Below are 57206 nucleotides of genomic sequence, written 5' to 3'. Positions count from 1 at the left end.
ATCAAGACCCTTGAGCAGCTCACCGGCGTTGAGGTGATTATTGATGAGACCCCGCTGACGCTCATGATTTCCGGCTTCTCGCCGATCCGCAGGCACTTGGCCAAGAAAGCGCTGGAGCGCTTGATGGTTGACGGCCGCATCCACCCGGGCCGCATTGAGGAGACCGTGGAGCAGGCCAAAAAGGAAATTGCGGTTGACATGAAAAAGGCGGGCGAGGCGGCGGCCTACGACGCCGGGGTTGCGGGTTTGCACCCCAAGCTCGTGCAGATCATCGGCCGCTTGAAGTACCGCACATCCTACGGCCAGAACGTGCTGTCCCATTCTGTTGAAATCGCGCACCTGTCCGTATTGCTGGCCGAAGAGCTGGGCGCCAACGTTGAGCTCGCGCGCAAGGGCGGACTCTTGCACGACATCGGTAAAGCCGTTGACCACGAGATTGAGGGCGGGCATCCCAAGATCGGGTATGACATCTGCAAGAAGTTCGGCCTGCCCGAAGAGGTTGCGCAGATTTGCCTCACGCACCACGACGACCACCCGGCCCAGCTTGAGACCGTGATCGTGAAAGTCGCGGACGCGGTTTCGGGCGCGCGCCCGGGCGCGCGCAAGGACACGTACGAGCAGTACCTCCAGCGCCTCGGCGAGCTGGAAGACATTGCAACCGGATTTGAGGGCGTGGAAAAGGCGTACGCCATCCAGGCGGGCCGCGAAATCCGCGTGTTCGTGACTCCGGGCAAGGTGGATGATTTCCGTGCGCACGAGCTGGCCCGCGAGATTGCGGATCGGATTGAGGCGGAGCTTAAGTACCCGGGCGAGATCAAAGTGAACGTGATCCGCGAAACCCGTGTCATAGAGTACGCGCGCTAAATCGTCATCATGGTAAAAAAAGGAAGCCCCGTCCGGTGTTCCGGGCGGGGCTTTTCGGATGGGGTCTCCCATCCTAGTTTTCTCTTGCGTTTCCTCCTTGTGTCGGCGGTTCAGGAACGAGTGTTGCGGGATTGAAGTCGGGTTTGAGCTGGCAGTACGGGCCGCTTGCCTCCATGAAGCGCCGCCGGTTGGCAGCGGTCGGTTGGCCGCGCCAGCGGGTGTACGCGTCCAGCATGCGGTCAAGGGCATGCTCCGCAATCGCAGGCAGTGCCGCCTGGTGGGCATCGTGCTCCAGATGCGCCATCTGGCCCGCAGACAGCCGTGCGAGCAGACCGATGTAGTTTGCGCCCATGTGGCTAAGCACCTGGCGGTAGGTGTCAAACCCGGCAGAGAGCTTGTTCAAGGTCAGGGCCAGGCCGCGATACCGGGCTGGCATGCGGGCATAGAACAAGACTGCCCATTCGTAGAACTCGCGAGCGTGCTCAAGACTCGCTTCGGTTTGCTGGAGAACCATGGCCCTGTGGTACCGCGAGATACGGTTCCCGTCTCCGCCAAACAAGCCAAACGCCGCAAGGAGGTGGTCGGCATTGGTGCGGTAGACGTTGGCTTTGCCGCGGGTTGTTCCGGCCTGATCAGCTATATGTGCCACATCAAGCGGTGACGCGGCCAGGTGGTCGGCATTGTCCACATAGAACCTGCCGTCCACCAGTGAGTGCAAGAGTCCGGCCATGTAGACATTAACCTCTTCGTCGCCGTCTGACTCGTGGCCCGTCTCTATCCGCGACTGCAGGAGCGCGTTGAGCAGGAAAAAGAGCATAGTCTCCCGCTCGCCGCACTTCAGATCAACATAGCAATCTGTGTTTTGCACGAGGAGCCTCCTCTTCTGCTCGGTGGATTGTAAAAGGGCACCGCGCGTGCCCTCCGAGTGATGCTTTCAACCTACCACAAAGCCGCCGGTATTGACCAGCGTCTTTATCAACACGCGCCTTGACAGGGGCGCGCTTGGTTTGGTACCTTTAACACCACGTTTGAACAGTAACCACATACACACATGGCACTCTCAACCAAACAGAGCTTCCTGGCGGGCATTGGCGCGGCTTTGGCCGTATTTTTCGTGGTCGGCTTTTTTGTGCTCCTCATCATGGTTTTACGCACAGAAGAAGCTCCTGCTCCGCAGGCGGCAAACCCGTCCGCGGTTGCCGGGAATGCGGCACCCGAGGCTCCGGCCATCAATTTCGCCCCGGTCACGGATTCGGATTGGATGCGCGGAAACCCCGAAGCCGGAGTTACCATTGTTGAGTACTCGGACCTTGAGTGCCCGTACTGCAAGAGCTTCCATCCCGAAATTTCCCAGGCCGTTGACGAATACAAAGACCGCGTGCGTTGGGTGTACCGCCATTTTCCTTTGACCTCAATCCACCCCAAGGCTCCAAAAGAAGCTGAAGCAGCAGAGTGCGCGGGCGAGCTCGGAGGCAATGACGGGTTCTGGGCGTTTATTGACCGCGTGTTTGAGGTGACCCCTTCCAATAACGGGCTTGATGTGGACGAGCTCCCGGATATTGCCGAGTACGCAGGCATTGACCGCGCGGATTTTACCGCGTGCCTTGAGTCCGGCCGCTGGGCCGAGAAAGTGCAGCAGCAGGCCAATGACGCGGTTGTTGCGGGCGGGCAGGGCACGCCCTACTCCGTGATCGTGACCCCGGACGGGGAAAAGATTCCCGTGAACGGATCAGTTTCCTACGCCCAGCTCAAGTCGTTTTTTGATTCGGTACTGAACTAATGCGTTTTCCGTCCAACCCCTCTGCCCGCAGGCGGAGGGGTTGACTTTTTGGCCCAAAAGGAGTACCATATACTCTTGTTTTTAACAAGGAGTATACATATGAAAACAGGCATATATAGGGCACTTTTCTGCTTGGTACTGGCTGCTTCCCTGTTTCTGGCCCCATCGGCAAACGCCATGGTCATGGTCAAGAATTACACCCGCTACACCGGCGCATACGTTGCGCCCCTTGAGTATGTTAAGGGGAATACTACAGCTCTTGATTCTGATGATTCCGAAAAGGGGGATGAGCGGCCCCGGTACACGGGCTGGAAATCAATACTCAACATTTTCAGGTAAAACGTTTGATGCAAAAAACCCGCCGGTTCGGCGGGTTTTTTTGTGGGGCGGCTAGAGGGAATCGAACCCTCGCATTCGGGACCACAACCCGATGTTCTGCCATTAAACTATAGCCGCCATGGTACCCTCGGCAGGAATCGAACCTGCATAACCAACTTAGAAGGCTGGTGTTCTATCCATTGAACTACGAGGGCTCGTCGTAGGCTCGGTCCTTTTGAGGATACTAGCCATTTAACAGAAAAAAATCAGTTTTGTCAATGCGCGGCCGCTGTTCCGTGGTACGCGCGGTAGACGTCTTTGAGCCGTTTATTGGTGACGTGCGTGTAAATCTGGGTGGTGGTGATTGATTCGTGCCCGAGCATGGTTTGCACCGCGCGCAGGTCCGCGCCGTTTGAGAGCAGGTCAGTGGCAAACGAGTGCCGCAGGGTGTGGGGAGTGATTTCTTTTGTGATGCCCGCGGCAACGGCATGCTTTTCCACGATGCGCTGCACGGACCGCGGGGTCAGCGCGCGCGATGCGCTGTTTTTTCTTGACTCGGCTTTTTGCGCGCGGTCGTGCGAGATAAAGAGCGCTCCCTCAACGCCGGTCCGCTTGTCCAAGTAGCGCCTGATGGCGTCTTTGGCCGCATCAGATAGAAACACGAGGCGCAGCTTTCCGCCTTTGCCGCGCACCGTGAATTCATCCTTGGCGAGGCTAACCATTTCGCGCGTCAATGCAGTCAGTTCCGAAACGCGCAAGCCGGTTGAGAACAGCGTTTCAAGAATCGCCTTGTCGCGCAGCTTGATGATGTCCGCTGCATCGGATTTCATAGGAGCGCCGAGCAGGCGCTCCACGTCATCAGCGTCCAAAAAATCAACCTCCCTGGTCACCTGGCGGCCGAGCTCAATTTTTTCGGGAGCCAAGGACTGGATGTCCTGGCGCGCGAGGTACTTCAAAAAACTCCGCAGGGCAATCAGGTGGTAGTTCTGGGTTTTAGCGGAAAGCTGCTGGCGGGTTTTCGGGTCCTGGTAGCGGTTGAGCCAGAGCCGGTACCTGCGCACCGCGTCCATGGTGATGTGCCCCGGGCCGGGGTCGCGCGCCCACTGCGCAAAGCGCCGCAAGTAGAAATCGTAATTCCCGAGCGTTGCCGGGGCGCGCCCTTTTTCTATCTCAAGGTACTCAAGGAAATCAGTGATGAGGGAAGAAAGTTTTTTCATGCTATTATTGTAAGACACTTGCGCGTTCTTGACAACAAGCCTCAAATCAGGTAGATTGCAATCATCATGCTACGGTACCTTGGTGCGCGCTTGATCGCCGCCCACTCGGATGCCGCCTATCACTAACTATCAACGATATGCTTGATAAGAAGAAGAAAGATCGCATCATTGCAAAGTACAAGACCCACGAGAATGACACCGGGTCTCCGGAGGTGCAGATTGCCATTCTCTCGGCCGAGATCAAGGATCTCACCGAACACCTGAAGGGGCACAAGAAAGACTTTTCTTCGCGCCGGGGCCTCATTAAAAAGGTTTCGCAGCGCCGCAAGCTCCTGCACTACCTGCAGCGCGAAAACGGGGAATCCTACGAGAGCATCATCAAGGCGCTGCACATCAAGAGGCGCGCCGAGCACACGCTGGCTCCGGAGGACGAAACCGCGATAACCGAGGAGGGTTCATCAGAAGAGGAAGCGCCGGCGGACGCTTCCGGCGGCCACAGTTAATCTTCATCTAAACCCTACCTATCTGTGTAGGGTTTAGTGTAATATGAAACCGTTTTTTACCACCATTGCGACGCTCGGGCTGATCGCGCTCTCTGCCGGGAGCGCCGGGGTTGCGACCGGCCAAGATGTGATTGAGCCGCCGCCAGATGTGTCCGCAGCCCAGCACGGCTTTAGCCAGGCCGTGCGCGTTGCGTGGGCGGCATCTCCTACCGCGAGCGCAAGCCTGTACCGCGTGCACCGCTCTGCCACGGGCGGGGGCTTGGGCACCTCGCTCGGCCTGGTTTCGGGCCTTGAGTTTATTGACTCCGGCGTTTCGTTCAACGTCACCTACTATTACCGCGTGGTCGCGACCAGTGCGGGCATTGATTCCGCGCCTTCCCAGCAGGCATCCGCAAAGCCCGTGGTCCCGGCTCCGGTTGCGGTCGCGGCGCAGGATACGGGCGAGGGCAGGAGCATCAAGGTTACCTGGGAGCGGCCTGACCCCGGGCTCGTGCTTACGTTTGATGTGTACCGCTCAACCGCGCTCGCATCCGCAGGTTCGCGCGTTGGAAGCCGGGTGTCCGGGACCGAGTACATTGACCGGTCCGTAAACAACGGGATTGCGTACTACTACCGCGTGCGTTCCGTAAACACCGGCAACGTGCAGTCCGGGGACTCGGGCGTTGCGAGCGCTTCCGCGAGTGCCTTGGAAGCGGAAAAGCCCGTGCTGTCCGGAGGAGCGGATCGTGCCGGAGGAGTGTCCATTTCCTGGACTAAGCCCTCGGACGCGGACGTTTCCGCATACCGCGTGTACCGCTCGCAGAACGAAAACGAGCGGGGTGATTTTCGCATTGAAACCACGTCCCGGAGCTTTACGGAACGCGATCTGCCCCGCGGCACCGCGTACTACTACCGCGTGCAGGCATTGGGCGCAAACCGCGCGGTGAAAAGCGAGAGCGAGCCCAGGCGCGCGGTTGTTGCCGATGCAGCGGGCCAGGACGTTTTGCTGCCGGTTACGGGCCTTGTGGCCCAGGGGACTGGGTCTTCCGGAGCCGTCAAGCTTTCGTGGCAGAACCCGCCATCAAACAATTTTTCGTACCTGCGCATCTACCGGAATACGGTTCCTGCCCTGGGCAGCCTGGTTGCGGACCGCGTGGGCGGATCCTGGTACGAGGACCGTTCACTGGAAAACGGCATTACGTACTATTACGCGGTTAAGACCGTGGACAGCGCAGGCCGCGAGGGTGCGGATGCAACATTGGCGAGCGCATTCCCGTTTGCGCGCACCCGCGGTTCCACGCCCCCGCCTCCGGTTGCCAAACTCTCGGTGCGCGACCTCGGGGACGGGACTTCCCTTAAGCTTGCGTGGCAGAACCCCGAACCGCACTTGTACGCGTCTGTTTCCATTTACCGCAGCACTGACCCCGCAACGCAGGGGGATCTCGTTGCTTCCGGATACCGCGGCAGCGGGTTTTTGAACACACGCTCCGTGCAGGCAAACCAGCAGTACTACTACACCGTGGTTGCGGTTGACCAAAACGGCCTGCAGTCCGAGCGCAATCCGCAGGTACCTGGCATTGCAACGCTCTCAAGCCTTGACACAGGTTTTGACACGGACGCGGACGGCTTGCCGGATGCGTGGGAGCGCGTCCACGGCTTCCACCCGCACCTTAAGGATGATGTTTTAGCTGACCATGACGCAGACGGGCTCCCCCTCTTTTTTGAGTACCAGTATGGCACTGACCCCTGGGATGCCGATTCAGACCAGGACGGGCACAGCGACGGCACCGAGGCGCTCAACGGCTACGACCCTTTGGGCCCGGGCAGAAAAGCATTGGTTTCCGATGCCGCATCCGTTGCGGGATCGTTTGCGTACGGCAGAGCGCGCCTTTCCTCGCTTGCCGAGGAGCGGTACCAAGCCGCAGAACTCCGGTCGGCCCTGGAGCTTGAGTTCGGCTCCGGAAGAATTCCGAATCCGCGCTCGCACTGGCCCAAGCTCGTGAACGCGTATCTGTACGGAGGGTACACCTCGTCCGAGATCGCGCACACCCTGCGTTTTGGGCCGGGCCTGGTGCACCCCGCAATTCCGGCATCAGTGTGGCGGACGGCCGATGAGTATGCGCGCCGCAGCAGTTCATAAAGCGCCGACAAAGAACCGTCAATACTTGACTTTTTATATATTTTTTTGTAGTGTAGGCATATGGCACAGTACAAAGCACAGAGGGTAGGCGTGTTCGTGGATATCCAGAACATGTACTATTCAGCCAAAAATTTGTTTGATGCAAAAGTGAATTTCGGGAAGGTCCTGGAGGAGGCCGTGGGTGAGCGCGAGCTCATCCGCGCCATTGCGTATACCGTGAAAGGCCCGCAGTCAGATGAAGATAATTTTTTTGCGGCGCTCGCAAAAATCGGGTTTGAGGTCAAGTCGCGCGAGCTGCAGGTGTTCCTCGGGGGCGCCAAAAAGGGGGACTGGGACGTGGGCATCTGCATGGACGCGATCCGCATGGCCGCAAAGCTGGATGCCGTGGTGCTCGTTTCCGGGGACGGCGACTTTGAGCCGCTGGTTTCGTACCTCAAGTACAGCGAAGGATGCGTGGTGGAGGTCATGGCGTTCACCAAGACCGCGTCCAGCAAGCTCAAGGAATCAGCTGACCTGTTCACTGACCTGGGAGAAAGCAAAAAGTTCTTAATCAAGCGATAAGCAATTATTAGTAGGGCAGCCAGGGCCTACGCGAGCGGGTTTATTTAACCTCTTCTCATTCTGCGATGAGGCGAGATTAAATAGACTCCGGTGCGGCCTCCACTGCCGAGGAGTTTTTATGGAAGAGAAACAGTATACCGTATCAGTGAACGGAGGTGAATTCGTGTTTAAGACGGGCAAGCTCGCCTTGCAGGCCAATGCGAGCGTTTTGGCGCGCTTCGGCGGCACCGAGGTGCTCGCCACAGTGGTGATGCCCGGGGAGCCGCGGGAAGACATTGGCTACTTTCCTTTAATGGTTGACTACGAAGAAAAGCTGTATGCAGCCGGAAAGATCAAGGGCTCGCGGTTCGTTAAGCACGAGGGACGGCCCACTGACGAGGCCATCCTCTCTGCCCGGCTCGTGGACCGCGCCGTGCGGCCCCTGTTCCCGAAGTGGCTCAAGAACGACGTGCAGGTTATTCTGACCGTGCTCTCGTTTGACAAGGAGAATGATCCGGACATCGTGGGCTTGAATGCGGCCTCGGCCGCGCTCTCCATTTCCGACGTGCCGTGGAAGGGGCCCATTGCCGCGGTGCGCGTATCAAGCGCGGCCGGCGAGTGGGCGGTCAACCCGTCCTATGCGGCGCGCCGCGAATCAGAGCTGAACCTGGTGGTTGCCGGGACTGCGGAAAAGACGCTCATGATTGAGGCTGACGCCAAAGAGGCGGGCGAAGATCTTGTGTATGAAGGCGTTGGGTATGCGCAAAAGCAGTTGGGTGTACTCACTGATTTGTTTTCCAAGATGCAGGGCGAAATCGGGCTTGAGAAGTTCAAGGAGCCCGAGGCGCTTGCCACGGAAGACGACGGATCCGGCATTGACCCGGCCAAGGAAGCGGAGCAGTTCGTTGCCGAGCGCATCAATGGCGTGCTGTTTACTGGCCCCAAGGAGACCAAGAGTTCGCGCAAGCAGGCCGTGGCAGGGCTCTTGGAACAACTGGAAGAGCGCTTGCGTACGCTTCAGGTGGGCAAGGAAAAGCGCAAGATCGGGGCGGCTGCCGCGTCCAAGTTCATTGAGCGCAGCGTGAGCGTTGCCATTCTTAAAGAAGGAAAACGCGTTGACGGACGGGCGTTGGATGAAATCCGGCCCATTACTCTGGAAGCGGGCCTGCTGGCGCGCACGCACGGTTCCGGATTGTTCTCCCGCGGAGAGACCCAGATTCTTTCGGTTGCAACCCTGGATTCGCCGGGTTCGGAACAGATCCTTGACACCCTTGAGGAGAATGACACCAAGAAGCGCTACTTCCACCACTACAATTTCCCGCCGTTTTCAGTCGGGGAAGCAGGACCCTTGCGCGGCCCTGGGCGCAGGGAAATCGGGCACGGCGCCCTGGCCGAGAAAGCCATTGTCCCCATGCTGCCGCCCAAAGAAGAGTTTCCGTACACCATCCGCGTGGTATCGGAAGTCCTGGGTTCAAACGGATCCAGTTCCATGGGTTCGGTGTGCGGCTCAACGCTCGCGCTTTTGGATGCCGGAGTTCCCATCAAAAAGCCGGTTTCGGGCATTGCCATGGGCTTGGCTTCGGATGATGAGGGCAACTACAAGATCCTCACGGACTTGCAGGATTTGGAAGACGGGCTCGGCGGCATGGACTTCAAGGTCGCGGGAACGCGGGACGGCATTACAGCCATCCAGCTTGATACGAAGACACAGGGGCTCACCAACCAGATCATACAAGAAACGCTCGCGCAGGCAAAAACAGCCCGCCTGGAAATTCTTGATAAGATTGAAGCGGTCATCGCACAGCCGAACGAGCTCTCGCAGTACGCGCCGCGCATCACCAGTTTGTCCATCAATCCGGACAAGATCCGCCTTGTCATCGGCTCGGGCGGCAAGACCATCAACGAAATCATTGACGCGTGCGGAGTTGAGATTGACATTGATGATGACGGCCTAGTGATGATTACGTCCGAAACCCCGGAGGGAGCAGCCAAAGCCGAAGAATGGATCAAGAACTTGACGCACGATGTGGAAGCTGGAGAGAAGTACGAGGGCACAGTTACGCGCATCATGGACTTCGGCGCGTTCGTGGAAGTGCTTCCGGGCAAGGAAGGCTTGGTGCACATTTCAAACCTTGCGCAAGGGCGCGTTGACCGCGTGGAAGATGTTGTTAAAGTCGGCGATGCGCTTGCTGTTGAAGTTATGGAGATTGATGAGCAGGGGAGAATCAACCTCAAAGTGCAGGGCGTGACCAAAGAGCCCCGGCCCCGAGGCGCGGGTTTTGGCGGCGGCCACGAAGGCCGCAGAGGCGGGCCGCCTGGCCGCGGCCGGCCATTCCGCCCGAGGTAGCTAGCAGTGGCAGTCCAAACACCGTACACAAATTGTGTTCAGTGATAAGAAAGCGCCCGCAGGTCCTGCGGGCGCTTTTGGGATAGCGGCATGCGTGCTAGAATAGGGGCATGTACCAGAGGTATGACAACGAACTGAAACAGCGCATCGGAGGTTTGGGCATCGGCCAGAGCGTGCTGGCCACCAAATCGCCGCGTACGAGCCGGCTGCGGCTTGCCGGGTACGCGGCAGTTGCCGCGGCGCTTGTTGCAGGGGCGCTGTTTTGGTCTGCGCACGGGCGCGCCCGCCCGTTGGCGCGCGCGCTTCCGGCCGCAACTCCGTTCTACGCGAGCGCGGACCTCGGCGCGGGTTCCTACTGGTACGATCGCGCGCTCTTATGGAAGCGCACAGCGCTCCCAACAGATCCGGTGCGCGATCTCGTTTCCCGGATTGACGTGCTCTCCTGGGACAACAGGCCATTCAAGGAAGTACAAAGCTTGTTTTCCGGGACTCTTGAGTTTGCGGAACTTAAGAGCGGGGAGCTCGTGCTTGCCGGAACCCTTGCAGAGGCGGAAACGTGGGCTGCTGTTTCGGGCGTTTCCGAGCCCCAGGAGGGCGCAATCTACCCCGGTGTCGGTCCGGCAGGGGGATTGTGGGCGCGCAAAAGCCCGGAATGGGTGTGGTTTATGCGGGATGGAAGGCTGTATATTGCAACCAGCGCATCTGTGGCATCGGAACTTGGCGCAGAGCCTACAGCACCGCTCGCGCAAACACTTTCCGCGCCGCCCAAGGGGAGCATGGGAACAATCGCTGTTTCCCGCGAAAACCAGGGCGTGATTGCAAGCCACCCCGCCATCCGGCTTTTACTCCAAGGAGCAGATCTTCCCGGGGTACTTGACTTTTACTATTCCCCAGGAAAAATAACTTTTTCATCGCAACGAGCAGCTCAAAAGAGCGGCAGAACAGATTTGTCAAGCGCTTCCGCAAGCCCCTTGTATGCGCTGTACGGGCAATTCAGCGGGGACGTGGCTGTGTACGCGGCAGATGCAGGCTCATTGCAGGGTGCGTGGTTTTCCGGGCTTTCCGGAAACCTGCAGGATGGCGTACGCAGCGTAGAGGAGCTTTTAGGGGCCTTTTACCATATTGATACCCAGTCCCTGCTTTCCGCGCTGGCCGGTTCCGAGCTTGTTTTTCTCTTAAGATATCCGGAAACCGGCGCTCCAAGCAAGCCATCCTGGATTGTGCTTGTAAGTGAAAGCGTGCCCGAAGACCTGGTTGGGCCTATTGCGGAGACGCTCTTTGCGGTGGCGCACCCGCTTGCCAAAGAAATCCCGCTTGCGGACGGCACGAGCATGGTTGAATTGCGGGCTGATATTGGTGATTTTCTATGGGAGCAGGTTTCGGCGCCCTACGAAGGCCGCGAGTTTCCATTAAAAGAGCTCCGGGGAGTAGGCGAGCCGCGCGGATTGGCCACGGGCGTGATTCCTGGCTTGGGAAGGGTACTGACGAATGACATGTCCCTGCTTTCGGGCACTCGCGCATCAGCCGGTATTGGGTCCTGCTCATTGGGCGGCCCCTCAACCGGAAGCGTCCGCCTTTCCGGCGGCTTTCTATCCAATATTTTTCCCGCGCTTCAGCCTGTTACGAGCATCACCATCACTGAATCTCCTGAATTTGGAATTTTTGGCTGCGCTCAACTTGCAGGCGAATAGAGTCCCCGAACGAGGATGATTGACTTTTGCGTTTAGGTATGCTACAATGTATATGTTCTCTACTTTCTTGAACTTTAACATTGGAGACCGACCTCCAATTCAAAAACAAAAACAAAAACAAACGGTGTCTGGCCGGGAAACAAAAACAAAAAAAAGTGCGGTTCGCCCATACACAGATGGACGCAACCACATAGACGGTAGAGAACTGGCACCTTAAGTCGGATCCGTGCCCTAAACGTAGGGCTGCTTGAAAGCAAAATGTTGAAGAGCGCGCTCATAGTGCGTTCCTCAGCTGCCACAAACAGCCATCAGGGGGCGCACATGTCCTAGTTATTCATATAACAGAGGCGCACTGTGCGCCCTCCACGAAATTCTTTGGGGAGGGGCGAATGATGCAGGCGTATGGCCTGTTTTTTTGTTTCAGGAGGCGATTGTATGCTATAATTCCCATACTATGAGCGCTACACCGTTGAGCACGTCATTCATTAAAGAGCAAAAACAGGCTCTGCTTGCCAAGAAAGACCAGCTTGAAGCTGATTTGTCTTCACGCGGCGCCAGAAAGGGGCCAGACTCTTCGGATTACAAAACCGCGTACCAGGAGTACGGGGATGATGAGGAGTCCAATGCCGCCGAGTACGCGCAGACCGAAACCAACCTCGACGTAGTGGAAGAGCTTGAGCACGAGCTTGAGGCGGTCAACGCAGCCCTCCTCCGCATTGAGAAGGGCGCCTATGGCATGGACGCTCGGACGGGCAAGCCCATCCGAGAGAATCGGCTCCGCGCAAATCCTGCCGCGGAAACCGATATCACGCCATGAGGAGCCGTAGCGCCATCACCACGCTCGCGGTTTTGGGATTTGCGCTTGATCGGGCGCTGAAGCAGTATGCCCTGGGAAGCCCGGCGCTCGGGCGCGGGGTTTTTGTTTTTGATTCCGCGTTCGGCCTGCGGCTCTCCCTAAACGAATTTTTTGCGTGGAGCCTGCCGGTCCCCAATGCCGCAGTACTCTGGATCATGGTTCCCGCCATTGCGGTCCTCGGAGCCGCACTGTACACAAAACGTGCCCACCCCTCGGCGGCAGGCCCGCTCGGGCTTGTGGCTATTGGCGCGCTCTCAAACGCCATTGACCGCCTGTTCTACGGCGGCGTGGTTGATTACCTGGCCGTTCCTTTTGGCGGAGCGTTCAACATTGCGGACGCGCTCGTGGTTCTCGGGGCCGCACTGCTCGCGGTTCCCGGCAAGCGCTATGCTCACTAATGTCCTCTCGTGCGCGGTGATAGGGCTCTCCGGCGAAAAGATCACCATTGAGGTGGATGTGTCGCGCGGGTACCCCATGTTTATTGTGGTGGGATTGCCGGACACCGCAGTTTCCGAATCGCGCCAGCGCATTCCCACGGCCATCCGCAATTCCGGCTTCCTCTATCCGTACGCAAAGCGCGTGGTTGTCAACCTTGCCCCGGCTGATTTAAAAAAAGAGGGCGCGTCCTACGATCTGCCCATTGCAGTCGGCATCCTGTTTTCTACGGAACAGATCCGCGGCGACCTCTCGCGTTCCTTGTTTGTCGGCGAGCTTGCGCTGGACGGGGGCCTGCGCCCGGGCCGCGGCATGCTCCCCATTGCCATCTGGGCGCGGGATGCGGGCTACGAGCACCTCTATATTCCCTCGGCGAACGCGCGCGAGGCGAGCGTGGTTTCCGGCATACGCATCATGCCCGTTGCAACACTCTCACAGCTCGTTGTCCACCTCAACGGGCAGCAGACAATCATCCCGGTTGAGAAGCTTGAGCCTGCAGAGCGCGCAGAGCAGGCGCACTCCATTGACATGGCCGACATTGCGGGCCAGGAGCACGCAAAGCGCGCCCTGGAGATTGCCGCGGCCGGCTCGCACAACATCGCCATGTCCGGCCCGCCCGGGAGCGGCAAAACCATGCTCTCTTCCGCCATGGTCACGATTCTGCCGGATCTGACGTTTCCCGAACAGCTTGAGGTTACGAAAATTTACAGCATTGCGGGCGCGCTCCCCCCGGACACGCCGCTCGTTTCGGTCCGCCCGTTCCGCAGCCCCCACCACACCGCGTCCGGCATTGCCCTGGTCGGGGGCGGGGCGTTCCCGCGGCCTGGAGAAATAAGCCTGGCGCACCGCGGCGTCCTTTTTTTGGATGAATTCGCGGAGTTCTCGCGGAGCGTTTTGGAAAACCTGCGCCAGCCGCTTGAGGACGGGCGCATAACAGTTTCGCGCGCGCAGGGGAGCGTTACGTTTCCGGCCCGCTTCATACTGGTTGCCTCGTTCAACCCGTGCCCGTGCGGGTTTTTGGGTGATTCCGAGCGCGCGTGCGTGTGCACGCAGTCGCAAATTGTCAGATACCGCACAAAAATATCCGGCCCCATCGCGGATAGGATTGATCTGCATGTGGACGTGCCGCGCGTTTCGTTTGAAAAACTGGAAGCGCGCGGCTTGGAAACGTCCGCGCTCATCCGCGAGCGCGTGAACCGCGCCCGCGGCATACAACTTGAGCGCTTGAAGCCGTTCAACGTGATTTCAAACAGCGAGATGGAGGCACGGCTGGTGCGGCAGCTGTGCGTGCTGGACGCGCCATCCCGCAGCCTCATCCGGCAGGCGGTTGATATGCTGCACCTTTCGGCGCGCGGATTCCACCGCGTGCTCAAAGTGAGCCGCACTATTGCGGACCTTGGGGGCGAACCCGAAATCACCGCCGCGCACATTGCCGAGGCCCTGCAGTACCGGCCCAAGGACGACTAGAGGTAGTCTAGCGGATTGACGCGGGTGCCATTGACGCGCACCTCAAAGTGCACGTGCGGCCCGGTTGAGCGGCCGGTTGAGCCGATGGCTGCAATCACGCCTCCCTTGCTCACGCGGTCTCCGACCGAAACCCCATTTTTACTGTTGTGCGCGTACAGGGTTTGGATGCCGTTGCCGTGGTCAATGATGACGTAGTACCCGTACCCGCCCGAGTTCCAGCCCGAGGTGGTGACCACGCCGTCATCAGCCGCATACACGGGCTGGCCGGTCTTGTTGCCTATGTCAATTCCCGTGTGCCGCCAGCCGCGGAAGTATTGGGTAATGCGGCGGGCCGTGGTGGGCCAGTTGAAGGCTCCGGCCGCAGCCGGAGCCGGCTTAAAGATGCTCCCGAGGTCCGCGAGTCCGGACGACGGGGCCGCGGCAGGGCGCGCCGGCGCAGGAGGAATGCCGTCCGGCACCACGATCTTTGCGCCGATCACCAATTCGGAAGCGCTGCCAAGCTTGTTGATCTCCAGGATGTCTTCTGCTTTGGCGCGGTATCTGCTTGCGATGGCATTGAGCGTATCCCCGCGGCTGACCGTGTGCGTTACTCCCGAAACCGGCAGTATCACGAGCTCCTGGCCCGGGCGGATGAAGTCGCGGGGCCCTATGTTGTTCGCCCAGAGAATAGTGTTGGTGTTGAGGTTGAAGCGCTCCGCGATTTGTGAAATCGTATCCCCGTCCTGCACCGCGTACGTGATGATTGAGTCGCGCGGCTTGGGCGTTACGTCGGTTCCCGGAAGATCCGGCTTGATGAGCGCGTCCCCGGTTCCCGAAACCAGCGCGGTATCCTCGGTGTCGGCAAGCTCGCCGGTCGGGGCCACGGTGCTCTGCACTCCTATTTCCGAGAGAGCGCGTTCCGGAGCCGTTGTCCGTAGCGCGCCCGAGTCTGATTCCGAGAGGCTCTCTTCCACGTACAGCTCATAGTCGCCCTGCGCCACCAGGAGCTCGTACATGCCCGAGTTTCTTCCGACTTCCTCGGGCCGGAGTTCGCGCGCTTTGAGGTTTGAGACTGCCGCAAACAATGAGAGCACAATCAGCCCCCCGTAGAGCACCACGTTGCGGCTGAAGTTTTCGCCGAACTCGCCGCGCGCATAGCCGACGCTATGCGCGAATTTCGCTTCCGCGGACTTAAACGCCCGGTACACGGGCAGCCCAAAGAAACGCACCAGGATGCGGAACGTTTTCGTTGCCAGGAATTTTAATACCCAAACTGCGCCCCCGATGATTTTTAGGGCGAGCACCACCAGGCTGCTTGCCAGTCCAAGCAGGAGCACTGCGTTTTTTTTGGCGAGCAGCGCATTGCGTGAGGGCTGGCGCATGCGCAGGTAACTGTTTCCGTGTTTCAATGCCATATGCGCATTATACCGCATTATACGGGTAAATGTTACCCAGCGGGTGGAAATGCATTGATTTTTGGGTAAAAAACCGATATGCTACCTTCATTAGCGACGTAGAGCGAGTGAAATGAAAAGTACTCTTTTCATTTCCGAGCCGAGGAGCTAACACAGGGTTTAATACCCTTTATAACTATGGGAGCATACAACCATAACGCAATTGAGTCAAAGTGGCAGGAGCGCTGGGAACAGGACGCTGTTTTTGCGGCATCGGATAAGCCGAAAGCCGGTAAAAAGAAGTACATTCTGGACATGTTTCCGTATCCGTCAGGAGCTGGCTTGCACGTGGGCCACCCGGAGGGGTACACGGCCACGGACATCTATGCGCGGTATGTGCGCATGAACGGGCATGAGGTCTTGCACCCCATGGGCTGGGACGCGTTCGGATTGCCCGCGGAAAACTACGCCATCAAGAGCAAGGTGCACCCCCGCGAGAGCACGGAACAAAACATCAAAACTTTTACGCGCCAGATCAAGTCGCTTGGATTTTCGTATGACTGGTCGCGGGAGCTTTCCACATCATCCCCGGATTACTACCGATGGACCCAGTGGCTGTTTTTACAGCTGTACCACGCGGGGCTTGCGTACAAAAAGGAAGCGCCCGTGAACTGGTGCCCTGATTGCCAAACAGTCCTGGCCAACGAGCAGGTGATAGACGGCAACTGCGAGCGGTGCAGTTCTGAAGTCATCCAGAAAAATCTGGAGCAGTGGTTTTTTAATGTTACGGGAACAGACCCCAAAGGAAAGAACGGCTCGTATCCGGAACGCTTACTGTTAAATTTGGAAAAGTTAGATTGGCCAGAGCCTATTAGACACATGCAGCGGAACTGGATCGGCAAAAGCGAGGGTGCGGAACTGGAGTTTGAGGTCAAGGGTTCGTCATCAAAAATTAAGGTATTTACCACGCGGCCGGATACCTTGTTCGGGGCAACGTACATGGTGCTTGCGCCGGAGCACGCGCTCATCCGCGAGCTGAAGGGTCAAATTGAAAATTGGGATGAAGTGCAGCAGTACGTCAAAGCCGCCTCCGGCAAGAGCCAGTTGGAGCGCACGGATCTGGCAAAAGAGAAAACCGGCGTTGAGCTGAAAGGCGTAGCTGCCATCAATCCGGGAACCAAAGAAGAGATTCCGGTGTGGATTGCGGATTACGTTTTGGCCACATACGGCACTGGCGCTATTATGGCGGTACCAGCGCATGATGAGCGCGATTATGAGTTTGCGAAAAAATATGGTTTGCCCATCAGGCAAGTGATTACTGATGCGGACTTTACCGATGGGGACAAAAAAGAAGAGGCATACGTCGGGTCCGGAGTCTTGATCAATTCTGATACATTTTCAGGAGATTCATCCGAAGAAGCAAAATGGAAAATCACTGATGCGGTCAAAGGCAGGCTGACCATCCAGTACAAGTTGCGTGATTGGCTGATATCTCGCCAAAGATATTGGGGCGCGCCCATTCCCATCATCTACTGCGACAAGTGCGGCGAACAGCCCGTGAAAGAAGAAAATTTACCCGTCACTCTGCCGGATGATGTTGACTTCCTGCCAAAAGGGGAGTCGCCTTTGGCGCGGTCAAAGTCTTTCCATGACGTGAAATGTCCAAACTGTGAGTCACCGGCGCGAAGAGAATCAGACACCATGGACACGTTTGTGGATTCTTCGTGGTACTTTCTGCGGTACACGGACCCAAAGAATCAAAAAGAGTTTGCGGACAAGAAAAAGATCAAAGCCTGGTTGCCGGTTGATACGTATGTCGGTGGCGCAGAGCACGCGGTAATGCATCTTTTGTATAGCCGGTTTATCGCCATGGCTTTGCATGATTTGGGTTATCTTAATTTTGAAGAGCCGTTCTTAAAGCTGCGCAACCAGGGCCTTATTTTAGGGCCGGACGGGCAGAAGATGTCCAAGTCCCGCGGCAACGTGATTAACCCGGATGACGTGATAGCGCGGTTCGGCGCGGATACGATGCGCATGTACGAGATGTTCATGGGGCCATTGGAGGATGCCAAGCCCTGGGACACGAACGGCATTGTGGGGGTGCGGAGATTTTTGGAGCGCGTGTGGAACAGCCACGCGTTTGTGGATACTGTTTACCTGAACAGAGAACAAGAGCTCATTGTTGGCCGCGAGCTTGCCAGGACCGTAAAAAAAACAGAAGACGACATCCAGTCGTTCGGATTCAACACGGCTGTTGCGCAGTTCATGATTTTCATCAATCTGGTGTACAAGCACGAGCGCATCAGCGCGCATCACTGGGAAACGTTCCTCAAAGTTCTGTCGCCGTTTGCCCCGCACATCACCAATGAGCTGTGGGAGATGCTCGGGCACAAGGAGGTGATTGAAAAAGAGAAGTGGCCCGAGGTTGACGTTCTGCTTTTGGCGCAGGATGAAATCAACTATGCGGTGCAGGTGAATGGCAAGCTGCGCGGGAATGTCGTCATACGTGCGGGCGCGGATGAAGGTGAAGTCACGAAGAAAGCCTTGGCGCTCGCGAACGTCAAGAAACATTTGGAAGGGAAGGCGGTTGCCAGGGCTGTGTTTGTGAAGGGTAAGCTGGTTAATTTTGTTGCGGGATGACTTTGCGTCATTCTGGAGGCGTACTCGCCGCGTCATCCTGGAGCGTAGCGATAGGATAGAATCTTGTCTGTCAGTCGCGGAGATGCTATCGCCATGAGTACATGGCTCCAGCATGACGATTAAAATATGACAGATGCAGTTTCAGTTTTGAAAAATGGGGGAGTGATTGTGTACCCCACTGACACGGCGTATGCTTTGGGGTGCGATGCCACGAATGAGGATGCCGTGAAAAAGATTTTTCGGATAAAAGGCCGCGAAGAGTCAAAGACATTGCCCTTGATTGCGGCTGATGCTGATATGGCCAGAGCCTGGGCAGAATTTTCCGGAAAAGCGGAGGAGCTCGCGGCCGCACACTGGCCCGGACCATTGACGCTCGTGCTACCCGCGAAAAAGCAGGGGCTTGCTCCGCTGGCTGTCAAAGACGGATGCATCGCCATCCGCGTTCCGGATAACAGTACCGCGCGCGAACTTTCCAAAGCGCTCGGCGCCCCCCTGGTCTCAACATCAGCGAACAGGGCAGGCGAGCCGAGCTGCTATGCGGTGGAAGCGGTTCAACAATCGCTCGGCGATGCGTTCACACTCATTGATTGCGTGGTTGACGAAGGCCCGTTGCCCCAAAAAAGAGTTTCAACCTTCGTAAAAGTATGGGATAATAACGTAACGGTGCTCCGCGAAGGGGCGATAAAGTTGTCATTGCGAACGAAGTGAAGCAATCCTATCAACGATTTTGAGTATGTGTATTGCATGCTTTAGCGCGTTGATAAGATTGCTTCGGCCTTCGGCCTCGCAATGACATAAAACAAAATGCCAAGTTTCAAGCCGCTTGCAACCGTTAAAACCTTTTTTGCGACCCGGCTTTCGTACCAGGTGCGGGAGCTCTACCTTTCGGTTTCCATTGTGACGTTCGCCGCGGCCATGGTCGCGATTTTTGAGCCCATCTACCTGTACCAGCTCGGGTTTTCGCTCCGGCAGATACTGCTCTTCTACCTTGCGGTGTACGCGCTGTATCTGGCGTTCATCCCTCTGGGCGCGAAATTCGCGCGCAGGTTCGGGTACGAGAAGGCCATCTTGGTGGGGAGCCCGTTTTTGGCGCTCTACTACATCTTCCTCTTCCTCATCCCCCAGAACCCGGCGTTTGTCGGGCTTGCCATTGCCGCGTTCGTGGTGCAGAAAATGTTCTACTGGCCCGGGTACCTTGCGGACTTTGCGCGGTTCGGGAGGGGGAGCGAACGCGGGCGCGAGCTTTCCAACTTGCTCCTCGCAACCATGATCATGTCCATTGCCGGGCCGCTCCTCGGCGGCGCCCTGCTCGCGGCATGGGGATTCAAGGCGCTGTTCGCGGCCGCAACCATCATCATCCTTGCCTCCAATTTGCCCCTGCTCGCGACTCCGGAGCGGTTTACGCCGGTGCCGTTCTCATACTTCCATAGTTTCCGGAGGCTTTTTTACCGCGAGAACCGCAGGAATTTCATCGGGTACCTGGGGTTCGGTGAAGAGCTCATTGTGATGGTGATCTGGCCGGTGTTCATCTACACCATACTTACCAACTTTTTTGAAATCGGGTCCGTGGTTGCGCTATCCACGCTTGCCACAACCGTGGTGCTGTTGTACGTGGGGCGCATGGTGGACGGGGACCGGGGAGGCCGCAGGGCTATTCTCAAGGCGGGCGCGATGTTCAGCTCTCTGGTGTGGCTCTTGCGCCTGTGGGTGGCAGGAGTGTTCGGCGTGTTCGCAACGGACGCCCTGGGCAGGACCACCAAGAACGTGGTGGTGATTCCCATGATGGCGGAAACCTATGACCACGCAAACCAGACGAGCATCATGAAGACCGTGATCTTTTTTGAAATGTCCCTGATTGTGGGCAAGATTCTGGCAATACTCGCATCACTCGTCGTGTTTTGGCGGTTTCCGGAATCGTTCAGGGCACTCTTCATCATCGCGGCTCTTATGACGCTCTTGTATTCGCTCATCAAGTACGAACCGATCCGGCTTTTACGGCGCTAACCTATGCCGAACCCGCAGACACTGGCAGAGAAGCTGGGCGTGCGGCCTTCCCCTGATTCGGGCCAGCATTTTTTGGTTGATGAGAAAGTTCTTGAACGCATCATTATAGCCGCTGCACCCAAAAAAAATGAGAACATTCTTGAAATCGGGCCCGGATTCGGGGTGTTAACGCGCGCGCTGGCCGGTCGCGGGGCGAATGTTGTTGCGGTTGAATTTGATAGAAAGCTCGCACACTACCTCTCAAACGAGTTTGGCGCATCAAAGCCAGTGCGCGTTATCCAGGGCGACATACTCTCATTCTCAAACCAAGAAATTGCGGCGTGGTTTAACAAGGAGCCGTACCGCGTTGTTTCAAACATTCCGTACCACATTACCGGCCGCATCATCAAGAAGTTCGTGTCATCTGAATTGCCGAAGCCCGCGGGCTTGGTGCTTTTGGTGCAGAAAGAAGTTGCGGAACGCGTATGCGCCGCGCCCGGGGATTTAAGCTTGCTCGGATTATCGGTTCAGCTGTACGCCAAGCCCTCTATCGCGTTTAATGTCCCGCGGGAAGCGTTTTGGCCCGAGCCCCGGGTTGATTCCGCGCTTTTGGTGATAGACGATGTCAGCGCAATACCGAACCACCCCTTAATCCCCTCCTTAATAAAGGAGGGGAAGGTAATTGATGAGAAGCGATTCTGGCAGATTAGCCACATTGGTTTTGCAAGTCCGCGGAAACAACTGCGCAACAACCTGGCCGCAGGCTTATCACTGCCGCAAGACGCCATTAAGAAGGCGCTCAAGCAATCAAAACTGCCCGAAACCGCACGAGCCCAGGAGCTCTCAATTCCGGATTGGATTCGCCTTGTGGGGGCTCTAGGAAAAACATAGTGTTTTGTGATATAATACATCCACTCACATGCACGACAAATTGATTAAAATAGGGTTCTGGGTGTTTGCGGCAACTGCGGTGTTTTTCGGGGCGGCGAGCATCAACCAAAAGATCAAGATTGTGAACGTGGGAACCCAGGAATCCAATGCCGCAACCAGCGCCGCCGCGTTTGATGATGCGCGGCTCCGGGTGATTGATACGGACGAAGACGGGCTTGATGACTGGAGCGAGCTGAACGTGCACAAAACCTCGCCGTATCTTGCTGATTCGGATTCGGACGGGGCAACGGATTCGGAAGAAGTTGCCCTTGGCACGGATCCGGTCTGCCCCGCGGGCAGGGTATGCGGCAGCGACATCATTAATACGCTTGAGGGCATCCAGGAAGAGCTCACCGCAGCCGAGCTGGGGGCTTCGGCAGAAGCAGGGCAAGGTTCGCCGGAAGCAACGGATTTTTCTCCGGAGTCCCAGGCTGCCCTGGATGCGCTTGAGGCCGGGGGCATTCCCACTGCCGAACAGATCCGCGCGCTCTTGCGCGATTCCGGCATTCCGGAAGACCAGCTTGCCGGAACTTCGGACGAAGATTTGGTGCAACTGTTCCAGGAAGTTGCGGAGGAACAACAAACGCCATAATGTCATTGCGAGGCCTTGTATTCAAGGCCGAAGCAATCTTAATTTCGCGAGGAAGCATGTCATACACGCAAACCAAAATCGCCTTATTCAAAGGCAAGCAGATCAGGAAAACACTTTATAACAACGAGTGGTGGTTTGTGGTTAATGATGTTATTGAGTCACTGACAGATTCTAATGATCCGGCTCAATATTTTAAAAGATTAAAGCAGAGAGATGATGAGTTGGCAAAACTTACTGACCAAGGGGGGGTACAATTTGTACCACCCCTTATGCTGGAAATGGGAACTGGCGGAGGAAGGCAAAAAATGTATTGCTGGAATACGGAGGGTATATTTCGGCTCATTCAGTCTATTCCCTCTCCCAAAGCCGAACCGTTTAAGCGCTGGCTGGCCAAGGTCGGCTATGAGCGTTTGCAAGAGATAGAAAATCCGGAACTGGCCACTAAACGGACAAGGATGCTTTACAAACTCAAGGGCTACAGCGATGATTGGATTGAAAAGCGGATGCGGGGCATTGCCATCCGCGAGGAGTTGACGGATGAATGGCAGAAGCGGGGCGCGCAGGAGCAGAAGGATTACGAAATTTTAACCGCCGAGATTTCCAAAGCCGCGTTTGGCATCACGCCGAGCCAGTACAAAAAGCTCAAGGGCCTCAAACGGCAGAATCTGCGCGACCATATGGATGATTTTGAATTGATTTTTAATATGCTGGGCGAGCGTGCCACTACCGAAATCCACCGCACCGAGGATTCGCAAGGCATGCCAAAACTTAAAGCCGACGCCAAAGCTGGCGGGGATATTGCCGGCGGAGCCAGAAAAAAGCTGGAAAAGAGGCTGGGGCGATCGGTTGTATCCAGAAAGAATTTTTTGAAAAATCCGGAGAAAAAAATATTAAGAAAGAGGATACGTCAGGCGCAAGCCCTGTAGCGACGATAGGATTGCTTCGCCCGCCAAGGAGACGGGCTCGCAATGACAAGGAAGCATGCATACACACAAAATATATCCGCCGAAGAGGCGGAACCAACCCAGAGGAGCGCGGATACTACTGGCGCTGTCAGTGATGGTTTTTATGTTTGTTGGGAGTGTTGCGCCCAGCCACGCGGTGATTCCTGTTGTTACGGTTGAAGATGTGCCGCGTAAAACGGAAAGCATTTTTAGTCGCATCAAGAAAGTCGTGGGTTCGGTCGCGTTCCACTCGGCATTGCGCTTCATTACCTACCGCCTGGCGCAGGACAGCGCGGTCTGGCTTGCGAGCGGGGACAAAGGCAAAAAGCCGCTCGTGTTCCAGCAGCCCCTGGGGGACGCGCTTACGGATATTGGCGACCAAATCGCGGGAACGTTTCTGGTGAACGTGTCCCAGGGCCTGCCCATCAACTTGTGCAGCCCGCAAAGCGTGCAGTCCCGTTTGAAGCTGACCATTGGCGTTTCAAAATCAATCCAGGATATTGATTTGTTTCCGGATCGCCCTGGCCTTGCCACATCCGGTGATTTAGGAAAGACCGGATGCAGCCTTTCGGATATCACGGGCAATTTCGGCGCCGCATTCGCAAACCAGAAGCAGGCTTTTAAGAATCTTTCCAAGGGATTTGAGCTTGACCGCAATGAGCTGGGAGCGTTTTTGGTATTGCGCGAGAACGTGCAAAAAGAGAAGCAGAAGCAGATAGAGCAGGAAAAGATAGAGCGCGCCGGAGAAGTGCCAAAGGCAGTCAAAGATTTGATTACCGGCGTGACTGTCACGCCTTCGTTCCAGGTGACCGAGACACAAAAACAGGCCACCGAGAAAGCTTTAAAGCAGGACGTACAGCCCACCGGAGACATATTTGTGGACGCGGCCGCGATTTTCGCGAACACGTTCGCGCAGACCTATTTGCGCAGGCTCCAGAGGGGGCTGTTGCGCGGGAACATTGCCAGGACCGGCGGCCGGGGTCCCGGGGGTTTGGGGTCCACTGCCGCGGTTTCCCAGGCGTCGTTTAAGAACGTGTTCGGCGAGCCGCCGTCGTTCGGGATTTCCGGCGGCTCCGTTAATCTGATTTCAGATATGAGCATCTGCCCGGCTTCGGAGGACCCGAACGTGTACCAGTCTCCGTACAACTGTTTGCTCTCGGACGGGTTCAAACAGGCTGTGGAGCAGAAGCTTACCGTGGCACAGGCAGTGGAGCAGGGCATGATTCCGGGAGACACGCTGTTCCCCCAGGCCCACGTTGCAAGCCAGCCCAACCTCTCCGAGGAAAACCTCAAGCGCTTGCGGTTCTTGCGCGTGGTTCCCCTGGGATGGGAGCTTGCGGCAAGCCGTTTGGGATCCCAGGCTGTTCCGTTCAAGAAATTGCTTGATTGTTTTGACGTCCCGGCTGGCGCCGAGGGGTGCCCCGAAGGCGGCCAGAGCATTTCCCATTTAGTTGATCCGGCGTGGGTGCTCGCCTTGCCCCAGGCCGAGTGCCGGGCGCTCGCGTACAGCTCTTTGCCGGAGCACGCCCAGTCCCCGAACCGGCAGAGCGTGTGCGTTGACCTGGCAAGCTGTTTGAACGAAGATGCGAACGGAAACTGCACCGGCGGATTTGGGTACTGCACGCGGGAGCGCGTTACCTGGCAGCTTACCGGCCAATCGTGCGAACCCCAGTACGCGACCTGCCAGAGCTTTACCTCGCCCAAGCCCCTTAATCTATTAACCGCATACGTGGATAATGCGGGGTGCACGGCCCAGGCCGCCGGATGCAAGTGGTACAGCACCAAGCCGAGCGGAGATGCGTGGGACCAGAGCAAAAAGATTTATTTGAACAACAACGCCCAGTCCTGTAGCGCATCCCAAGCAGAAAGCCAGGAGGTGATTCCACTGGTCCCGGGAGTCAACTACATCAAGAACCCGGGGTTTGATGAAGAGTTGTTTAGCGCAAGGCCTTCGGGAATCGGCTCCATCGGTTCGCTTGTTCCTCCGGCACCCGAAGAAGGTGGCTGGAATTTGAACGGAGAGGATTTGAATGTCATATATGTGCCCGGAGCCGGCGCGATTGCGCCGAGTGACGCATCGCAGGAAATCACTATCAAGCCCTATACCTATTACACGTTCTCGTTTTTCGCGTTCCCGAATCCGAATGACGCAGCCGTTCTTGATGCAATCATTGAGGTCAGCGCAAGCGGGCCCCTGAAGAGCGTCTCATTCCCGGATTACAGCTTTGCCGAATCCAACACCCTTACTTTGGCCGTTCCAAACCTGGGAACATACCAAGGTTCGCGGTTTGCGGCAACGTTCTACAGCGCGAACCAAACGCGCGTTGTTATTCACCTCAAAAATCGGGCGCTGTACGATGACATCCAGCTTGAGGAAATAAAGCTTCAGCAAGGGGCAGATGCCATTGCAACGGTAGCAATCGCATCACAAAAAGGTATTGCAACGCTGAACACGGTTCCGGTGAGCGGTTCTTTTAACGTTGCATCCCCGACTACCGCATACAAGGCGTATGGAACCGAGAACAAGAGCGTGTTTGCGGACGCAGGCGAGTGCACTGCCGAAGAAACAAGCGCCCGGCCGTACACTCCGGTTGCGGGCGGATCCGCGAGGTACGCGCGCCTGACCGCGAACGGCTTGTGCGCGGCGGCGTGCAACGGGTTTGACACCCTGCTTGCCATGCCAACCCCCATTGAGAGGCTTGTTGACCCGAACACGCGGCCCACTCGGGCGCAGTTCATACCGAACCAGGCCCAAAGCTGCACCCGGGAGCAGGTCGGGTGCGAGGCGTTTACCAATGCGCAAACCGAGGCGCGCGCCTACTTCAACCGCATTGAATCCTGCGTGCTTGACGCCAATCCGAACACTGCCACGTTCTATACCTGGGAAGGGAACAATCTTAAGACATGGCAGTTGTTGAAAGATGTACATTCAGGAGGCCCGTGCGCCGTGTTTCCGCAGGGAGCGCGCCAGGGCGCGGTTGACCCGGCCAGCGCCTCATGCCAGGACCAAGCCGGCGGTTCGCCGGTGTGCAGCGACGATGAGCAGGGTACGCTGTGCCGCACGTTTATTTCAGATGAAAACGGGGTTGAGTACCGGCGCGATGCCAACAAGATTGTAACCGCTTCCGGCCAGTGCACCCAGTTTCGGCGCGCCGCGGAAGCGGGCGGAGTGCAGGAATCCTGGTACTTTATCCCGAGCGAGGCGAACCAGTGCTCATCCGCCGCGGTCGGATGCCGCGAGTACAAGGGCAAGCGGGCGAACGTGGTGCGGTCCCTGTTCACCGAGCCGTTTGAAGGGGAATTGGACGACTACCAAGATGCCAGCCAGTGGGATATTCCCAATGTCGGACTTTCAAGCGATACGGCCGCGAACCAGGGCCGGTCCGTGCTGTTTGATGCCCGCCTCTCAATGATGCAGGCGTTTGCGGACGCCATTGCCGGGCGTTCCTTTGCGGGCAACACGTATGAATTGCGGTTTGTGGCAAAGGGAACCAGCCTGGGCGGGGTTGCGATTACCGGAGCGCACCTGACCACCGCAGGGGGCGGAGATGAGTGGTTTTTCCGCGGATCCGGCAGTCCGAACGCGGTTGCGGGCGATCCCCCGAATATCATCGCGCCCGAGCAGTGGCGCGACTATGCGCTCGGCCCGCTCTACTGGCCGCGCGATGAAGAGCCCGCGTTTTTACGCATCACGGTCGGGGGCGGCGCGCTGCTGCTTGATGATATGGAGCTGGTGCAGATTCCGGACACCTACTACCGGCTTGAGAGCTCAACTGTTTCCAGAACCCAGGGCGGCAATCAGCCGGACGCATGCTACAACCCTGATCCGGACGGCGACCCGGCGCTTGATAGGACCATTCCGCGCTGGAACTCCTGCCAAGCCTACCGCGATGACAAGAGCAACACCTACTATGTTTCCGAGTTTGACAAGCTGTTCGGAAACGCGCGGTCTTTGACCTGCACTGCGGTGATTGACACCCGGAACTCGGACTACCCCTACAGCCAGGCATTCAGCATGGGCACGGAAGCAAGCCCGGCCTGGCACGCGGTTCCCGCGGACACAGTGAACTACCGGTACATTGATCCGGCCAACAAAGTTGCCGCGTCCGCGGCAGGGTGCACTGCCTTGGGTTCTCCTCCGGCAGGATCTGATCCGGACACAGCCGTTGCCGACTGGAGCGCTGCGTACAAGCGCGTTGATCCGGATGAGTTTACCGGGGCCAACGGCAGCTTGTGCAACCAGGAGGGATTGTGGTGCGAAGCGTTTACAGCCGCAAGCGGAGGCACGTACTATTTCCGCGACCCCGGGGACAAGCTCTGCGCCTGGAATCCGGATGCCCCGGGAACCAATGGGCAAGGCGGGTTTGTCCAGCCGGATGATCCCAATGCCTTATGCAACACCACGGGCGGGTATGTGCCCCTTTGCCCGGCTGAAGCAAACTCCTGCACCGCGTACAAGCCAACCCGTTCCGACCTTTCCGAAGGCGCGGCAACAACCTTATTCCGGATTGCTGATGAGGTCAGCGCCGGAGATTGCACAGGGCCGAGCGTTGATGCGGGTTGTGTTGAATTCAGCAAGGGGCACTTTACCTCGGCATCGGGCCAGTATGATCCTGCCGCAATTCCGAAGTCAAAGTTTTCAGACGCCGAGCCAGGCGTGCTTTCCGTAACCCAGGCCCGGCAGTGCGCGGAGTGGCTCGCCCCGACCACCACGAGCCAGGCCAAAGAACCCAGCACCCAGGCCGAGCGCACCGTCACCTACGATCTCGGCAGGTGCCAGCAGATGAATCCATCAGGAACCGCGTGCGTCAAGTGGGTTACGCCGCTCTCCGGCGATTATCCGCCCGCGTATAAAGACGGCGGCGTTGCAACCGTGTTTGACCTTGATGAGTATCGGGGTCGGTACGACGGCGGCAAGACCATTTACAGCGGAGCCTGGGACTACTCGGGCTACTCTCTGCCCAACCAGTACCCGGTTGAGGTTCTGGCCGAGAGCGGAACCGGCGCAGACACGCGGCTCGGCTACCTTGGGGCCGGGGCCATGGGCCTTGAGTGCCGCGGGTACCCGGAGCAGGATTCCCCGTTCTCGCGCGGCTCAATCCAGGAGCGTTCCAACTACTCACAGCCCGTAAATTTCGGCCAGAGCTCCCGCTTGAGGAATTTGAATTTGTGCGAGGAGAGCGGGGAGAACTGCCAGTGCTCCTACAAGAAAGTGGATGCCCTGGACCAGACCGTGTATCTGCCCAAGGCGTCCCAGCGCGCGCTCCCGGCTGACACGCGCCAGATTTCCTCGCACCAGGGCTGGTACGGCTATTGCCTGGAGCGCTCTCCGGTTCTTGACCCATCCGGCAATTCTGCGTGCCTTGCCTGGTGGCCGGTTGATGTGGTCCAGGGCAAGCCCAATGTGTTTGAGAACCATCCGGAAGCCGGATTTGTTGCGAGCCAGCCGCTGTATTACTGCGCAGCCGGGAAAGGGAATAGGATTGATAACTCAACGTTCTTTATTACACCAGGGGAAGAGCGGGATAATACGTATGTGCTGGCGCTTGCTGAAGGAGGGGACCCAGAAGCCCGGCGTGTTGCGTATGATGCTAATTTTTATGAGTGCAGCGCAACTAACGACTTTTGCAAAGTGGATGGAACGCGCGGGTCAGGAGGAGGTATAGACCATCCTGTCAGGCCGTTGGTGCAAGGAAATACTGCGACGGGTGCAGGTCAACAATCTGCTACCGGACTCTTGCAGTTTCCCGTAAAGCCTCAATCCCCGCTCGGCAAGCTTTACGAGTATGATATTGAAGCAATCAAGCTAGTGGTTAAAAGACAGCAAGATTCGGGTTGGCCGACGGCTAATGAAGAGTTCATCATCAACCGCGATGGCTCTGCCAGAAGCAGTCTTGGCGTGCTTCCCGAAACTCGGGATAACCGATGGACCACTTTGTGGTGCGGCGGCTCCCGGAACGCAAACTGCGATTTTGGCGGAGAGTATTCGTGGGACAAGTTTATGCTGCCAATCATGAATTCAGACAACTGCGGCGAGGGCGGGGCTGATCCTATCAGCTCCGGTAATAATACTAACATTTTTGCCCTGCGCGCGCGGTTTGCGGGGCCAGATGGCAGCGTTGATGGGTTTAACGTCAATGGTACCAATGTTGGCGGCAACGGACCGCCTTCATTCCCTCCCGGCAGTATACGCGGCGACGCAAGTCCGATAAATCCGTACCAGTTCCTTGGGTTTGAAGGCGGATTCTGCGATAATACCAATGATACTGGCTGGGTTGACTTCCAGATTAAGTTCCAGCTTCGCGAATGGTGCACAGACGTGGTGGCTGTGACCGGTGAAGAAGGAGAGAACAAGGCATGGACCGGCAGGATTCAGGGCAACGGCAAGGATTGGTTTATTGCGGCAACTAAATACTTGTTGGATAATGGCGGATTGTTCCAGGAATTATATACGACTGATTTTATGTTTGTTCAGGACGCAAAGCCGTTTGGCGCGATTACGCCTCCCGCGGAGACCATCTACGACCCAACAAAATGGGATGCGCGGCTTGATGAAGAGAAAGATGAGTTTACCGGGGAAACCAAGGCGCTGGAGCCGGGCGTACAGCCGCTCTATGTGGAGGATTCCATAGGACAGGTGCGCGCCGGCAGTCCGTACAGCTGTAAAGGTCCCGGGGGTTGCATTGTTCCGCCGTCAAGCGACAGTCCCGCAATTGAGACGACTTGGATCGGGGGCGTTGATACTGATGCTATATCAAACAGGACCGCTATGACGTACCTCAAGCAAATTTTTGCCAAGGTATATAGGTGGTGGCAATGGAGCACTGGGTTGGCGAGATACGTCAGCAGCGCCACAAATGTGAATACAGAATATCCAGATGGTGATCCATTAAATCCGGTATTCAGTACTGTTGTCGGCGATGCGGCAATAATTAATCCAACATTTGGCCAGTGCCCGGTGATTCAGGCCGCAAGACGGAGTGAGCGCGGATATGAGCCAGAAGACAATGAAAAGAATGTGCCAATAAATAGCAACTGCGGCATCAGTAATAATTACGGCCGGTATTCCATCAATGGAACGCCTATTGCCCATTCAGGCGCGGGCAAGGCATCCGGAGAGCCGAATAATTCCATTGAGGCGTATGTGGGCGAAGAAGTGCGACTTGAGTTTTATGGATATAACTTCAACGGGGAACAGCTTCCCTTGCGCAAGATCACCATTGACTGGGTGGGGGATACGGACGGCGACGGAAACACCAATGCTGCGCCCGAGGATATTACAACCATATCCGGCAACTTCAAGAACCACCGCTGGGACTGCGGCGAGGGACTGCCAGAGTGGGGTAGGAAACCGGCCGCGTGCAATAATAAACCGTTCGTGTTTACGCACGTGTACCAAAAAGCGGGTCCTGTTTCGCCCAAGGTGCGCGTGGAGGACAACTGGGGTGTCTATTCATGGTCAAGCTATAACCCCAATACCCCGGTTCTGCAGATTGAGTATTTGGATTTGAGCATTATGCCGCCGGAAAATCTGCGCATCACGGATCCGGCAGGCGATATCAGCCAAGGCGCGGGCGTAACCTTTGCATGGGATGCGCCCGCAAGCCAGACCGGGATTACGGGGTATAAGGTAAGGGTAAAAAAAGATTTCAGCAATGGTTCAACAGTGGTTGAACCCAGCGGAGCCCATCAGGGGGAGGATGAACGCTCATTAATCATAATAGGGGATCAAAATTTGAAGTCGCTCTTGTTCCAGGCGCGCACCTGCACGGATGATGGGTGCGGGCCGCCTGCAACGCAGTTTGTTGCGTTTAAGCCTATGCAGGCGGTTATCTCCAGTTTTGCGCCGGGAATACCGGCTTTCGGCGATGAAGTAACGGTGAATTGGGGTCCTCCTGTGTCTTTGGCTGATTTTTACGAAGTTGAAATCACCAAAGACAACGGCGCGCCGGTTACCATTGACGCGGCTGATATATTTTACGCAATACCTTATGAACCCGAGGGTTTGGCCAGCGTGCAGGCGCGAGTTCGCGGCTGCAACAATCTGGTGTGCGGAAATTATTCTTCGCCTGTCTCTTTTACGTATCAGTAGGGCGCGCTTGTCACAAAAAAAGAGGCCCCCCGCAACTGTGCGAGAGGCCGTTGTTGTCGCTTAGGGGCGACACCCTACTACTACGCCGGTTTCGGCAGGGAGCAGTGTTACCGGAGCAGGGTCATCTTGTTGGCATGGGTGTAGTCTCCCGCGTTGAGGCGGTAGAAGTACGTGCCCGTGCTAACAGAATTGCCATCTGCCCCCAATCCATCCCAAGTCTGGGTATACGCACCGGCCTGCAGTCGCTCGTCAACCAGACGGGCAACCACCTGGCCGTTGACGTTGTAGACCGTGAGCACGACATCTGCTTCCTTGGGAAGCTGGAATCGGATAGTGGTGCCCGAGTTGAACGGGTTCGGGTAGTTCTCCAACGAGAACTCGTTCGGCGTCTCACCCGAAACCTCGGCGACCACAGTCGGCGCCATATACGCTTGGATGAGCGGACCGAATACCGGGTCGCTCTCGGCGGCGCTGACCACTGCGGGGTACCGTGTCACAGCGGCCAGGAACTCCGGCAGCTTCGGGCTCGCGCCAAGGGCTGTTGCCGGTTGAGAGCGTTCCAAGCCTGCGAATGCGTAAGCCAGTTCCTCCATGTCCGGCATATTCACCATGCCGTCGCGGTTCAGATCATACAGATTCCCAAACGCGACAGAGTCCCGGGGGCTGCCGAACGCTTCCGCCCAGAGCCTGATGTCCTCATCATTGACGTCGCCGCTTCCGGTGAAGTTGGCCGCGAGGAGCTGTTGTTCCAAGGGGTGCACCTGCACCGTACCCAATGGCCGGCTCTCCAACACGGTCACGCGGTCCAGCCCATGGTTTTTGTAGGCCCTGGAAAGATCAATGTCGCGTAGGTCGCCGTATCCACTGAAGTCGATGAGGTAGTCCCACTTCCCGGATTTGGCCTCCTCGGTGTAGTTTGGGTTGTCCCGGCCGCTGTAGAGCCAGTCCACAAACCCGTCCGGCAGGATGCACCGGTCAAAGACAATTGAGGAGGCGCGGTTACCGAGGGAGAGGTCCAATTGTCCACTGAACCAGGATTCGGTTGCCCGGAAATGTCTGCTTGTCTTTCGGCTGCCATCAGAGAAGAAAAGCGCCAGTTTGGAGTTGTCCCAGATAGCTGACTGCGCCAGCTCAACATTGCTCTCCATGATTGCGGCGCCGTACCCGTTGTTGGTCATGTACAACCTGGTGGCCTGCAGAGAACTGACCGCATCATCCAGGTCGGAGTATACGACTGTTCCCCTACCCACACCGGCAGTCAGCACGTTGTGCATTACCGCGGCCGCGCCGAACAGCACCTGAATGCCCTTCGTGTTCGGAAAGGGGTTGAACACGCCGACGCCCAGGATCTGGACGAATTCCCCTCCAGGCGCGCCAATGGTTGCGGTCGCGTTTACCCCGGTCACATTGAGCCACGCATCTTTGTCTGCGGGAAGGATGTACGCTCCAGGTTCCACAGTGAGCATTCCCGTGACTTCCACACCGTGGTACAAGACGACATCGCCTGACCGGACGTAGACCGTGTCATAGGTGCCGGTTTCCAGCACCATGGTGGTGTCCGCCAGGCTGATTTCCTGGTCCGTCGGGATTGCGGGCGGAGAGGCAATCCCAACCTGCTGGAAGAAGCTGGCAAGCCCTTTGTTCGCGGGCTGCCAGGGGAATTCATAGAGGTAGCGCGGAGCCGCGCTTGCCGTGCCGCTTCCGAGCAGGAACAAAGCTCCCGCAAGGAATACTGCGATTGTGCGCTTCATCTTCTGCCTTCTTTCTTTCTCCTTTGCAAGGAGATTGGTGTGAGTTTCGTTCTTGTTGGCTTGGTATGTACGGCTCCGGCTGGGTTCCAACAGGAGGTGAAGGTACAGGTGTGTGGGATATGGATGGATTGTATATTGGGAAAGGGCGGAAGGAGCAATTTATGCCTCTATTATATACACATTTGGGATGTTTTGTCAAGATTGTGTACGGCACTGTTCATTCTGTGGTTGGTAAATATGGTATTCTGTAGCTAGTGTAAGCCAAATAAACACCATACCCTATGCATGCTCACAATGCGCCGTTTTATTTTTTGGCCCGGCTGGAGTTGATTACTGCAACTCCGTAAATGAGATCAGGTGTGACTGGCGCTCTTCGCACCAGACGTTGTACTACTAACCAAAAAAGAGACTTCTCATGCAGTTGCACGAGGAACTCTGTTGCAAGGGAAGCGCCCTGCGCTATCAGCTCCGGAAGCGGTAAGCGGACTGGCTTATACAGTGTGATCCAGTTTTTATGCCCCAGCATCGTTTGGTAATTGCAGGTTGAGTGGCGAGACTTCCATTGCGTATAAATAAGAATTGTGATAAATTCCACGCTAGAAGAAATCTGTAGTAGATTTCTTAAAAGTAGTACATTCACAACATAAAGAAAGGAGCGTGGACCAGTGTCAAAGAATGGTCAGTTTGGCTTAACCATCTTCAACCAGAGCCATCGTATCAGCGAGTTACATACAGAAGGCCGAACACACTGGGCCATGCCCGCAGAAGAGTATGGTTTTGATTTTCTGGGCATCAATGTGCCCTCGACGTACCAACAGGGATTGATTCCTGATGGCGAGGAGCCGCCGTGGGGATTTTTGAGAGTCGTCGCAACGGCTCGTGAGAAGTTCGGTTTCAAGGCAGGCCTTCTGGACGCGCACCGTTTGCGGCTGCAACCCGAACAGATTGGAGCGCAAATCAAGGCATCGGGAGCCAAGTTGGTGGGACTAAATCCCACATCTGTGAATGTTCCCGAAGCCATTGCCATTGCCCGGGTTTGCGACCGGATTGGCGTGCCCTATATTCTGGGCGGTATTCATGCCACGCTTGACTTGTGTAATGCGGTTCAGGATTTTCCTAATGCTTTCGCGATTGTTCGCGGCAACGGCGAGGTTGCGATAGGAGAAATTCTTTCTGTCGCTTTTCGCGGCGTTGAAAAGCGCCTGTCCGGGATTTGGTACAAAGGGCAGAGTCTGTTGCCTGTTACTGAATATGCGCCCAAGCTGGCGCCGGACGACATCCCGATGATCAGGCAGGATGTGTACATAGAGGAGCCGCTTTACCGGCATACAATCCATCATGCCGGTGCGTTCAAAGAGGTCAGCGAGGCCACGCTGTTCGTGACGTATGGTTGTCCGTTTGAGTGTACATTCTGCGCTTCGCCGATAATGGTGAATCGCGGCAACGACGTGCCCTATGCCCGACCTGAGGTGTCGCGAATACTTGACGAAGTCGAGTATGTGGTAAGCGGTTTGGGAGCCGACGCAGTGCACTTTCTAGATGACATGGCTTTCATTTCCGGCGAAAACATCCGTGATTTCTATCTCGGTCTGGAGAGTCGTGATCTCTTGGGCAAGTTTATGTGGCGCGGTTTGACGCGCGCGCCGGTGATTTTGCGGCGGGACTTCAACGACGAGGTCATGGGCATGATGCAAGCATCTGGCGCTTGGAAGATAGCGCTGGGTGTTGAGAGCGGCAACGATGTTGTCTTAAAGCGCATCAAGAAGAAGGTCGCGACTCATCAAGTGGTACAAGCCGTTCAAAAGTTGGTTCGGTTTGGCATCCAGCCGAAAGGCTTCTTTGTGCTTGGTTTTCCAGGCGAGACCCGGTCACAGATTGAGGATACCGTTCGGTTTATCGCAGACCTGAAAACCATAGGCATGACCGAGGCCGGTATTTTCCAGTTCAAGCCCTACCCAGGGACCGAAGAGTTTGGCTTGCTTGTGGCTGAGCGACCAGACTTGGTACCACAACTTTCCTATCTGAAGCGGACATATACCGATTTGGCCGGCCGTGCACGGGAAAGCGCGGAAAACCATGTTTGGCTACCGGACGATCTGCGGATAGCGGAAATACCAAGCGGAGAAGTACGGGCGTATATTACCGGAGCTTTGGAAGCGTTTTACGGCTCCAGTCTTTCGGGAAGTCTCACGTCACCATGCGTCTGATTGACGCCATGTAGCACATTTGCTATAAAGGATGAGTATGAAGCAACCAATCAACGTTGTCCTGGCATCACAATCTGAAAATCGGCGCCAGCTCCTGTCGTCTCTGGGGATTGCGTTTTCTGCGGTTCCCAGTCGTATAGACGAAGAAGCAATAGACCATCACGATCTCGGAAAGAAGGTGCAGGCCATAGCCCAAGCCAAGGCCCGGCAGGTGGCCGCCGAGCATCCTGGATTGATTATTGCGGCGGACACGTTCTCCGTCTACAACGGCAAACAGTACCATAAGCCGAAAGACTTAGGTGAGGCCAGAGAAATGTTGCGCGAGTTTTCCGGGCACATCGGCCATGTCTTGAGCGGCGTCTGTGTCATCAATACGCAGGAGCCGCGCGAAGTTACTGCGCTCTCAATACTGGATATCCAGTGCCGGAAGTTGAGTGAACCGGAGATAGAGGATTATGTTACGCGTTGCCCGGTTACCGAATGGGCTGCGGCGTACAATCCTTTGGATCCGATTTCGCTCACCATCTTCCAGGTGCTCGGCCATCACCCCTATCGGATTGAGTACTACGGAATCGGCATTGAGACCGTGGTTGCGGAACTTCAGCGGGCAGGTGTGGAGGTTGATTTGTCGCAAGCCCGCGCTTGACATCCATGCCTTTCAAGCATCAGGCGGTCGTGGCCGGAGTACGTGAGTGCTCCGGCTCTTTTATTGCGTAGCTTGCGCCTGCCGATATATTTCTGTATAGTGTACTAAACGTAAAATCCAAACCGAATTTCAACTTGTTCTTTACCAAGGAGGAAGAGCGTGAATCCAAAAGGGATTATTCTTGTTCTCACAGGTCCTTCAGGCGTCGGGAAAGACACGGTCATAGATTGTCTGCGTCGGACATCTGGCTTTACCAAACTGCCTTCTTGCACCACTCGGCCGCCGCGACCCGGAGAGATTGACGGCGTCCATTATCACTTTGTGGACGTTGATGCGTTTCTTTCCATGGTTGAGTCGGGCAAGATACTGGAATACAAGATGATGGCTGAACAGTATTACGGCGTTGGGCTTGAATATTTGAATGAGGCCCGAGACGAAAACAGACATGTCGTCGTCGTTGCATCGGCCAGTGGAGCGTTCTTGCTAAAAGAGAAGTTTCCCGAAACGGCGCTGGTTTTTCTGATGCCGCCGTCGCAGGCCGTGCTCACGGAGCGTCTTCTCAAGCGTGGTATGCCGCGAGATGAGATTACTAGTCGTCTTGAAGTTGATATGGAAGCTTGGCGCTCCGCTCATCTCTTTGATTTCATTGTCGTGAATTACGACAATGAAGAGCAGGAAGCTGCGGATCGAATTCTGCGCTATGTGCACAGTGAATGAGAACTGCAAGCCTCAAAAAAAAAAAACAGCCCCGCCTAATCAGTTGATTAGGCGGGGTTTTGACGTTCATGACCGACCTAGAGCGTGAGCGGCTGAAGCCGGTCCCGCACCACATCCTGGTGGATGAGATCCGGAAGCGCCACGCCCTCAATTACCGTGTTGCGCGCGGCGCAGTCCTCCATCGTCTCCATTCGGCATGCGCCGAAAAGTGCGATGGCATCCCGGCCGAATCGAACCGCCTGTTCGCTGTTGCCTGCCTGCTTGTGAAGCATGGCGAGCGCGTAGGCGTGCTCTGCCGCGTTCCTCGGGTCCGTAGCGCGGAGAGCGTTGAGCGCCTGTTCAAGAGATGTGCTCTGCATTGCGGGCCTCCTAGTTGTGCCGCATGAATATTGCCTGGACGAAAGGGAACTCCTGGCCGTCGCGTTTCCCAGTGAAAATGAGAACGCGATGATTCTCCAATCCATCGGGGTTGGCGCAGGCTTGGGTCTCGCCCGAACCCTCCCTCAACTCGCCGAGACTCTTGATCCTGAACGTGAGGACGGCGGAACACTGCTTGCCATGGTCTGCAGCCGGACAGCGGGTAGTTCCGGAGAAGTCTTCGGCGAGCGGCGCTGACCCGTAGCCGCGTTGAAACCCCTTTGGCGCGGTGGCGGCTGTGTCGGCAGTTTCGTGCTGCATGGCGCTTACTCCTTTCCTGTTCAGGGGTCTGTGAATTCTCCTTGGACGAAATGCACGAAGTTATCCGTCCGCTCGTACGCAATCAGTTCAGTCGGGCTGAACCAGTTGGCGATCTCTTGCTCGGCTTCCTCGATCGTACCCGAAGCATGTACGAGATTCTTGCAGGAACTTCCCGCGACATTTGCCAAGTCCGGCGCGTTGATGGAAAAGTCGCCGCGAATCGTGCCGGGCGCCGCCTTGAAAGGCAGTGTGTGCCCGATGAGCTTCCGAACCACATCTACGGCGTGGATTCCCTCAAGCGCCATCGCCATCACTGGACCCAGCATCAAGTAGCGATAGTTCCACTCCTTGATCTTATATCCAATGACGAGCGAATCGGCAGTGCCGAGAATCTCAACCGGGTCAATCGCATACTCACGGTATATCTCGAGGGTCTTTTCGCCCATTCCCCGAACCCATTCTTCGGATGTAGGGAAATGGCCATCCAACCGCTCACGGGTCGGAAGAACCATTTTGCATGCGACGATCTTGAGGCCAGCTTGCTCAAAGCGCTGGCAAATGACACCAATGAGGCCCCGTTTGACCGCGTCCGGTTTGATAAGCACGAGCGTGCGTTCGCCAAGCATCTTCTCCAGACGATTGTGCATCTACTATTACACCTCCTTTGTAAATGTGCGATTTTAGAAACTAACCCATAGATTTTTCTAGTGTGGACATTACCATAAATTTTGTTTTGACGCAAGTGTATGTCTTCAGGCTTCGGGGGCGAGTTCAACAAGTAAGCGCAACACCGTCTGTGGCAGAGCCGGTGGCGCGCATGTTGCGCAGAACTAAAGAATCGCGCTATACTTCTGCTATATGGAACAGTTTGCTTCTCCGTATCCTCACCGCGTACCTCACCGACAGAATACAACATCACGCGCTATGAACCACGCAAACGCACAATACTACTACGACGCAGAAGCGGACGTGCTCTACTTTTCAAAGGGAGCGCCGGATGCGGACGCAATAACGCAGGAAACCGGAGATGACATGGTGATGCGGATAGACCCCAAGAGTGGCAAGGCCGTGGGGTTTACCATACTCAACTTTATGAAGCGCGCAAAGGATCGCGCCGCGAGCGTCCCCCTGCCGTTTGAGATGGAGTTCACTCCGGTAGCGCAAACAATGGCGCGCTAATCAATATTCTCCCGCTGTGGCGCCTTGCATCATCCTCCAATCGTTTGCTTTGCCGGCGTATATGCCCACAATTGTAGCAACCAAAAACAAAGAATCAGTAACCCTGACCAAGCGGGAGTATGAGGATCTCTTGGACGCGAAGCTGCGCTTTGAGTTTCTGCGGCACACGCTTACTGATGATGTTTTTTCCCCGCCGCCCACGCGCGATGCGGGCGAGGTGGTTCGCGCGTTCAAAGAAACCAGCAAGTACAGCGAGCAATTTTTTGAGCGTTTGGAGTACTCACTTGCGCGGTCTTCGCATTTTGATGCATGAGCGCCTTATTTAGGTGAGTTGGAAAAAGATTATCTTGGCAGGACATTATCTTCGTCTGAGACAAGGCTGATTATCAACTCAAATTGACTATTAACTCGTCTTTTTAATTGGACACTACTGATATTGTTGCTTATATAAAATAGTTGTGTTATCATTGCCTTAGTTAATTTTTTAAATTATGAATTATAAATTTACGACAATTATTACACAAGAAGGTAAATGGTACGTTGCTCGGTGCGCGGAATTAGGGGTTGTGAGCCAAGGTAAAAACATTGAAGATGCCGAAAGGAACTTAAAAGAAGCGGCTGAGCTTTATTTAGAAGACCAGCCGAGATTACAGGTGCGCCATTATCTCTCGCAACGGGCGCCGCTTGTAACCACTCTTGAAGTTCGGCATGGCTAAGACTTTTTCAGGCCGCCAGATTATAAACATTCTCTGTCGGCATTTTGATTTTTACTTTGTTTCCCAAAAAGGCAGTCATGTTAAATTAAGGCGGTGCCTGGGCGACAAGATAATTACAACCGTCATCCCGTTGCATAAAGAATTGGCATTTGGTACCCTTAAGGGTATTCTTGAACTTGGCCAAGTGAATGAAAGAGACTTTTGGAATGCCGTGTGAACATATACATTTAGTATGCTTACCATCGCTCAACATTGCAATAAAAAAAAGAGCACGAGGATTGTGTTGCGGTGACCGAATGGGGATTCGGGGTTGAAAGCCTTGCAGGCTTTCCGGTCACAGCTCCTCATGCTATGCGCGTTGGCGCGGTTCCGAAGGAACGCGTATACCTATTCATCTAAAGTACGGGACAACACATGCTGACCAAGCATGGGACTCCATACTCGTGTAGGTATTGGTCAATTCAAGGTGCGGTTTCCACCTTACTTTCACTCTATACCGCAATGGTGTTTTTGTCAATGGTTTTATCCACAACCCATGCAAAGTAAAAAAAGAGAGGGATGAACGCTTGCGGCGGCCATCCCTCTAGGGATCAGAATCCTCGCGGATTCCTTGTCCAGGGCATTGCAGCCTTGGACTTATGGCGGAGATGTGCGTGGACCTCGGATTTGGTCTCTTACCAGCGTCTTAGGCGCGGGCGACCCTTGTGGGTCAAGCCTCATGCGCGGCGCGGCGCACCGTAGTGCCATCGTGCCAGCAAGTGGCGAATCCCTGCGGTAAAATGCCATCAAGGAGCGATGACAAGTTTGACGGGACAAGCCACAAGGGCGACAGCCATCGCTTCCTCGGTTATCCGACACCGCAGGCCGATGACACTACGCTCCGCAGTACAGCGGTTCGTTCCATCTTGCGTTACCTCCTTTCCGTTCATCTGGTGAAGAACCGGACTGCTTTACTTGCAGCCCAGCCCACGAATCCGCCAATAACAGAGGCGGCTGCATATTCGCTAAATGTCCGAGCGCCGTTTCGTGCGGCTAAATATGCGCCGACCGCGGCGCCGACGAGAAACGGATGGCGTTGAACCCACCCAATCACACGCTTGATTTTCCCATCAGGCGGTTGACCGCGGCGGGCGTTAGCGATAGCCTCACCTCTGGTGTTTCCATATCCCACTCCCCAGACTCTGGCGAGTTTTTTGTCGCGCATTTCGCACTTATACCTGCCAGTAGCCTCATCAAAGATGACGGCAGGGTATGTTGGATGCGCCATTGCGCCGTCTCCTTGATGTTGAAAGGTTCACGTTTGGTTTTCAAGTATCAGTGTAGATGCGAGGGAGCGCTTTGTCAATGCGGCATATCCACACCTAGGTTTTCGGCGCCCGCTTCACGACAGTTCCACCCGTAAAAATGGGCCATGTCCCCATTTTTACGGGTGGTTAAAACCGTTGCGGCGCTTTTGTCATCCCGATGTACTGGTAAATCAACTTCCCCTCCTCTTTAAACGTCCCTGACCGGCCGCGCCAGTTCCCACTCCCGCGGCAGCGGGCCGCCCATGGTTTTCAGGCAGTACCGCGCCAATGCGTTAATCCGCTTTGTTTTTTCTTTTGGAGAAGGCGCACCGGCAACCGATTCGTACAACCTTACAAATTTTTTATCCCGTTTGGCGATTTCCATCTTCTGGTATTTCGGCTTTACCAGGGGAATCTTATGGAATTGGCAAAAAATATCAATCAAATCTTTAAACAATAGATTGACATTATATTGCCAGGCAAACGCATCTCCGTCCCGCAGGCTGTCTTCTATGTCTTTGAGATAATCATTAACGAAGTATTTATTGATGACCAGCAGATTGGGCGGAATCGCACTGTTCTTTAATTCATGTTGCAAAAATTTCTTGGCTTCAATGCGCAACTTCCGCAAGGCGTGATTCTGATCTAATATAATATGGCCATCCCGCAGCATGTATGCGATGGTCAGCCGCGGGGCGGTTCTGTTTTTAACCTTTTTCCAATCGGCTTTCAGTTGTTTCAGCGGATAGGCAAAGTAATCCACCGCAATGCCGTTGATGCGCATCACTCCGCGAAATCGCTTGCCAATGTCTTTAATGACGATATACAAATCCAAATCCGAATTGGCCCGTATTTTTTTGTTGCTGAAACTTGAGCCAAAACCCAACATCGCAAGAACCCGGATGTTGTCTTTGGGGTGCTTGCGTTTGAATTGCCCGATAAACTCGTCTAGTATGGGTTTGAACATACGTACACTGTAACAGCAAAAATGAATACGGACAAGCTTTCGCGGCTTGCCCGTATCTTGCGTGAATACGGACACTTCATCACTGCAGCCAACAGTCCGGGTCTTCGGCCAAGTAATGGCCCATGACGCCTTCTGCCCGGGCGCGGCAGCCGCCGCAGGTAAAGCGCAGTTTACACCCGCCGCACTTGCCCGTAAGCCTCCTCTCCAACAGAGAATGAACGATAGGGCTTTGAGCGTAAGCCTCCAGTATTTGCTCCGGAGTCTTTCCGCCGATGTTCATAATCACCTGATTGGGTAGAACCGGGCAGGGAAACATCGTGCCGTCCGGCTCAACACTGAAAGTGCCAATGCCGGCAATACAACCGCCGAACATGCCACATTCCTCCTGGTCACCATCAATGATGTAAGCCAAAGGGTCATTTACATCAACCTTGGTTTTTCGACCGTGCTGATTGAGAGCCACGGCCAGTTCGACCAATTGTTGCTTCGCTTCCTTGCCAAAGTGCAATGCTGACTTACCCAGAGCCCGACCCACAGGAATGACGCTGGAAACAGACAGAACGTTTCCCCCTAATGAATCAACGAGCTCCAACATGGGCTCCACTTCCGGCAATTGGCCCTTTTGAATCGTGGCCCGGACAATGCACTGGATATCCGGCCGTTCCGCCACCAGCTTAATAGCCTTGACGGAGTTTTGGAAAGCCTGGCGAGAATGACGGAACGCGTTGTTTCTTTCCGGATCAACGCTGTCCAAACTGATGGCAATGCGGAGATCGGGAAAGGCCAGTGACTGCAGAAAATCCAGCCAACCAGAGGTGAGGAATGTGCCGTTGGTCGTGACGGATACAAACCCGTTTTTGCGGAAGTGATGCTTCAACAGAAGAAGAAGCTCTTTGAGATGCGGATGGAGCAAGGGCTCTCCCCCCGAGATCAAGTAACCGCCTCCTTCGCCGAGGTGCTGGTGGCTGAAGAGCAACAGTGTTTCAAAATCAGCCGCCGACAAATCAACAGTGCCGCCGTAAGACCCCCGACAGTGCTCACATCTCATATTACAGCGAGAGGTGATGTTGATTTGGGCATGGAGAAACTCAACTTCGTAAATCGCGTCTTGCGTTTCAATCTCAAACACGACGACCTCCTTTGGAGGTTGCGAGTATGTTGAGGTAAGAGTACGGCCGAAAGACAAACATGTCCCTCGGCCGTAACGGGCCTGTGCCGCCGCTAGTTGCTGTCGCAGGTAAAGCAACGGCACTTCAGGATTCTGACCCTGATGCGCGTCTTCACGCCTTGTCCCTCCTTTCTTGTTAGGGTGCGATTTTTTTGGTTCTCGCCATACTGACTCTGGGCAGTATGCAAACCTAACACTAGTTTAGTGGTTTCGGTCGGTTTTGTCAATTGAGTGTGCTGGATGACCACATCGTGTGCATTCCCATCTCCATGCGCTCGGTTTTCGGCTGTAGGTGGAGTGGCTCGTGAAACCTGATGCGGCTTCGGTCCGGCGATAAAAAAAATGGGTCATGTCCCCATTTTTCGTTGCGGCGCCTTGCATCGTCCCGCATTATTTGGTATGCTATCCGCATGCCTACGCAACAAGCGACAAAAACAGTATGCGTGCCCGAAGCGCTGTTTGATTACTGGAAGCCCGAAGACGAAGTGAGCAGGAAGCTGACCGAGCTTTCGGTTTTGGAATTGCTCCGGGAAAAGCGGATAACCTCATCCCGGGCCGCTGAGCTGCTCAACGTTCCGATACATGACGTTTTGGATTTGATGGGTTCGCACCAGGTTCCCTATCTTGATTATGCGCCAGGTGACGTGCGCGCCGAGTCAGCTTTGCTTGCCGGAGCGATCGGGCGGTAGCGTATGGTTGTTGTTGTCGCGGACAGCGGTCCGATTATTTCGTTGGCCCGGATCAATCAGCTTTCGCTCTTGCAAGACGTCTTTACACACATAACCGTTTCAGGTGGTGTTTTCAACGAACTTGTGGTGCGGGGAAAAGGCAAAACCGGCGCAACGGAAATCGCGCACGCGCATAAAACAGGATGGCTGGTGGTTGAGAGCATTCCAGACAGTGCCGCGATACCGGAACTTGCAACATTCGGCATCAGCAGGGCTGACGCCGAATCAATTATCCTCGCCGAGCGGAAAAAGGCTGATTTTTTGTTGCTGGACGAGAAGCTTGAAAGGGAAGCGGCACGCGCCGTACTCACCAAAACCCGCCTGCTGGGCCTCGGTGGTTTTTTGGTGTACGCCAAGACGGCCGGCCACATTCCCGAGGTAGCCAGCATGCTTGCCAGGCTTCGCGCGGAAAACGTCTGGATCGGCGAATCGGTGCGCCGGGAGATTCTTGAAGCGGCAGGCGAGTAGACTGGATGGCCGCATCGTGTGCATTCCCATGAAATCACGAGCGCACACGATGTATCTCATCTTGCGCAATGCAGTGTTTATCCGCGTATGTGTTTTTTTATGCTTTCAGCGTATCTGTGGTACGCGGGCAGCATTGATTTTGCGGAATCGTAAAATCTGCCGTAATCCTCTTCAAATTCATATTCATGAACCAAGATATTGCGCAATTTCGCGCTGGCCGCCAAATCAGAAATCACTTCAGAAGGCACTGCGCCGATTTTTTCAAGTTCAACGAACGACTGTTTGTACGTATCCGGTGTTTTTCCGGTTTCTTCTATCAAAATGGCGGTGTTTATGTCGCTGGCAATTTCAACGATAAGCTGGAAGTTCCGTTCCGCGGCCCGGATGACAACCGTATCGTTTTCAAATTCGTCTTTGGGCATGCGCAAAAGCGGCTCAAGGTCTTTGAGCAGGATGCCCAATTGTTCCAGCTTTTTGATGATGACTTCTTTTGACATGTGTTTCTATGCAACGCCCAATGCCCGCTCGCGCGCGCGGCGGAATTTTGCCGTGCCCTGGTACCGCTTCCACGCCAAAAGCCGGAACAGGTCAAAATCGTCTTTATCTCCGGACAGCAACTTTCCGTTCTCGGCGACTTCATGCTGGAGCAACGGGTCGGCGACCGAGAGATCTATGATGTCTATGCTGTCTTCTGAAACGCCGAGCTGTTTTGCTGACTCTTCTGAAACAAGCCCTTTTTCTTTTAAGCTCAATGGTTTTTTGGAAAGCACTGCAACGTCAACATCAGAGCCGGCGCGGGTTCTGCCTGTTGCGTGCGAGCCGAAGAGTATTATCAGATTCTGGCGCATAACTGAAATTACCATAGCACGTTCGGCCCATACCCGCAAGGAATGCGGGCGCCATGCCTGCCTGCCTTTTAGTCTCCGTGCCTGGGCCTGCTATGTTTTCGGCACCCGCTTCTCGGGCAGGGGAATGCCGCGCGCGTCAAAAATTTTCTTGATGGCCGCGAGCACCTCCCTGGGCACGACGTGCGCCTTGACCAGGAAGTCCTCGGCCCCGAGCGCCTTGGCTTTCGCAACCACGCCGGCTTCGTCAATATTGGAGAGGATGATGACCGGAATGCCGCGCGTTTTCGGGTCTGCTTTGATTCCTTCCAAGATCTCCAAGCCGAGCTCGTGGTTTACGTGGTGGGGGATTGCGCTCCACATGTCCGGCAGGAGCAGGTCAAGGAGCACCAGGTCCGGCATCTTTTCCGGAATGAGCTTTCTGCCGGTCTTGAAGTCCGCGGCTCCCTCAAAGGCGAAGCCGTAGATGGTAAAGAATTCTTGGTACATGGTAAGGAGCATGCCATCGTCTTCCACATACAGGATGAGGGGTGGGTTGTGGGGCATAGGTTCGTGCGCGTTATTTTTAATGATTGTCAGTATAGCACACCCCGCGCATCGCGTCATGAGCGGGCGTTATGCGTGTCAACGGGAAATAGAAATGTCCTACTTTGAAGCGCGCGCCCTGTTTGAATCCAAGATTTTGCCCGCTCTCTGCAGTTCGTCGCGCAAAAACATCAGCGTCTCCGGTTTCAGCACTTTGCGGATTTTCTGGAATTTGTCGCGCGCAAGCAATGCGCTCAAATCCTGGGTTATGATTGTTTCGGTAATGCGCTTTTCAACAAAATCAATCAGCCCTTTCAAAAACACCGGCACCGTTGTTTTTCTGCGCTCAACAATAACTTCCGTGGTGTACGAAAATCCTTTCATAAAGAAGTGATGGATGTCATACAGATCCCTTCCGGCGATTGACTCGTGCTTTTCAAACCGGTCAATCAACGCGACCAGTTTGTTGGCAAACATGGTTTCTTTCGTCTGGCACGGGACAATCCGGTCAATATCGCCCAGGAGGACCGTTTGGTAGATGTTTGCTTTCGGCGGGGGCATGGTTACGTCTATTTTGATGGTGTTCCGCGCATTCTCTTCGGCAGGATACCGCAAAAAATACTGGGGCGCGTTCTTGCTTTTGTCTTTTATCTCAAGCCCGAGATCGGCAAACACCGATTCCAGTTCTTTTTGCACGCGGCGCACCCCGCCGGCTTTGGCGTTGCAGTCAAAATCAAGGTCAATTGAAAACCGGTCAAGCCAGCCGAGCATGGCGGCGCAGGTTCCACCTTTGAAATACAGCCGCTCCGCGAGCGCAGGATTATCGTATATGGCAGAGAGCAAGCGGTACAGCCATGCTTTGTGCGCCGCGTCTTTTTTATTCGGAAGCATCATACACTTGTTTTAGGATTATTTTTACGCGCTCCCAATCAATTGAGCGGCGGGCGTCAAAGTGAGCCCGGCTATTGAAGTGCAGCAAATCAGCCGCGGCCCTCGGCGCGGTTGCGGTTTTATACCCGCCGTTTGCCGCAATGCCGAGCGGGTTGTACAGATACCGGTCATGCAGTTTTCGGCAGCGATACTGGTGCGGGCCGATCGCAAACCGTTTTGACACGTCGCTGACCAGCGTGATCTCGCGCGTATCTTGCTGTATCATGCCTGAAGCGGCGAGCGCGGTCTCGGTGCTTACATACGCGAACCGGTGCAAGGCTTTTATGCCTAGCAATACCGGATCGAGCTGGTCTATGGGTTTGAGCGAATACAGTCCTTTGTATATGCGGAAGAGAAGCCCTTTTTTGACGTAGCGCGAGAGCGTGGCATGGAGCGTGTTTTCGTTCGCAATGCTCCATAAATTAGCCAGGTCTTTTGCATGGAAGATGATGTGGCCCAAGGCCGCTATTTTAGCGAATCTATCGTCAAATCTGCTTTTTGGCTTGAATTGTACGTTCGTTTTTCCTGTACTCATATGTACAGGATAACATAACGGTTAAACAAAGTCAAATACGCTTCTTCGGTTTGACGCGCGCAACGTGCATCTGGTATCATCACCCCATGATTTCACTCGGTTCAATCAAGCGCGGCATGGCCATTGTGCACAATGGCGAGCCGTACGTGGTTACGGACGCTGCCCATTCAAAACAGGGCCGGGCGGGCGCGGTGCTGCGCGCAAAACTCAAAAACCTCAAAACCGGGAGCGTGGTGGAAACCACATTCCAGGGCAACGAGAAGATTGAGCCCGCGGATCTCGCGAACAAGCGCGTGCAGTTTTTGTATGCTGATGATTTGGGAGCGCACTTCATGGACCAGTCCTACGAGCAATTCAGCCTGCCCCGGGACGTGGTGGAGGACAGCCTCGGGTACCTCAAAGAGGGGCAGGAGATTGACATTATGGTGTGGGAGCACAACCCCGTAAACTTAAAGCTCCCTCCCAAGGTGGATCTCAAGGTTACGGAAGCGCCGCCCGCGGTAAAAGGGGACACTGCCAACAATCCGGCCAAAACGGTTATGTTGGAAACCGGCATCACGGTGCAGGCTCCCATGTTCGTGAAGGCTGGGGACGTGGTGCGGGTGAATACCGAGACCGGAGGGTATGTGGAGCGCGTCACTTGAGGCAGGGAGCGGCTTTGTGGTACACTGACATCAGTATATGTACTATACGACCAGACGAGGATACCTTAACATCATTCTGCTTGGCATCATCCTGGCTGCGCTTTTGGCGCTCGTTGGCTGGCTTGCGTACCAGGCCGGCGGCAATGCCGCGGAGGGCCGCTTTGGAGAGAGCGGGCTGCCTGCGGTGATTCTCAACAAGACTGACGTTCCGCTCACCACCATTTCGCTCGCGCAGAACGCGGATCTTGAGCGCACCACCGGAGCCGCGCGCATCGGCAGCGAAGAGGGGAAGGCGGAGGTGGATGTGGTGCTCGCTCCCGGGGCGAGCCTGCCGGAGCGGAGCATCCTCCAAGCGTGGCTCGTTGACGCCGGAAACCTCGGAGGCCTGGGAGAGGCGAGCGTCTCCGAAGCGGACCAACAGTACGGCACGCCCTACGCGAACATTGATTTCAGTTCGCGCGTCTCCGACGCGCCGTACGCGCTCGCGCTCGGAGAACTTGAGTGGAACCCGAGCCGCGAAAGTTTCTACCTCTTTTACGAATCCAATTTCTCGCTTGCGCCGTACGACGCGGTGATGGTGACCCTGGAGTCGGACGGCAATGCCGCTGACTATGACCCGCGCCCCGGCACTCCCATACTCATCGGCGCACTGCCCAAATAACATATGCAAAAACGATCTATAGCACTCGCGCTTGCGGCGCTCGCCTTTACCGGAGCCGGATGCACGGGCGCTTCCCAAACCAATACCACAGGAACAAAGCCCGGAAGCGATCGGATTCCGATTTCCGATACTGTCCAAGGCCCGGGCGCAATCCGGCTCACCAGCCCCCAGGAGGGCCAGGTGCTCAAATCACCATTTTTGGTCGGAGGCGAGGCAGATGCGCTCGCCGGGGGTGTTGTGTACGTCCGCGTCAAAAACCCGGCCGGAGACGTGGTGATCAGCGAAGAGACTCGCGTGCCGGAGGGCGGCGGCCCGTTCGGGGTGCTGATTTCGTTCGTGTTCCAGGCAACGGACCGGGGAACCGTTGAGGTGTACGGCATTGATCCGGGCACGGGCGCAGAAGTCGCGCTTGAATCAGTGGGCGTGAACTTTGACACGTCAGCAATTTACCAGTAAGCCAATACTATGGACGCTTCAAACCAGGAGATGCCGCAGGACCAGGGCATGCGCGAGCAGGCTCAACCAAATCCCGCAGCATCCATGGGAGGGGAAGAAAAAAAATCATCACTCAAGATGATTTTGCCGATTGTCGCGGTGGTGATTGTGATTGCCGTCATTATCCTTCTCGCCGCCTAAGCGTTTTGGGCGCGCACCCGCTTGCGCATGGCCATGTGCGCCGCTTGCGTTTCCGAGAGCAGTTTGCTTTCGTCAATGAGCTGGTGCCTGCGGTCTTTGATGACAAAGCGGCCGCCTATCATGAGGTCCCGGACGTAGCGGCCGCCGTGCGTGATAATGTTGCCAAGAAGGGTGACGGGATTCTCTTCGTCGTACGGGATGGCCCCGCGGTCTTTGAGTTTCCAGAACGCGATGTCCGCTTTCGCTCCCTTTATAATCCTGCCCCGATCGGGCATGTGCAGGACGCGGCCGCCGTTTACGGTCATCATTTTAAAGAGGGAGCTGAACTTGACGGTGCGCTCATAGAGGTGCGTGATGCGGGTCTGGTACGCCTCGGTGAGGATGTCCAGCCTGTTTTTTGATACCACGGAGTCCGTGCCGAGCGAAACGTACGGCGCCCCGCCCCTTTCGTCAAACGCCCAGAATTTGAAGGTGCCGCTCTTATGGATCACGTTTGAGGTGGGCAAATGCGCGATGCCGACCCGGTGCTCCACGAGCCGGCTGATCTCCTCGTCATGCACGTGGAGCACGTGCGAGGCGAGCGAATGGCTGTTGAGGAGCCCGTATTTTTTTAGCAGTTCGGTTTCGCGCACCCCGTGCGCGCGCACCGTTTCGGCCGTTACGCGCTCTGACTCGGACATATGGAACGTCAGCAACGCCGCATGATCGTCCATGACGGCGCGCACTTTTCGCAGCGTTTCTTCGGGTGTTTTGTAGAGGTAGTGGAGGGCTATGGCCGGAGTTGAGTGGTGCGCCCGTTTTTCTTGGAACAGCTGCGCGACCATTTCTGGCGTGTTTTCAGGCCTTGAGTTTGACACCGCGGACACCGCATTAACGAGGTTGTGGCCGCACGCCTCGGCCGCGATTTCCGCGGCCGAAAAACTCGGGCCGTGCGTGAGCGTGGCGGTGATGCCGTGCTTTTGCTGTTCTGTGAGGTCGCCGATTCCGGCAATGGTGTAGGATTCGTCGGTTTCGTGCCGCTGCCAGCGCGCCATTGCGTCAATAGTTTCATCAATGCTCTCGCCCTCATCAAGCATCATGGCTGACCGCATAAGGTACATGTGGATGTGGCTGTGCGTGTTGATGAGTCCCGGAGTGAGCACGATGCCGCCGCGCTTGCCCGCGTCGTACACCGCGTCAAAGTTGTTCGGGTTCACGCGGTCCGCGGGGAGCACGTCAACAATGGTATCGCCCTCTATCACCACGGAGTGGCGTATCTTGATGCTGATCTTTTCAAACTCATCGCAGGTAAACAAAAAAGGCGCATTGTGGACCAATACGCGCTTTCCGGCTGGATTGCTCACGGCGTGCCGCGAGTGCCCGCTCGCATCCGTCCCGAGGTTTGCCTGGGTTTTGAGGGATGCTATGATGTGGTCCGGAGATTCCATGGTTTCTTAGATGATACAGGGCAGTGGGATAAATGTCAAAATCACTCCCACTCAATGGTTCCGGGGGGCTTGTTGGTGATGTCGTAGAAGATGTAATCAACTGTTCCAGTTGCGAGGATTTTTTCGGTGATGCGGGCGAGCACCGCTTGGGGCATGCGGTAAAAACGCGCGGTCATGGCCTCCTGGCTTTCCACGGGCCGCAGGATGATTGATTCAAAGTGTTTGTGTCCCACAGGGATAAGCGCTACCGGAAACTGCCAGATGTCATCATACAGCCCGGCATCTGTTATTTCCTGGTGCACGATTGCGTCAATTTTTTGCAGCAGCTTAGTGCGGTTCGGAGTCAGGGTGCGCGCTTCGTTCGGAAGCCGGAACACGGATTCGCCGGCCGGGTTCAGAAGTAGGAGCACGCGGTTGATTGTTTTTTCTTTGTTGGTGATTGCGCTTGCGATTGCGTCAAGCTCTTCCCACTCCCACCCCCCCTTTGTCCCCCCCTCGGGCAGGGGGGGATTTGATGCGGTCAAAACAGCGGGGTGCGCATAGGTCCGGTTGTCGCCCTGCACGCCAACGGACTGGATGGGCAGGACGTCATACGTGTCATTGCGAGCCGCAGGCGAAGCAATCTTATCATCGCGTGGGAGCGCATTATGGCATAAGATGCGGATGGCGAGTCCGGGCCCGGGAAAGGGGTGCCGGTTAATCATGCCATGCGGAAGCCCGAGGAGCGCGCCAATGGCGCGCACCTCATCTTTGTAAAAGTCCGCAATGGGTTCAATCACTTTCCCCTCGGAAAGGAGCTTCTGGACCGCGTCCACGCGGTTGTGGTGCGTCTTGATGGTGTCTGCGTGCTTTGTGCCGCCCGTCTCAATGGTATCAGGGTAGATCGTTCCCTGGCCCAGCATCCATTCATCCGGATTCAAGTTCAGTTTTTCCGCAGCCCGGTCTTTTACGTCAAGAAACGTTTGCCCTATGATTTTTCGTTTTTCTTCCGGGCCGCAGACGCCTTTCAGCCGTTCATAGAACGTTTCGCGCGCATCAAGCACATGCAGATTCTCAAATCCCGCTTTTTTGAGGCTTGCTTGGATTTCTTCTGATTCGTTTAAGCGCATGAAGCCCGTATCAATGTACAAGCCATACACGCGCTCCTTGCCCAATGCTCTGGTGAGCAACGCGAACGCAACGCTTGAGTCAACGCCCCCCGAAACCAGGAGAAACACGTTCCTTGATCCAACCGTTTTTTTGATGGCTGCGATGATGCCGTCTATCATGTTTTCCACGTTCCAGTTTTTTTCGGCGCGGCAGATTGCGTACACGAAATTTTTCAGTATCGCGACGCCGTGCTCCGTGTGGCGCACTTCCGGGTGGAACTGCAGGCCGTAAAAATTTTTTTCAGGGTTCGCCATGGCGGCAATGGGGCAGTCGGATGTTTCGCCGATTGCGGCAAATCCTTCCGGAAGTTTTGTCACTGAGTCCCCGTGGCTCATCCACACCGTTGACGAAGGCACGCCGGAAAGAAGGGTCTGCGCATCATGCACAGCAACATGCGCCCTGCCGTACTCGCGCACCGCTCCCGGCGCAACCGCGCCGCCAAGTATGTGCGCCATGAGCTGGTGGCCGTAGCACAGGCCCAGGACCGGAACTCCCAAATCAAAAATCGCGGCATCAACTTTTGGGGACGCAGAGCCATACACGGACTGCGGCCCTCCGGAAAGAATGATCCCGATCACATCGTCCTTGAGTTCTTGGGCGGAAATGTCGGACGGGTATATCTTGGAGAGTACCCCCAGTTCACGGATTCTGCGGGCAATCAGGTGCGCGTACTGGGACCCGAAATCAATAATTGCAATGTGCTTCATAGGATGCTAGTATAGCACCATATGAAAGAGGCGTTAACCTTTGATGACGTGCTCCTCCTGCCCCGGTATTCGGAGATTTTGCCCGCGTCTGCGAGCCTTTCCGCGCGGATTTCCAGAAATATAGGGGCAGCCATTCCGCTCTTGAGCGCGCCCATGGACACGGTGACCGAATCCAGGCTCGCCATTGAGCTTGCGCGGCTCGGGGGCATGGGCATCATCCACCGCAACCTCTCCATTCACGACCAGGCGCTTGAGGTGAAGCGCGCCAAACGGGCCGGAACAAAATCACGCCCTTATTTGGTTGGGGCCGCGATCGGTGCCGGAGAGAATGCGCTCTCCCGCGCGCGGGAGCTGGCAAAAGCTAAAGTTGATGTGATTGTGGTTGATACGGCACACGGGCACTCCTTGGGCGTGATTGAGATGGTTCGCGCCCTCAAAGCGGACAAAGCGTTTAGAGGGATTGATGTCATTGCCGGCAACATCGCAACCGCAGAAGCAGCCCGAGCTCTCATCAAAGCAGGGGCTGACGCCATCAAGGTGGGCATGGGACCGGGGTCTATTTGCACCACGCGCATTGTGGCGGGAATCGGGGTGCCGCAGATCACCGCAATCATTGAAGTAGCGCGCGGCCGCGGCAAAAACAAGGACGTGCCCGTGATTGCGGATGGCGGCATCAAGTATTCGGGAGATATTATCAAAGCGCTCGGCGCCGGGGCTGACTGCGTAATGCTCGGCAGCTTGTTCGCGGGCACGGCCGAAGCCCCCGGGGAAATTATTGAAGTGGACGGGAAGCAGTACAAATCCTACCGCGGCATGGGTTCCATGGGCGCCATGGGAGGGGGGTCGGCGGATCGGTACGGCCAGGGCAAGGTGCGCGAGAAGTCAAAATTGGTTCCCGAAGGCATTGAGGGCGTGATTCCGTACCGCGGGCGCTTAAAAGACGTGGTGCACCAGCTCGCGGGCGGCATCCGGAGCGGCATGGGGTACCTGGGCGCGGCCAACATCAATGAACTCCACCAAAAAGCGGAGTTCATCAAAGTTACGTCTGCGGGAACGCGCGAATCGCACCCGCACAATATCCAGATCACCAAAGAGGCGCCCAACTACCGCTCCTAGCGGGAAACAGCAAACCAGAGGAACACTGCGAGGAGCGGAAGCTGCACCAGGAATCCCTGGAACAGAGTGATTTTTTTTGTGGTGATGAAATCGTGCCCCTTGCTGTGCCATGCGCGGTACGCATTGAGGAGGGGCGTGCCCGTAAGCTCGTGGAATCCCCACAGGGCGTCCGGCGCAATTCCGCCTGCCATGCCGGCGAGCATGCCGGGCAGGAATCGCAAATCCGCGTTGTTTACTAAAAACAGGAGTGAGAGCACCACGCCGATAAGGTCAAGCAAGGCGGCCGCGGCAATGCGCAGCCGCACGGTCCTGAAGAGTTTCCATTTTTTGATGGTCTCGTCTCCGTGCGGAATCATGTCCAGCACGAGGTGGGAAATGAATCCCGCGATGAACGCGAAGAGCGGATGTGCCGTGAATGTGCCGAGTGCGGCTCCGGCTGCCGCGTGGACCGTGATGTACATATGTGCCTAGTATACCAGGAATGCTTGATTTTTTAAATAGGCTGTGGTATATGTATAGAGGTACATTTACGGCGGGGTAGCTCAGTTGGTTAGAGCGGAGGACTCATAAGCCTCAGGTCGTCGGTTCGATCCCGACCCCCGCTACCACGACGCGGGGTAGAGCAATGGCAGCTCGCCAGGCCCATAACCTGGAGGTTGAGGGTTCGAATCCCTCCCCCGCTACCAAAAAACACCTGGCCGAATCGGCCAGGTGTTTTTTGTACAGGTACGCGGCGCTGTTATTGTTGCCTCATGCGGCGTTTTTTTTTGGCGGATGCGCAAAGGTGATTTCCGGCATGCGGTCAATGGCCTTGGTCGGTATGCCAAGCTCTTTTTCGTATATCAGATCAACACTGCCAAAAACCCCTTGCTCAAAATCAAATCCTAGTTCCTTGGATGTTTCTCGCACGACTGTTTCATCTGCCCCTTCAATTTCCACAAATGGATTCAGCCCGGGCCACGTGTCAATCATGACCTCCACCCCATTGCGCTTCCACACTTCGCGCATATTTTCCTGGAATGATTTTACAGGAACGCCACATGCTTCAAAAAAGGATACCGCAGTATCAAAGTCATTGACCACAAGCTCAACTTCATACACATCGTTGATGCCCGAGCCGCGGATTTCTTTAATCGTCACGGTAACTTTGTCGGATTCCTGGCGGACGCGCCCCCACTTGTTCTTTCCCGGCGCAACGCGGGAAAAATCAAAGGTTTTTCTGCGCATCACATACTCCGGAGTTTTTAACTCAAACCCGGCTGCCTTAAGTTTATTCCGCACCGCATCTCTATTGACCGAGAGAAACGTTGCCTCAACTTCGTTTTTCATGGGTACCGTCAAATATGGTGCCGGAGGAGGGAGTCGAACCCTCACGACCTTGCGGTCACACGATTTTGAGTCGTGCATGTTTACCAGTTACATCACTCCGGCTTGTTTTAACCACCCCCTTGCCCCCTCCTCAATACGAGGAGGGGGAATACAGGGGACGTTTAGATTTTAAACCAATCACCCCGCATTGTCAAAGCATCTCGTTCATTGTATAATATCCGATATGGCACGTGTCATTTCGGTCATTAACCAGAAAGGCGGGGTCGGCAAGACAACCACGTCCATTAACTTGGCGGTGTACCTTGCGGCTTTAGGGAAATACGTGCTGCTTGTTGACCTTGATCCCCAGGCAAACGCCACGAGCGGCATTGGCATTGAGCACAAAGAGCTGGAACGGGGATTGTACGAGGTGTTGAGCGGGGAAACGGATCTGCGCTCCATCATCCAGGCCCATGATCTGGACGGCCTCAAGGTGGCCCCGGCCACGAACGCGCTCGCCGGAGCCTCGGTTGAACTCGTGAACGTGGACCGCAGGGAATTCAGATTATTGGACGTGATAGACCAGGTGCGCCACGAGTTTGACTACATCATCATTGATTCTCCGCCCAGCCTGGGGCTTCTCACCATCAACGGCCTGGTTGCGGCAGACGAAATTCTCATACCCGTGCAGGCAGAGTACTTTGCCTTGGAGGGCCTGGGGCAGCTCATGAACACCATCAGCCTGATCCAGGAGAACATCAAGCCCGAAGTCAAAGTGCTGGGAGCGGTGCTCACCATGTACGACTCGCGCCAGAAGCTCTCGGAGCAGGTGATGCATGAGTTGTACCAGTACTTTCCGGACAAGATTTTCCGCAGCGTGATTCCGCGCAACGTGCGGCTCACGGAAGCGCCCTCATTCGGCAAATCAATTCTGCACTATGACCCCGGCTCAAAGGGCGCTAAGGCGTACGAGCGCCTGGCCCGGGAGATTCTGGAACTGCATGCGCACTTTTAAGTGTCGGGGTCATATGGCCCCTCCCTATCATCTATGAAAAAACAAAACCACGGGCTCGGGCGGGGCTTGGGCTCGCTCATTCCGAGCAAATCAAAGGCTGCTCTCCAGACGCTTGCGAACCAGCACGTCGTCGGCGACGCTTCAGTTGAAGCGGGAGCCGCGCAATCAGCTGTTGTTGAAATTCCGGTTGGAGCAATCGTTTCCAACCGGCACCAGCCGCGCAAGCATTTTAACCAGGAAGAATTGGAACGCCTGGCCCAGTCCATTCGTGAGCACGGCATCATCCAGCCGCTCGTTGTGGTGCGGGATGCGAGCGGCCAGTATGAGCTGATTGCCGGGGAACGGCGCTTGCGCGCCTCAAAGCTTGGGGGCTTGAAAACCGTGCCCGCCATCATCCGCAAGTCAGGCGAGCTTGAGCGCTTGGAGATTGCGCTTATTGAGAATATCCAGCGCTCGGACCTAAACCCCATTGAGGAGGCGGAATCTTACCAGAAGCTCAACGACGAGTTCGGGTTAACGCACCAGCAGATTGCGGACCGCATGGGCAAGACCCGGCCGCTCATTTCCAACGCCCTCCGGCTTCTGGGCCTGCCCTCGGAAATCCAGCTCGCGCTTTCCGAGCGCAAAATCAACGCGGGGCACGGCCGCGCCATTTTGGAGGTGCATGACGATGCAAAGCGCATGGCGCTCTTCAGAAAGATTCTCGCGGAACGGCTCTCCATCATAGACGCCACCCAGGAGGCGCGCAAGGTTGAGGTGAACCGGCACACGCGCACCGTGTCCAAGGACCCGAACATAGAGGCCTATGAGCGCGCGCTCACCGAGCTTTTGGGCACGCGCGTTTCCATCGGCAGAAAAGGGAAAAACACGGGGGTCATTGCCATTGAGTTCTACGATCCCAAGGAGCTCCCCGGCCTGGTCGCGAAATTGATGGGGGATGAATCCGCGGAGTAGCGCGTAAAGCGCCGCGGCCGCTTGAGCCTATCCCGAGTATTCCCGAGGGATCCACGCCGCGGCATTACCGCTTCTCCCGCAGGCTTGCGATGGTTCCCCAGAGCCCCCGGGGCGCTTTTGCTTTGATCTTGTCGCGCGCTGCCCGTGTTTTTACGAACTTGAGCCAGTCGCGGTTCGGGCCTTTTCGGGAGCGCTCCACGATGATTTCAACCATGTCCCCGCTCTTTAAGGGCGTATCAAGCGATGCCATCTGGTTATTGACGCGCGCCGCTCCGGCCTTGTCGCCGATCTGGGTGTGGATGTGGTACGCGAAATCAACGGGCGTTGAGTTTTCGGGCAAATCAATCACGTCCCCCTTTGGGGTGAACACGAAAATCCGGTCCCCGAACACGTCAAGTTTGAGCGAATCCAGGTACTCGCCGCTGTCTTTTATTTCCTGCTGCCACTTGGAAAGCTCCTGCACCCAGTCTAATGTCTTATCCAGCTTGATGGAGCCGCGCTCGTCGTAGTGCCAGTGCGCGGCAATGCCGTACTCCGCGGCGTGGTGCATGGCAGGGGTTTTGATCTGCACCTCAATGGTTTTGCCGCGGTCGCAGAAAATGGTGGTGTGCACGGACTGGTAGCCGTTGGGCTTGGGCTGGGCAATGAAGTCCTTGAACCGGTTCGGCAGGGGCTTCCACTGGTTATGGATGATCCCCAGGGTCCGGTAGCAGTCCGCAATGGTGGGCACCACCACGCGGAGCGCTATGATATCATGGACGCGGTGCATTTCGTTGTTGTGGGTCTGCAGCTTGTTGTACAGGCTCCACATGTCCTTGGTGCGGCCGGAAATTTCCACGACTTTCATGCGTTCTTTTTTGAGTTCAGCTCCGATTCTCGCGCACATGGCGTTGAGCACCTCGTCGCGCTCTTTGAAATTTTTATCAAGCGCTTGCTTGAGGCTTTCGTACTCCGCGGGGTAGAGGTGCTTGAACGAGAGGTCCTCAAGCTTGCCCTTGAGCTGCCAGATACCGAGCCGGTTTGCGATAGGGGCGTAGATTTCCAGGGTTTCGCGCGCAATGCGCTCACGCTTTTCGGGCTCCAGCGCGTCCAAGGTTTTTAGGTTGTGCAGGCGGTCCGCGAATTTGATGAAGATGACGCGGATGTCCGAGGCCATGGCAACGAACATTTTCCGCAGATTTTCTATGTACCGCTCAATGCCGCGGTATTTCAATTTGCCGAGCTTGGTGATGCCCTCCACCAGGCCTGCCACGTCTTTGCCGAATTCTTTGCGCACCTCCGCGAGTGTTTTGTCCGTGTCTTCGGGCACGTCGTGCAAGAGTCCCGCGATGATGGTGTCCTGGTCCAAATGATACCGCGCCAGGGTCTTTGCCGTTTCAAAGGGGTGGTTGATGTAGGGCTCCCCGTTCTTGCGCGCTCTGCCTTGGTGCGCTTCTTGCGCGAATTCAAACGCCAGGCGAAGGAGGTCGCGGTCCACTTTCAGTTTTTCCTCGTCAATGATTTTTAGAAGTTCTTTGACATCGGCCATAGTACTCCTAGCGTAGCCTTGTTT

53 protein-coding genes and 5 tRNA genes (1 of these 58 running past the window's edge) are annotated in these 57206 nt (G+C 55.9%); 36 read left to right on the top strand and 22 right to left on the bottom strand.

Annotation, left to right across the window (positions count from 1 at the left end):
• Positions 1-864 carry the 3' portion of a ribonuclease Y gene (gene rny / locus HYT31_02110; protein MBI2050575.1) on the top strand. It extends 660 nt beyond the left edge of the window, so only the last 864 of its 1524 coding nucleotides appear in the window; its start codon lies beyond the left edge, outside the window; the stop codon is at positions 862-864.
• A 73-nt stretch (positions 865-937) separates the two neighbouring features.
• Here rny and HYT31_02105 read toward each other — a convergent pair whose 3' ends face one another.
• The gene (locus tag HYT31_02105; protein MBI2050574.1) at positions 938-1732 is read right to left on the bottom strand and encodes a hypothetical protein; all 795 of its coding nucleotides are present in this window, start codon (positions 1730-1732) and stop codon (positions 938-940) included.
• Positions 1733-1915: 183 nt separating this feature from the next.
• On the opposite strand from HYT31_02105, the gene HYT31_02100 reads away from it, so the two are divergent.
• Both HYT31_02100 and HYT31_02095 read left to right on the top strand, forming a co-directional pair.
• Complete coding sequence (locus tag HYT31_02100; protein ID MBI2050573.1) at positions 1916-2644, top strand: thioredoxin domain-containing protein; 729 nt, start codon at positions 1916-1918, stop codon at positions 2642-2644.
• Between the two features lie 99 nt (positions 2645-2743).
• Positions 2744-2983, top strand: coding sequence for a hypothetical protein (locus HYT31_02095; GenBank protein MBI2050572.1), 240 nt, complete (start codon positions 2744-2746; stop codon positions 2981-2983).
• A 43-nt stretch (positions 2984-3026) separates the two neighbouring features.
• Here HYT31_02095 and HYT31_02090 read toward each other — a convergent pair.
• From HYT31_02090 to HYT31_02080, 3 genes are all read right to left on the bottom strand, one after another.
• Positions 3027-3100 (bottom strand) — tRNA-His (locus HYT31_02090).
• 2 nt (positions 3101-3102) lie between these two features.
• Positions 3103-3177 (bottom strand) — tRNA-Arg (locus tag HYT31_02085).
• Between the two features lie 60 nt (positions 3178-3237).
• Positions 3238-4179, bottom strand: coding sequence for a tyrosine-type recombinase/integrase (locus tag HYT31_02080; protein MBI2050571.1), 942 nt, complete (start codon positions 4177-4179; stop codon positions 3238-3240).
• Positions 4180-4316: 137 nt separating this feature from the next.
• Here HYT31_02080 and rpsO point away from each other — a divergent pair, with 137 nt between their 5' ends.
• The 8 genes from rpsO to HYT31_02040 all read left to right on the top strand — a co-directional run bounded on the left by rpsO (position 4317) and on the right by HYT31_02040 (position 14137).
• Positions 4317-4682, top strand: a complete 366-nt coding sequence (gene rpsO, locus HYT31_02075) for a 30S ribosomal protein S15 (GenBank protein MBI2050570.1) — start codon at positions 4317-4319, stop codon at positions 4680-4682.
• A gap of 43 nt (positions 4683-4725) precedes the next feature.
• Positions 4726-6801: a fibronectin type III domain-containing protein gene (locus tag HYT31_02070; GenBank protein MBI2050569.1), complete on the top strand. Its 2076-nt coding sequence runs from the start codon at positions 4726-4728 to the stop codon at positions 6799-6801.
• Positions 6802-6861: 60 nt separating this feature from the next.
• Positions 6862-7362, top strand: coding sequence for an NYN domain-containing protein (locus tag HYT31_02065; GenBank protein ID MBI2050568.1), 501 nt, complete (start codon positions 6862-6864; stop codon positions 7360-7362).
• Between the two features lie 118 nt (positions 7363-7480).
• Complete coding sequence (locus HYT31_02060; GenBank protein ID MBI2050567.1) at positions 7481-9688, top strand: polyribonucleotide nucleotidyltransferase; 2208 nt, start codon at positions 7481-7483, stop codon at positions 9686-9688.
• A 110-nt stretch (positions 9689-9798) separates the two neighbouring features.
• Positions 9799-11379: a hypothetical protein gene (locus HYT31_02055; GenBank protein ID MBI2050566.1), complete on the top strand. Its 1581-nt coding sequence runs from the start codon at positions 9799-9801 to the stop codon at positions 11377-11379.
• A gap of 454 nt (positions 11380-11833) precedes the next feature.
• Positions 11834-12196 (top strand): hypothetical protein, encoded by a 363-nt coding sequence (locus tag HYT31_02050; protein ID MBI2050565.1) that lies wholly within the window; start codon positions 11834-11836, stop codon positions 12194-12196.
• The gene (locus HYT31_02045) at positions 12193-12633 is read left to right on the top strand and encodes a signal peptidase II (GenBank protein ID MBI2050564.1); all 441 of its coding nucleotides are present in this window, start codon (positions 12193-12195) and stop codon (positions 12631-12633) included. Before HYT31_02050 ends, HYT31_02045 begins: the two co-directional genes overlap by 4 nt.
• Entirely contained in the window at positions 12623-14137 is a 1515-nt protein-coding gene (locus HYT31_02040; GenBank protein ID MBI2050563.1) for a YifB family Mg chelatase-like AAA ATPase, read from the top strand. The genes HYT31_02045 and HYT31_02040 overlap by 11 nt, the downstream gene beginning before the upstream one ends.
• Here HYT31_02040 and HYT31_02035 read toward each other — a convergent pair.
• Positions 14134-15531 carry a M23 family metallopeptidase gene (locus HYT31_02035; protein MBI2050562.1) on the bottom strand — a complete coding sequence of 466 codons (1398 nt, stop codon included), beginning with the start codon at positions 15529-15531 and terminating at the stop codon, positions 14134-14136. The genes HYT31_02040 and HYT31_02035 overlap by 4 nt on opposite strands.
• A 177-nt stretch (positions 15532-15708) precedes the next feature.
• Between HYT31_02035 and HYT31_02030 the strand changes: the two genes are divergently transcribed.
• The 7 genes from HYT31_02030 (at position 15709) to HYT31_02000 (ending at position 30691) form a co-directional block, all read left to right on the top strand.
• Complete coding sequence (locus tag HYT31_02030) at positions 15709-18150, top strand: leucine--tRNA ligase (protein MBI2050561.1); 2442 nt, start codon at positions 15709-15711, stop codon at positions 18148-18150.
• A gap of 126 nt (positions 18151-18276) precedes the next feature.
• A complete protein-coding gene (locus HYT31_02025; GenBank protein MBI2050560.1) occupies positions 18277-18858 on the top strand; it encodes a threonylcarbamoyl-AMP synthase in 582 nt (193 codons plus the stop codon).
• 96 nt (positions 18859-18954) lie between these two features.
• Positions 18955-20154: an MFS transporter gene (locus HYT31_02020; protein ID MBI2050559.1), complete on the top strand. Its 1200-nt coding sequence runs from the start codon at positions 18955-18957 to the stop codon at positions 20152-20154.
• A gap of 3 nt (positions 20155-20157) precedes the next feature.
• Entirely contained in the window at positions 20158-21024 is an 867-nt protein-coding gene (gene rsmA / locus HYT31_02015; GenBank protein MBI2050558.1) for a ribosomal RNA small subunit methyltransferase A, read from the top strand.
• Positions 21025-21052: 28 nt separating this feature from the next.
• Positions 21053-21655, top strand: a complete 603-nt coding sequence (locus HYT31_02010; protein MBI2050557.1) for a hypothetical protein — start codon at positions 21053-21055, stop codon at positions 21653-21655.
• Between the two features lie 56 nt (positions 21656-21711).
• Positions 21712-22581: a Bro-N domain-containing protein gene (locus HYT31_02005; GenBank protein MBI2050556.1), complete on the top strand. Its 870-nt coding sequence runs from the start codon at positions 21712-21714 to the stop codon at positions 22579-22581.
• Positions 22582-22636: 55 nt separating this feature from the next.
• Entirely contained in the window at positions 22637-30691 is an 8055-nt protein-coding gene (locus HYT31_02000) for a fibronectin type III domain-containing protein (GenBank protein ID MBI2050555.1), read from the top strand.
• Between the two features lie 107 nt (positions 30692-30798).
• Here HYT31_02000 and HYT31_01995 read toward each other — a convergent pair whose 3' ends face one another.
• Complete coding sequence (locus tag HYT31_01995) at positions 30799-32442, bottom strand: T9SS type A sorting domain-containing protein (protein ID MBI2050554.1); 1644 nt, start codon at positions 32440-32442, stop codon at positions 30799-30801.
• A gap of 755 nt (positions 32443-33197) precedes the next feature.
• Here HYT31_01995 and HYT31_01990 point away from each other — a divergent pair.
• The 3 genes from HYT31_01990 (at position 33198) to HYT31_01980 (ending at position 36012) form a co-directional block, all read left to right on the top strand.
• Positions 33198-34649, top strand: coding sequence for a B12-binding domain-containing radical SAM protein (locus HYT31_01990; GenBank protein ID MBI2050553.1), 1452 nt, complete (start codon positions 33198-33200; stop codon positions 34647-34649).
• A 37-nt stretch (positions 34650-34686) separates the two neighbouring features.
• The gene (locus tag HYT31_01985; GenBank protein ID MBI2050552.1) at positions 34687-35295 is read left to right on the top strand and encodes a Maf family protein; all 609 of its coding nucleotides are present in this window, start codon (positions 34687-34689) and stop codon (positions 35293-35295) included.
• Positions 35296-35454: 159 nt separating this feature from the next.
• On the top strand, positions 35455-36012 hold the full coding sequence (locus HYT31_01980; GenBank protein MBI2050551.1) for a guanylate kinase: 558 nt from the start codon (positions 35455-35457) through the stop codon (positions 36010-36012).
• Between the two features lie 77 nt (positions 36013-36089).
• On the opposite strand, the gene HYT31_01975 is transcribed toward HYT31_01980, so the two are convergent.
• From HYT31_01975 to HYT31_01965, 3 genes are read right to left on the bottom strand one after another with little or no spacing between them, the layout of a single operon-like run.
• Complete coding sequence (locus HYT31_01975) at positions 36090-36371, bottom strand: hypothetical protein (GenBank protein ID MBI2050550.1); 282 nt, start codon at positions 36369-36371, stop codon at positions 36090-36092.
• Positions 36372-36381: 10 nt separating this feature from the next.
• On the bottom strand, positions 36382-36690 hold the full coding sequence (locus tag HYT31_01970) for a hypothetical protein (protein ID MBI2050549.1): 309 nt from the start codon (positions 36688-36690) through the stop codon (positions 36382-36384).
• Between the two features lie 20 nt (positions 36691-36710).
• A complete protein-coding gene (locus HYT31_01965; protein ID MBI2050548.1) occupies positions 36711-37316 on the bottom strand; it encodes a nucleoside-diphosphate kinase in 606 nt (201 codons plus the stop codon).
• A 298-nt stretch (positions 37317-37614) separates the two neighbouring features.
• Here HYT31_01965 and HYT31_01960 point away from each other — a divergent pair, with 298 nt between their 5' ends.
• The 4 genes from HYT31_01960 (at position 37615) to HYT31_01945 (ending at position 38802) form a co-directional block, all read left to right on the top strand.
• Positions 37615-37869, top strand: a complete 255-nt coding sequence (locus HYT31_01960) for a DUF2283 domain-containing protein (protein ID MBI2050547.1) — start codon at positions 37615-37617, stop codon at positions 37867-37869.
• Between the two features lie 61 nt (positions 37870-37930).
• Positions 37931-38182 carry a hypothetical protein gene (locus HYT31_01955; GenBank protein MBI2050546.1) on the top strand — a complete coding sequence of 84 codons (252 nt, stop codon included), beginning with the start codon at positions 37931-37933 and terminating at the stop codon, positions 38180-38182.
• Between the two features lie 178 nt (positions 38183-38360).
• Positions 38361-38585: a type II toxin-antitoxin system HicB family antitoxin gene (locus tag HYT31_01950; protein MBI2050545.1), complete on the top strand. Its 225-nt coding sequence runs from the start codon at positions 38361-38363 to the stop codon at positions 38583-38585.
• The gene (locus HYT31_01945; GenBank protein ID MBI2050544.1) at positions 38578-38802 is read left to right on the top strand and encodes a type II toxin-antitoxin system HicA family toxin; all 225 of its coding nucleotides are present in this window, start codon (positions 38578-38580) and stop codon (positions 38800-38802) included. Before HYT31_01950 ends, HYT31_01945 begins: the two co-directional genes overlap by 8 nt.
• Positions 38803-40079: 1277 nt before the next feature.
• On the opposite strand, the gene HYT31_01940 is transcribed toward HYT31_01945, so the two are convergent.
• Positions 40080-40838, bottom strand: a complete 759-nt coding sequence (locus HYT31_01940; protein MBI2050543.1) for a hypothetical protein — start codon at positions 40836-40838, stop codon at positions 40080-40082.
• A 79-nt stretch (positions 40839-40917) separates the two neighbouring features.
• On the bottom strand, positions 40918-41967 hold the full coding sequence (locus HYT31_01935; protein MBI2050542.1) for a radical SAM protein: 1050 nt from the start codon (positions 41965-41967) through the stop codon (positions 40918-40920).
• Positions 41968-42416: 449 nt separating this feature from the next.
• Between HYT31_01935 and HYT31_01930 the strand changes: the two genes are divergently transcribed.
• Positions 42417-42695, top strand: a complete 279-nt coding sequence (locus HYT31_01930) for a UPF0175 family protein (protein MBI2050541.1) — start codon at positions 42417-42419, stop codon at positions 42693-42695.
• A gap of 3 nt (positions 42696-42698) precedes the next feature.
• Positions 42699-43202, top strand: a complete 504-nt coding sequence (locus HYT31_01925; GenBank protein ID MBI2050540.1) for a hypothetical protein — start codon at positions 42699-42701, stop codon at positions 43200-43202.
• A 77-nt stretch (positions 43203-43279) separates the two neighbouring features.
• Here the strand turns inward: HYT31_01925 and HYT31_01920 are convergent, their stop codons facing one another.
• From HYT31_01920 to HYT31_01900, 5 genes are all read right to left on the bottom strand, one after another.
• Positions 43280-43699, bottom strand: a complete 420-nt coding sequence (locus HYT31_01920) for a DUF86 domain-containing protein (protein ID MBI2050539.1) — start codon at positions 43697-43699, stop codon at positions 43280-43282.
• Positions 43700-43705: 6 nt separating this feature from the next.
• Complete coding sequence (locus HYT31_01915; GenBank protein MBI2050538.1) at positions 43706-44050, bottom strand: nucleotidyltransferase domain-containing protein; 345 nt, start codon at positions 44048-44050, stop codon at positions 43706-43708.
• Positions 44051-44140: 90 nt separating this feature from the next.
• Positions 44141-44593, bottom strand: a complete 453-nt coding sequence (locus tag HYT31_01910) for a response regulator (protein ID MBI2050537.1) — start codon at positions 44591-44593, stop codon at positions 44141-44143.
• A 99-nt stretch (positions 44594-44692) separates the two neighbouring features.
• On the bottom strand, positions 44693-45466 hold the full coding sequence (locus HYT31_01905) for a nucleotidyl transferase AbiEii/AbiGii toxin family protein (GenBank protein MBI2050536.1): 774 nt from the start codon (positions 45464-45466) through the stop codon (positions 44693-44695).
• Positions 45450-46037 carry a hypothetical protein gene (locus tag HYT31_01900; protein MBI2050535.1) on the bottom strand — a complete coding sequence of 196 codons (588 nt, stop codon included), beginning with the start codon at positions 46035-46037 and terminating at the stop codon, positions 45450-45452. The genes HYT31_01905 and HYT31_01900 overlap by 17 nt, the downstream gene beginning before the upstream one ends.
• 86 nt (positions 46038-46123) lie before the next feature.
• Here HYT31_01900 and efp point away from each other — a divergent pair, with 86 nt between their 5' ends.
• Genes efp through HYT31_01880 form a run of 4 tightly spaced genes read left to right on the top strand, consistent with a single transcriptional unit; the run spans position 46124 to position 47978 of the window.
• Complete coding sequence (gene efp / locus HYT31_01895; protein ID MBI2050534.1) at positions 46124-46681, top strand: elongation factor P; 558 nt, start codon at positions 46124-46126, stop codon at positions 46679-46681.
• Between the two features lie 37 nt (positions 46682-46718).
• Positions 46719-47342: a hypothetical protein gene (locus HYT31_01890; protein ID MBI2050533.1), complete on the top strand. Its 624-nt coding sequence runs from the start codon at positions 46719-46721 to the stop codon at positions 47340-47342.
• Between the two features lie 3 nt (positions 47343-47345).
• A complete protein-coding gene (locus tag HYT31_01885) occupies positions 47346-47798 on the top strand; it encodes a hypothetical protein (GenBank protein ID MBI2050532.1) in 453 nt (150 codons plus the stop codon).
• A gap of 9 nt (positions 47799-47807) precedes the next feature.
• Positions 47808-47978, top strand: a complete 171-nt coding sequence (locus HYT31_01880) for a hypothetical protein (GenBank protein MBI2050531.1) — start codon at positions 47808-47810, stop codon at positions 47976-47978.
• Here HYT31_01880 and HYT31_01875 read toward each other — a convergent pair.
• Together HYT31_01875 and guaA are read right to left on the bottom strand one after the other, a co-directional pair.
• A complete protein-coding gene (locus tag HYT31_01875) occupies positions 47975-49405 on the bottom strand; it encodes an amidohydrolase family protein (protein MBI2050530.1) in 1431 nt (476 codons plus the stop codon). The genes HYT31_01880 and HYT31_01875 overlap by 4 nt on opposite strands.
• Before the next feature lie 41 nt (positions 49406-49446).
• Complete coding sequence (gene guaA, locus HYT31_01870) at positions 49447-51261, bottom strand: glutamine-hydrolyzing GMP synthase (GenBank protein ID MBI2050529.1); 1815 nt, start codon at positions 51259-51261, stop codon at positions 49447-49449.
• Between the two features lie 21 nt (positions 51262-51282).
• On the opposite strand from guaA, the gene HYT31_01865 reads away from it, so the two are divergent.
• Entirely contained in the window at positions 51283-52377 is a 1095-nt protein-coding gene (locus tag HYT31_01865) for an IMP dehydrogenase (GenBank protein MBI2050528.1), read from the top strand.
• Here the strand turns inward: HYT31_01865 and HYT31_01860 are convergent.
• A complete protein-coding gene (locus HYT31_01860) occupies positions 52374-52838 on the bottom strand; it encodes a hypothetical protein (protein ID MBI2050527.1) in 465 nt (154 codons plus the stop codon). The genes HYT31_01865 and HYT31_01860 overlap by 4 nt on opposite strands.
• 70 nt (positions 52839-52908) lie before the next feature.
• On the opposite strand from HYT31_01860, the gene HYT31_01855 reads away from it, so the two are divergent.
• A tRNA-Met gene (locus HYT31_01855) sits at positions 52909-52985 on the top strand.
• 3 nt (positions 52986-52988) lie between these two features.
• Positions 52989-53063: transfer RNA gene (locus tag HYT31_01850), tRNA-Met, on the top strand.
• Positions 53064-53127: 64 nt separating this feature from the next.
• Here HYT31_01850 and HYT31_01845 read toward each other — a convergent pair.
• Together HYT31_01845 and HYT31_01840 are read right to left on the bottom strand one after the other, a co-directional pair.
• Positions 53128-53706, bottom strand: coding sequence for an adenylyl cyclase (locus tag HYT31_01845; GenBank protein MBI2050526.1), 579 nt, complete (start codon positions 53704-53706; stop codon positions 53128-53130).
• A gap of 15 nt (positions 53707-53721) precedes the next feature.
• Positions 53722-53808 (bottom strand) — tRNA-Leu (locus HYT31_01840).
• Positions 53809-53929: 121 nt separating this feature from the next.
• Here HYT31_01840 and HYT31_01835 point away from each other — a divergent pair.
• Positions 53930-54700, top strand: a complete 771-nt coding sequence (locus HYT31_01835; protein ID MBI2050525.1) for a ParA family protein — start codon at positions 53930-53932, stop codon at positions 54698-54700.
• Between the two features lie 33 nt (positions 54701-54733).
• Positions 54734-55654, top strand: coding sequence for a ParB/RepB/Spo0J family partition protein (locus tag HYT31_01830; GenBank protein ID MBI2050524.1), 921 nt, complete (start codon positions 54734-54736; stop codon positions 55652-55654).
• A 64-nt stretch (positions 55655-55718) separates the two neighbouring features.
• Here the strand turns inward: HYT31_01830 and HYT31_01825 are convergent, their stop codons facing one another.
• Positions 55719-57182 (bottom strand): bifunctional (p)ppGpp synthetase/guanosine-3',5'-bis(diphosphate) 3'-pyrophosphohydrolase, encoded by a 1464-nt coding sequence (locus tag HYT31_01825; protein ID MBI2050523.1) that lies wholly within the window; start codon positions 57180-57182, stop codon positions 55719-55721.
• Between the last annotated feature and the right edge of the window lie 24 nt (positions 57183-57206).

It is taken from the genome of Parcubacteria group bacterium (assembly GCA_016181765.1).
Taxonomy (GTDB): Bacteria; Patescibacteriota; Patescibacteriia; order UBA2169; family UBA2169; genus CG10-46-32.
The sequence above is the reverse complement of the archived record's forward strand: the minus strand, read 5'-3'. Positions and strand labels throughout refer to the sequence as shown.

Coding starts and splice junctions, on each gene's coding strand:
- HYT31_02055 (MBI2050566.1), top strand. CDS start 9,799: ATGTACCAGAGGTATGACAACGAACTGAAACAGCGCATCGGAGGTTTG.
- efp (MBI2050534.1), top strand. CDS start 46,124: ATGATTTCACTCGGTTCAATCAAGCGCGGCATGGCCATTGTGCACAAT.
- HYT31_02050 (MBI2050565.1), top strand. CDS start 11,834: ATGAGCGCTACACCGTTGAGCACGTCATTCATTAAAGAGCAAAAACAG.
- HYT31_01915 (MBI2050538.1), bottom strand. CDS start 44,050: ATGCGCCAGAATCTGATAATACTCTTCGGCTCGCACGCAACAGGCAGA.
- HYT31_02080 (MBI2050571.1), bottom strand. CDS start 4,179: ATGAAAAAACTTTCTTCCCTCATCACTGATTTCCTTGAGTACCTTGAG.
- HYT31_01920 (MBI2050539.1), bottom strand. CDS start 43,699: ATGTCAAAAGAAGTCATCATCAAAAAGCTGGAACAATTGGGCATCCTG.
- HYT31_01830 (MBI2050524.1), top strand. CDS start 54,734: ATGAAAAAACAAAACCACGGGCTCGGGCGGGGCTTGGGCTCGCTCATT.
- HYT31_02010 (MBI2050557.1), top strand. CDS start 21,053: ATGCACGACAAATTGATTAAAATAGGGTTCTGGGTGTTTGCGGCAACT.
- rpsO (MBI2050570.1), top strand. CDS start 4,317: ATGCTTGATAAGAAGAAGAAAGATCGCATCATTGCAAAGTACAAGACC.
- guaA (MBI2050529.1), bottom strand. CDS start 51,261: ATGAAGCACATTGCAATTATTGATTTCGGGTCCCAGTACGCGCACCTG.
- HYT31_01940 (MBI2050543.1), bottom strand. CDS start 40,838: ATGTTCAAACCCATACTAGACGAGTTTATCGGGCAATTCAAACGCAAG.
- HYT31_02020 (MBI2050559.1), top strand. CDS start 18,955: ATGCCAAGTTTCAAGCCGCTTGCAACCGTTAAAACCTTTTTTGCGACC.
- HYT31_01950 (MBI2050545.1), top strand. CDS start 38,361: ATGAATTATAAATTTACGACAATTATTACACAAGAAGGTAAATGGTAC.
- HYT31_01825 (MBI2050523.1), bottom strand. CDS start 57,182: ATGGCCGATGTCAAAGAACTTCTAAAAATCATTGACGAGGAAAAACTG.
- HYT31_01960 (MBI2050547.1), top strand. CDS start 37,615: ATGAACCACGCAAACGCACAATACTACTACGACGCAGAAGCGGACGTG.
- HYT31_01860 (MBI2050527.1), bottom strand. CDS start 52,838: ATGTACATCACGGTCCACGCGGCAGCCGGAGCCGCACTCGGCACATTC.
- HYT31_02065 (MBI2050568.1), top strand. CDS start 6,862: ATGGCACAGTACAAAGCACAGAGGGTAGGCGTGTTCGTGGATATCCAG.
- HYT31_01975 (MBI2050550.1), bottom strand. CDS start 36,371: ATGCAGAGCACATCTCTTGAACAGGCGCTCAACGCTCTCCGCGCTACG.
- HYT31_01875 (MBI2050530.1), bottom strand. CDS start 49,405: ATGGAATCTCCGGACCACATCATAGCATCCCTCAAAACCCAGGCAAAC.
- HYT31_01890 (MBI2050533.1), top strand. CDS start 46,719: ATGTACTATACGACCAGACGAGGATACCTTAACATCATTCTGCTTGGC.
- HYT31_01965 (MBI2050548.1), bottom strand. CDS start 37,316: ATGCTTGGCGAACGCACGCTCGTGCTTATCAAACCGGACGCGGTCAAA.
- HYT31_02040 (MBI2050563.1), top strand. CDS start 12,623: ATGCTCACTAATGTCCTCTCGTGCGCGGTGATAGGGCTCTCCGGCGAA.
- HYT31_01885 (MBI2050532.1), top strand. CDS start 47,346: ATGCAAAAACGATCTATAGCACTCGCGCTTGCGGCGCTCGCCTTTACC.
- HYT31_01905 (MBI2050536.1), bottom strand. CDS start 45,466: ATGATGCTTCCGAATAAAAAAGACGCGGCGCACAAAGCATGGCTGTAC.
- HYT31_02025 (MBI2050560.1), top strand. CDS start 18,277: ATGACAGATGCAGTTTCAGTTTTGAAAAATGGGGGAGTGATTGTGTAC.
- HYT31_02070 (MBI2050569.1), top strand. CDS start 4,726: ATGAAACCGTTTTTTACCACCATTGCGACGCTCGGGCTGATCGCGCTC.
- HYT31_02035 (MBI2050562.1), bottom strand. CDS start 15,531: ATGGCATTGAAACACGGAAACAGTTACCTGCGCATGCGCCAGCCCTCA.
- HYT31_02005 (MBI2050556.1), top strand. CDS start 21,712: ATGTCATACACGCAAACCAAAATCGCCTTATTCAAAGGCAAGCAGATC.
- HYT31_01865 (MBI2050528.1), top strand. CDS start 51,283: ATGAAAGAGGCGTTAACCTTTGATGACGTGCTCCTCCTGCCCCGGTAT.
- HYT31_02100 (MBI2050573.1), top strand. CDS start 1,916: ATGGCACTCTCAACCAAACAGAGCTTCCTGGCGGGCATTGGCGCGGCT.
- HYT31_01880 (MBI2050531.1), top strand. CDS start 47,808: ATGGACGCTTCAAACCAGGAGATGCCGCAGGACCAGGGCATGCGCGAG.
- HYT31_01900 (MBI2050535.1), bottom strand. CDS start 46,037: ATGAGTACAGGAAAAACGAACGTACAATTCAAGCCAAAAAGCAGATTT.
- HYT31_01945 (MBI2050544.1), top strand. CDS start 38,578: ATGGCTAAGACTTTTTCAGGCCGCCAGATTATAAACATTCTCTGTCGG.
- HYT31_01925 (MBI2050540.1), top strand. CDS start 42,699: ATGGTTGTTGTTGTCGCGGACAGCGGTCCGATTATTTCGTTGGCCCGG.
- HYT31_02095 (MBI2050572.1), top strand. CDS start 2,744: ATGAAAACAGGCATATATAGGGCACTTTTCTGCTTGGTACTGGCTGCT.
- HYT31_01835 (MBI2050525.1), top strand. CDS start 53,930: ATGGCACGTGTCATTTCGGTCATTAACCAGAAAGGCGGGGTCGGCAAG.
- HYT31_01930 (MBI2050541.1), top strand. CDS start 42,417: ATGCCTACGCAACAAGCGACAAAAACAGTATGCGTGCCCGAAGCGCTG.
- HYT31_01910 (MBI2050537.1), bottom strand. CDS start 44,593: ATGCCCCACAACCCACCCCTCATCCTGTATGTGGAAGACGATGGCATG.
- HYT31_02045 (MBI2050564.1), top strand. CDS start 12,193: ATGAGGAGCCGTAGCGCCATCACCACGCTCGCGGTTTTGGGATTTGCG.
- HYT31_01970 (MBI2050549.1), bottom strand. CDS start 36,690: ATGCAGCACGAAACTGCCGACACAGCCGCCACCGCGCCAAAGGGGTTT.
- HYT31_01990 (MBI2050553.1), top strand. CDS start 33,198: ATGCCCGCAGAAGAGTATGGTTTTGATTTTCTGGGCATCAATGTGCCC.
- HYT31_01995 (MBI2050554.1), bottom strand. CDS start 32,442: ATGAAGCGCACAATCGCAGTATTCCTTGCGGGAGCTTTGTTCCTGCTC.
- HYT31_02030 (MBI2050561.1), top strand. CDS start 15,709: ATGGGAGCATACAACCATAACGCAATTGAGTCAAAGTGGCAGGAGCGC.
- HYT31_01955 (MBI2050546.1), top strand. CDS start 37,931: ATGCCCACAATTGTAGCAACCAAAAACAAAGAATCAGTAACCCTGACC.
- rsmA (MBI2050558.1), top strand. CDS start 20,158: ATGCCGAACCCGCAGACACTGGCAGAGAAGCTGGGCGTGCGGCCTTCC.
- HYT31_01985 (MBI2050552.1), top strand. CDS start 34,687: ATGAAGCAACCAATCAACGTTGTCCTGGCATCACAATCTGAAAATCGG.
- HYT31_02060 (MBI2050567.1), top strand. CDS start 7,481: ATGGAAGAGAAACAGTATACCGTATCAGTGAACGGAGGTGAATTCGTG.
- HYT31_01845 (MBI2050526.1), bottom strand. CDS start 53,706: ATGAAAAACGAAGTTGAGGCAACGTTTCTCTCGGTCAATAGAGATGCG.
- HYT31_02000 (MBI2050555.1), top strand. CDS start 22,637: ATGCATACACACAAAATATATCCGCCGAAGAGGCGGAACCAACCCAGA.